Annotated in this window: 56 protein-coding genes (2 of these 56 only partly in view); 33 read left to right on the forward strand and 23 right to left on the reverse strand. The window is 49.0% G+C overall.

The window, feature by feature from the left end:
- The 7 genes from ACOI06_RS00300 to ACOI06_RS00330 all read right to left on the reverse strand — a co-directional run.
- Positions 1–97, reverse strand: the start of a protein-coding gene (locus ACOI06_RS00300; RefSeq protein WP_420660423.1) for a MerR family transcriptional regulator. It extends 278 nt beyond the left edge of the window; 97 of the gene's 375 nt are visible here — the first part of the coding sequence; it begins with the start codon at positions 95–97; the stop codon falls past the left edge of the window.
- Positions 98–118: 21 nt separating this feature from the next.
- Positions 119–457, reverse strand: coding sequence for an integration host factor subunit alpha (locus ACOI06_RS00305; protein ID WP_420660424.1), 339 nt, complete (start codon positions 455–457; stop codon positions 119–121).
- Between the two features lie 8 nt (positions 458–465).
- On the reverse strand, positions 466–2,880 hold the full coding sequence (pheT, locus tag ACOI06_RS00310; RefSeq protein ID WP_420660425.1) for a phenylalanine--tRNA ligase subunit beta: 2,415 nt from the start codon (positions 2,878–2,880) through the stop codon (positions 466–468).
- 22 nt (positions 2,881–2,902) lie between these two features.
- On the reverse strand, positions 2,903–3,925 hold the full coding sequence (gene pheS / locus ACOI06_RS00315) for a phenylalanine--tRNA ligase subunit alpha (protein WP_420660426.1): 1,023 nt from the start codon (positions 3,923–3,925) through the stop codon (positions 2,903–2,905).
- A gap of 196 nt (positions 3,926–4,121) precedes the next feature.
- The gene (rplT, locus tag ACOI06_RS00320; RefSeq protein ID WP_420660427.1) at positions 4,122–4,481 is read right to left on the reverse strand and encodes a 50S ribosomal protein L20; all 360 of its coding nucleotides are present in this window, start codon (positions 4,479–4,481) and stop codon (positions 4,122–4,124) included.
- Positions 4,482–4,510: 29 nt separating this feature from the next.
- Entirely contained in the window at positions 4,511–4,708 is a 198-nt protein-coding gene (gene rpmI, locus ACOI06_RS00325) for a 50S ribosomal protein L35 (RefSeq protein WP_420660428.1), read from the reverse strand.
- Between the two features lie 240 nt (positions 4,709–4,948).
- Complete coding sequence (locus tag ACOI06_RS00330; RefSeq protein ID WP_420660429.1) at positions 4,949–5,326, reverse strand: DOPA 4,5-dioxygenase family protein; 378 nt, start codon at positions 5,324–5,326, stop codon at positions 4,949–4,951.
- A gap of 197 nt (positions 5,327–5,523) precedes the next feature.
- Between ACOI06_RS00330 and ACOI06_RS00335 the strand changes: the two genes are divergently transcribed.
- Positions 5,524–6,363, forward strand: a complete 840-nt coding sequence (locus ACOI06_RS00335; RefSeq protein ID WP_420660430.1) for an arylamine N-acetyltransferase family protein — start codon at positions 5,524–5,526, stop codon at positions 6,361–6,363.
- A gap of 31 nt (positions 6,364–6,394) precedes the next feature.
- Positions 6,395–7,231: a class I SAM-dependent methyltransferase gene (locus ACOI06_RS00340; RefSeq protein WP_420660431.1), complete on the forward strand. Its 837-nt coding sequence runs from the start codon at positions 6,395–6,397 to the stop codon at positions 7,229–7,231.
- 108 nt (positions 7,232–7,339) lie between these two features.
- On the opposite strand, the gene glsA is transcribed toward ACOI06_RS00340, so the two are convergent.
- Entirely contained in the window at positions 7,340–8,287 is a 948-nt protein-coding gene (gene glsA / locus ACOI06_RS00345) for a glutaminase A (protein WP_420660432.1), read from the reverse strand.
- Positions 8,288–8,514: 227 nt separating this feature from the next.
- On the opposite strand from glsA, the gene ACOI06_RS00350 reads away from it, so the two are divergent.
- Both ACOI06_RS00350 and ACOI06_RS00355 read left to right on the forward strand, forming a co-directional pair.
- A complete protein-coding gene (locus ACOI06_RS00350; RefSeq protein WP_420660433.1) occupies positions 8,515–8,901 on the forward strand; it encodes a SirB2 family protein in 387 nt (128 codons plus the stop codon).
- Positions 8,902–9,125: 224 nt separating this feature from the next.
- Positions 9,126–11,387: a nitric-oxide reductase large subunit gene (locus ACOI06_RS00355; RefSeq protein ID WP_420660434.1), complete on the forward strand. Its 2,262-nt coding sequence runs from the start codon at positions 9,126–9,128 to the stop codon at positions 11,385–11,387.
- Between the two features lie 214 nt (positions 11,388–11,601).
- On the opposite strand, the gene ACOI06_RS00360 is transcribed toward ACOI06_RS00355, so the two are convergent.
- Entirely contained in the window at positions 11,602–11,961 is a 360-nt protein-coding gene (locus tag ACOI06_RS00360) for a two pore domain potassium channel family protein (protein ID WP_420660435.1), read from the reverse strand.
- Between the two features lie 106 nt (positions 11,962–12,067).
- Between ACOI06_RS00360 and ACOI06_RS00365 the strand changes: the two genes are divergently transcribed.
- A complete protein-coding gene (locus ACOI06_RS00365; RefSeq protein ID WP_420660436.1) occupies positions 12,068–12,946 on the forward strand; it encodes a universal stress protein in 879 nt (292 codons plus the stop codon).
- Here ACOI06_RS00365 and ACOI06_RS00370 read toward each other — a convergent pair.
- The 3 genes from ACOI06_RS00370 to ACOI06_RS00380 all read right to left on the reverse strand — a co-directional run bounded on the left by ACOI06_RS00370 (position 12,910) and on the right by ACOI06_RS00380 (position 18,322).
- Complete coding sequence (locus ACOI06_RS00370) at positions 12,910–14,718, reverse strand: cation:proton antiporter (RefSeq protein WP_420660437.1); 1,809 nt, start codon at positions 14,716–14,718, stop codon at positions 12,910–12,912. The genes ACOI06_RS00365 and ACOI06_RS00370 overlap by 37 nt on opposite strands.
- Positions 14,719–15,050: 332 nt before the next feature.
- Entirely contained in the window at positions 15,051–17,420 is a 2,370-nt protein-coding gene (locus tag ACOI06_RS00375; protein ID WP_420660438.1) for a Tex family protein, read from the reverse strand.
- A gap of 155 nt (positions 17,421–17,575) precedes the next feature.
- A complete protein-coding gene (locus ACOI06_RS00380; protein ID WP_420660439.1) occupies positions 17,576–18,322 on the reverse strand; it encodes a haloacid dehalogenase type II in 747 nt (248 codons plus the stop codon).
- A 190-nt stretch (positions 18,323–18,512) separates the two neighbouring features.
- Between ACOI06_RS00380 and ACOI06_RS00385 the strand changes: the two genes are divergently transcribed.
- Together ACOI06_RS00385 and ACOI06_RS00390 are read left to right on the forward strand one after the other, a co-directional pair.
- Positions 18,513–19,622 carry a DSD1 family PLP-dependent enzyme gene (locus ACOI06_RS00385; RefSeq protein ID WP_420660440.1) on the forward strand — a complete coding sequence of 370 codons (1,110 nt, stop codon included), beginning with the start codon at positions 18,513–18,515 and terminating at the stop codon, positions 19,620–19,622.
- Positions 19,623–19,655: 33 nt separating this feature from the next.
- A complete protein-coding gene (locus tag ACOI06_RS00390; RefSeq protein WP_420660441.1) occupies positions 19,656–21,020 on the forward strand; it encodes a DUF945 family protein in 1,365 nt (454 codons plus the stop codon).
- A 119-nt stretch (positions 21,021–21,139) separates the two neighbouring features.
- On the opposite strand, the gene ACOI06_RS00395 is transcribed toward ACOI06_RS00390, so the two are convergent.
- From ACOI06_RS00395 to ACOI06_RS00405, 3 genes are all read right to left on the reverse strand, one after another.
- Entirely contained in the window at positions 21,140–21,721 is a 582-nt protein-coding gene (locus ACOI06_RS00395; protein WP_420660442.1) for a YqaA family protein, read from the reverse strand.
- 201 nt (positions 21,722–21,922) lie between these two features.
- On the reverse strand, positions 21,923–22,327 hold the full coding sequence (locus tag ACOI06_RS00400) for a Zn-ribbon domain-containing OB-fold protein (protein WP_420660443.1): 405 nt from the start codon (positions 22,325–22,327) through the stop codon (positions 21,923–21,925).
- 2 nt (positions 22,328–22,329) lie between these two features.
- A complete protein-coding gene (locus ACOI06_RS00405; RefSeq protein WP_420660444.1) occupies positions 22,330–23,499 on the reverse strand; it encodes a thiolase domain-containing protein in 1,170 nt (389 codons plus the stop codon).
- A 212-nt stretch (positions 23,500–23,711) separates the two neighbouring features.
- On the opposite strand from ACOI06_RS00405, the gene ACOI06_RS00410 reads away from it, so the two are divergent.
- Positions 23,712–24,935 (forward strand): CaiB/BaiF CoA transferase family protein, encoded by a 1,224-nt coding sequence (locus tag ACOI06_RS00410; protein ID WP_420660445.1) that lies wholly within the window; start codon positions 23,712–23,714, stop codon positions 24,933–24,935.
- Here the strand turns inward: ACOI06_RS00410 and ACOI06_RS00415 are convergent.
- Positions 24,932–25,300, reverse strand: coding sequence for a DUF423 domain-containing protein (locus ACOI06_RS00415; protein ID WP_420660446.1), 369 nt, complete (start codon positions 25,298–25,300; stop codon positions 24,932–24,934). The genes ACOI06_RS00410 and ACOI06_RS00415 overlap by 4 nt on opposite strands.
- A 285-nt stretch (positions 25,301–25,585) precedes the next feature.
- Here ACOI06_RS00415 and ACOI06_RS00420 point away from each other — a divergent pair, with 285 nt between their 5' ends.
- The 3 genes from ACOI06_RS00420 to ACOI06_RS00430 are packed head-to-tail and all read left to right on the forward strand — an operon-like array spanning position 25,586 to position 26,980.
- Positions 25,586–26,032 carry a BPTD_2524 family lipoprotein gene (locus ACOI06_RS00420; protein ID WP_420660447.1) on the forward strand — a complete coding sequence of 149 codons (447 nt, stop codon included), beginning with the start codon at positions 25,586–25,588 and terminating at the stop codon, positions 26,030–26,032.
- A gap of 60 nt (positions 26,033–26,092) precedes the next feature.
- Positions 26,093–26,515, forward strand: a complete 423-nt coding sequence (locus ACOI06_RS00425) for a PaaI family thioesterase (RefSeq protein ID WP_420660448.1) — start codon at positions 26,093–26,095, stop codon at positions 26,513–26,515.
- Positions 26,516–26,527: 12 nt separating this feature from the next.
- Positions 26,528–26,980 (forward strand): GatB/YqeY domain-containing protein, encoded by a 453-nt coding sequence (locus ACOI06_RS00430; RefSeq protein WP_420660449.1) that lies wholly within the window; start codon positions 26,528–26,530, stop codon positions 26,978–26,980.
- A gap of 19 nt (positions 26,981–26,999) precedes the next feature.
- On the opposite strand, the gene ACOI06_RS00435 is transcribed toward ACOI06_RS00430, so the two are convergent.
- Both ACOI06_RS00435 and ACOI06_RS00440 read right to left on the reverse strand, forming a co-directional pair.
- A complete protein-coding gene (locus ACOI06_RS00435; protein ID WP_420660451.1) occupies positions 27,000–27,827 on the reverse strand; it encodes an NRDE family protein in 828 nt (275 codons plus the stop codon).
- A 3-nt stretch (positions 27,828–27,830) separates the two neighbouring features.
- Positions 27,831–28,763: a DMT family transporter gene (locus ACOI06_RS00440; RefSeq protein WP_420660452.1), complete on the reverse strand. Its 933-nt coding sequence runs from the start codon at positions 28,761–28,763 to the stop codon at positions 27,831–27,833.
- Between the two features lie 150 nt (positions 28,764–28,913).
- On the opposite strand from ACOI06_RS00440, the gene folC reads away from it, so the two are divergent.
- The 4 genes from folC (at position 28,914) to purF (ending at position 33,244) form a co-directional block, all read left to right on the forward strand.
- Positions 28,914–30,221, forward strand: a complete 1,308-nt coding sequence (folC, locus tag ACOI06_RS00445) for a bifunctional tetrahydrofolate synthase/dihydrofolate synthase (protein ID WP_420660454.1) — start codon at positions 28,914–28,916, stop codon at positions 30,219–30,221.
- Positions 30,222–30,329: 108 nt separating this feature from the next.
- Positions 30,330–31,118, forward strand: coding sequence for an SPOR domain-containing protein (locus ACOI06_RS00450; RefSeq protein WP_420660456.1), 789 nt, complete (start codon positions 30,330–30,332; stop codon positions 31,116–31,118).
- Positions 31,115–31,606, forward strand: a complete 492-nt coding sequence (locus ACOI06_RS00455) for a CvpA family protein (RefSeq protein WP_420660457.1) — start codon at positions 31,115–31,117, stop codon at positions 31,604–31,606. The genes ACOI06_RS00450 and ACOI06_RS00455 overlap by 4 nt, the downstream gene beginning before the upstream one ends.
- A 126-nt stretch (positions 31,607–31,732) precedes the next feature.
- Positions 31,733–33,244 carry an amidophosphoribosyltransferase gene (purF, locus tag ACOI06_RS00460; RefSeq protein WP_420660458.1) on the forward strand — a complete coding sequence of 504 codons (1,512 nt, stop codon included), beginning with the start codon at positions 31,733–31,735 and terminating at the stop codon, positions 33,242–33,244.
- On the opposite strand, the gene ACOI06_RS00465 is transcribed toward purF, so the two are convergent.
- The 3 genes from ACOI06_RS00465 to map form a co-directional block, all read right to left on the reverse strand.
- The gene (locus tag ACOI06_RS00465; protein ID WP_420660459.1) at positions 33,213–33,710 is read right to left on the reverse strand and encodes a disulfide bond formation protein B; all 498 of its coding nucleotides are present in this window, start codon (positions 33,708–33,710) and stop codon (positions 33,213–33,215) included. The two genes, purF and ACOI06_RS00465, sit on opposite strands and share 32 nt — an antisense overlap.
- Before the next feature lie 123 nt (positions 33,711–33,833).
- Positions 33,834–36,446, reverse strand: a complete 2,613-nt coding sequence (locus ACOI06_RS00470) for a [protein-PII] uridylyltransferase (protein WP_420660461.1) — start codon at positions 36,444–36,446, stop codon at positions 33,834–33,836.
- 42 nt (positions 36,447–36,488) lie between these two features.
- A complete protein-coding gene (gene map / locus ACOI06_RS00475; protein ID WP_420660463.1) occupies positions 36,489–37,298 on the reverse strand; it encodes a type I methionyl aminopeptidase in 810 nt (269 codons plus the stop codon).
- A gap of 271 nt (positions 37,299–37,569) precedes the next feature.
- Between map and rpsB the strand changes: the two genes are divergently transcribed.
- From rpsB to ACOI06_RS00555, 16 genes are all read left to right on the forward strand, one after another.
- Entirely contained in the window at positions 37,570–38,331 is a 762-nt protein-coding gene (rpsB, locus tag ACOI06_RS00480; protein WP_420660464.1) for a 30S ribosomal protein S2, read from the forward strand.
- A gap of 118 nt (positions 38,332–38,449) precedes the next feature.
- Positions 38,450–39,325, forward strand: a complete 876-nt coding sequence (tsf, locus tag ACOI06_RS00485) for a translation elongation factor Ts (RefSeq protein ID WP_420660466.1) — start codon at positions 38,450–38,452, stop codon at positions 39,323–39,325.
- A gap of 272 nt (positions 39,326–39,597) precedes the next feature.
- Entirely contained in the window at positions 39,598–40,314 is a 717-nt protein-coding gene (pyrH, locus tag ACOI06_RS00490; RefSeq protein ID WP_420660468.1) for a UMP kinase, read from the forward strand.
- 40 nt (positions 40,315–40,354) lie between these two features.
- The gene (gene frr / locus ACOI06_RS00495) at positions 40,355–40,915 is read left to right on the forward strand and encodes a ribosome recycling factor (protein WP_420660469.1); all 561 of its coding nucleotides are present in this window, start codon (positions 40,355–40,357) and stop codon (positions 40,913–40,915) included.
- Positions 40,916–41,033: 118 nt separating this feature from the next.
- On the forward strand, positions 41,034–41,813 hold the full coding sequence (locus tag ACOI06_RS00500; protein WP_420660470.1) for an isoprenyl transferase: 780 nt from the start codon (positions 41,034–41,036) through the stop codon (positions 41,811–41,813).
- Positions 41,807–42,667 (forward strand): phosphatidate cytidylyltransferase, encoded by an 861-nt coding sequence (locus tag ACOI06_RS00505; protein ID WP_420660472.1) that lies wholly within the window; start codon positions 41,807–41,809, stop codon positions 42,665–42,667. Before ACOI06_RS00500 ends, ACOI06_RS00505 begins: the two co-directional genes overlap by 7 nt.
- Complete coding sequence (locus ACOI06_RS00510) at positions 42,668–43,873, forward strand: 1-deoxy-D-xylulose-5-phosphate reductoisomerase (protein ID WP_420660473.1); 1,206 nt, start codon at positions 42,668–42,670, stop codon at positions 43,871–43,873.
- 157 nt (positions 43,874–44,030) lie between these two features.
- Positions 44,031–45,380, forward strand: a complete 1,350-nt coding sequence (gene rseP, locus ACOI06_RS00515; protein ID WP_420660474.1) for an RIP metalloprotease RseP — start codon at positions 44,031–44,033, stop codon at positions 45,378–45,380.
- Between the two features lie 134 nt (positions 45,381–45,514).
- Positions 45,515–47,800 (forward strand): outer membrane protein assembly factor BamA, encoded by a 2,286-nt coding sequence (gene bamA / locus ACOI06_RS00520; RefSeq protein ID WP_420660714.1) that lies wholly within the window; start codon positions 45,515–45,517, stop codon positions 47,798–47,800.
- Between the two features lie 169 nt (positions 47,801–47,969).
- On the forward strand, positions 47,970–48,482 hold the full coding sequence (locus ACOI06_RS00525; protein WP_420660715.1) for an OmpH family outer membrane protein: 513 nt from the start codon (positions 47,970–47,972) through the stop codon (positions 48,480–48,482).
- A gap of 12 nt (positions 48,483–48,494) precedes the next feature.
- Positions 48,495–49,604, forward strand: coding sequence for a UDP-3-O-(3-hydroxymyristoyl)glucosamine N-acyltransferase (gene lpxD, locus ACOI06_RS00530; RefSeq protein ID WP_420660475.1), 1,110 nt, complete (start codon positions 48,495–48,497; stop codon positions 49,602–49,604).
- A 96-nt stretch (positions 49,605–49,700) separates the two neighbouring features.
- On the forward strand, positions 49,701–50,153 hold the full coding sequence (gene fabZ, locus ACOI06_RS00535; protein WP_420660476.1) for a 3-hydroxyacyl-ACP dehydratase FabZ: 453 nt from the start codon (positions 49,701–49,703) through the stop codon (positions 50,151–50,153).
- Positions 50,153–50,947 carry an acyl-ACP--UDP-N-acetylglucosamine O-acyltransferase gene (lpxA, locus tag ACOI06_RS00540; RefSeq protein ID WP_420660477.1) on the forward strand — a complete coding sequence of 265 codons (795 nt, stop codon included), beginning with the start codon at positions 50,153–50,155 and terminating at the stop codon, positions 50,945–50,947. The genes fabZ and lpxA overlap by 1 nt, the downstream gene beginning before the upstream one ends.
- Complete coding sequence (lpxB, locus tag ACOI06_RS00545) at positions 50,944–52,161, forward strand: lipid-A-disaccharide synthase (RefSeq protein ID WP_420660478.1); 1,218 nt, start codon at positions 50,944–50,946, stop codon at positions 52,159–52,161. Before lpxA ends, lpxB begins: the two co-directional genes overlap by 4 nt.
- Entirely contained in the window at positions 52,161–52,814 is a 654-nt protein-coding gene (gene rnhB, locus ACOI06_RS00550) for a ribonuclease HII (protein ID WP_420660479.1), read from the forward strand. Before lpxB ends, rnhB begins: the two co-directional genes overlap by 1 nt.
- Positions 52,811–53,617 (forward strand): TrmH family RNA methyltransferase, encoded by an 807-nt coding sequence (locus ACOI06_RS00555; protein ID WP_420660481.1) that lies wholly within the window; start codon positions 52,811–52,813, stop codon positions 53,615–53,617. The genes rnhB and ACOI06_RS00555 overlap by 4 nt, the downstream gene beginning before the upstream one ends.
- A 10-nt stretch (positions 53,618–53,627) precedes the next feature.
- Here the strand turns inward: ACOI06_RS00555 and ppsR are convergent, their stop codons facing one another.
- Positions 53,628–54,464 (reverse strand): posphoenolpyruvate synthetase regulatory kinase/phosphorylase PpsR, encoded by an 837-nt coding sequence (gene ppsR, locus ACOI06_RS00560; protein WP_420660483.1) that lies wholly within the window; start codon positions 54,462–54,464, stop codon positions 53,628–53,630.
- Positions 54,465–54,646: 182 nt separating this feature from the next.
- Between ppsR and ppsA the strand changes: the two genes are divergently transcribed.
- A complete protein-coding gene (gene ppsA / locus ACOI06_RS00565; protein ID WP_420660484.1) occupies positions 54,647–57,016 on the forward strand; it encodes a phosphoenolpyruvate synthase in 2,370 nt (789 codons plus the stop codon).
- Positions 57,017–57,108: 92 nt separating this feature from the next.
- Here the strand turns inward: ppsA and smpB are convergent, their stop codons facing one another.
- Positions 57,109–57,576, reverse strand: a complete 468-nt coding sequence (smpB, locus tag ACOI06_RS00570) for an SsrA-binding protein SmpB (RefSeq protein WP_420660485.1) — start codon at positions 57,574–57,576, stop codon at positions 57,109–57,111.
- Between the two features lie 57 nt (positions 57,577–57,633).
- Here smpB and ACOI06_RS00575 point away from each other — a divergent pair, with 57 nt between their 5' ends.
- Positions 57,634–57,671, forward strand: partial view of a type II toxin-antitoxin system RatA family toxin gene (locus tag ACOI06_RS00575; protein ID WP_420660487.1) — the beginning only. The gene runs 394 nt beyond the window's last position; the window shows 38 of its 432 coding nt (coding positions 1–38); its start codon is at positions 57,634–57,636; its stop codon lies beyond the right edge, outside the window.

The following is a 57,671-nucleotide window of genomic DNA, read 5'->3' on the forward strand; positions in this document are numbered from 1 at the left end:
CATGTTGTTTCACGTCACAGAGCTCACTGACCTCACCAATCGTAAAGTAACGTTTGGTTGGAATTGGAGGCAAAGTGACTTGGGTTTTATCGTTCATGAAAAACGTTCCTAGGCCGTATTATTCGTCTAAATCTAACATAGAGTCGTCCGAATAAACCATGGATGATCCTTCGACAACTGCTTTCAGTTTTTGGCTAGCATGAAACGTGACCACACGTCTCGGTGCAATCGGAATGACTTCACCCGTTTTTGGGTTGCGACCAGGACGCGCAGGTTTGTCGCGCACTTGGAAGTTCCCAAATCCGGAGAGTTTGACGGGTTCGCCTTGCGCGAGGGAATCGCGGATCTGGTTAAAAAATGATTCAACCAGATCTTTGGCTTCACGCTTATTCAATCCGACTTGGTCAAATAATAATTCTGCCAGCTCTGCTTTGGTTAATGTTTTGGGTTGTGACATAAAAATTCCTAGCGTGTTTTGGCGTTGTGTTGCGTTTCCAGAATTTGACGTAAACGCTGCATGCAGGTGTCGACGCGTTCATCTTCCAGGGTGACTTTCGGGTCTTGCATCCAGACACGGAAAGCCAAGCTTAAGTGGGCGTCTTCCGATTTAGGATCCTGCCACACGTCAAACAAACGAATATCCTGAACAATCGACAATTCGGGTTCAGCGTTGACAGCCTCGCGCATGCTTTGTAGCAAAGCGTCAACAGTCACCTGCGGTTCTACCCACAGCGCCATGTCACGTTGTACCACGGGTTGGCGTGACAAGGTTTTAGGGGCGGGCATTAATTGCGTAAGCAGCGTCTCGGTCGATAGCTCAAAGAGTACGGGGGCATGTGTAATGCCTAAATCTCGAACCCATTTGGGATGGAGTTCACCGATCCAACCTTGAGGTTGCCCAAGCAAGAAAATCTGTGCACAACGACCGGGATGGAAAAGTGGATGTTGCTCTGGCACAAATTTGAGATCTTTCGCAAAACGTCCATACAGCACTTCGACGTCGCGTTTCACATCAAAAAAATCAACCTGACGGGTTGCCAGTCCCCATTGTTCTTGATCAACCGGACCCCAGGCTGCACCTGACAGGTATTGAGGTTGATCCACACCGGCGACGGTCAGATCGCCATCTTTAGTTTCAGGGTTGCGCTTAAAGACACGACCCAATTCAAACAAACGCACACGGGTCTGACGACGATTGGCGTTATAGGCAATGTTGTTTAATAAGCCTGGCAGCAGACTTGTGCGCATGACAGACATTTGGCTGGCGATCGGGTTGAGCAGACGAATCGGGTCGGTCTGACCTAACCAGTTCTCTTCCCAATGTGGTTCGACAAATGAGAAGTTGATGACTTCTTGATAGTCGCGAGCGCAAATTGCGTGACGTAAAGTGTGCACAGAACGCGTGGTTTCTGGCTCAAAATGCATCTTGGCAGGCGCCAGAGGTGGTTTAGCCGGAATGTTGTCAAATCCAACCAATCGTGCCACTTCCTCAATCAAATCTTCTTCGATTTCTAGATCAAAGCGAAATGAGGGTGGGGTGACTGTAAAGACATCGTTATCGAATGTCCAGACGAGATCCAGACGATCAAAAACAGCAGCAACGTCGCTTTGCTCAAGAGTGATCCCTAAAACACGTTGGCAGCGGCTCAGGCGCATCTGGACGGGCGGTCTTTCAGGCAAGCAGACGGTTTGATCATCAACCGGTCCGGCTTGACCACCACAAATATCCAGGATGAGCTGTGTCAAACGCTCAATGTCTTGTGGAATATTGGCAAAATCGACGCCTCGCTCAAAGCGGTGGGCTGCTTCAGAGGTGATTTTTAAATCACGCGTGCGACCAGCAATCGATTCAGGCCACCAGAAAGCGGCTTCAAGATAAATGTTTTGTGTGTCGAGTGTGACCGCTGTGTGATCGCCACCCATGACGCCAGCCAAACTTTCAGGTTTGTCTGCGCTAGTGATGACACCGATTTGACTGTTCAGTGTGACGGTTTCTTCGTTCAGAAGTTTGATCTCTTCGCCATCGCGTGCCCAACGTACGCATAAGTGCGGTTCGGCTAACTTATCCAAATCAAAGACGTGGCTAGGACGGCCTGATTCGAGCATGAAATAGTTGGAGATATCGACCAAAGCTGAAACACTGCGTTGTCCACTGCGCTCTAAGCGTTCAACCATCCAAGCAGGTGTTTTTGCATGGGCATTGACGCCACGGATCACACGACCTGCAAAACGTCCGCACAATTCAGGGGCTTGCACATCGACTGTGACGCGATCATCAATCAGTACGGGTGCTGGCTTAGTCTGTAATTTTTTAACCGGCGCTTCTAAAATGGCACCGACTTCGCGCGCGATCCCCTGAATAGAGAGGCAATCAGCACGGTTGGGTGTGAGTTTGAGGGTCAGGATCCAGTCATCCAGATTTAAGGCTTCACGTAGGCAAGTGCCCGGTGTGAGTGACTCATCCAACACCATCAAACCATCGTGGTCTTGTGACAGGCCGAGCTCATTGGCAGAGCACAACATACCGGCGGATTCCACACCTCGCATTTTGACGGGGGCAATGGTCATACCACCGGGCAGTTTGGCACCGATGGTGGCGAGTGGTACAAGCAGACCTTGCGCCGCATTGGGCGCACCGCAAACGATTTGTAAGTTGTGACCGTGTTTGGCGCCGCCATCCACCTGACAAACACGCAGACGGTCTGCGTTGGGGTGAGGCTCGACGGCCACGATACGGGCCACGACAATACCGGTAAATTCAGGTGCAACGGGGTCATGTTCTTCGACTTCAAGACCCGCCATGGTCAGATGATGGGCTAAATCATCGGTAGAGCAGTCAGGATTGACAAACTCTCGCAGCCAGGATTCAGGAAATTGCATGTTTTCTCTCGTGCGTGACAGGTCAGTTGGCAAATTGCGCCAAAAAGCGCAGATCGCCTTCAAAGAACTGGCGAAGGTCGTTTACGCCATAACGCAGCATGGTCAGGCGCTCTAAACCAGAACCGAACGCAAAACCAATGTAACGCTCCGGATCTAAGCCGAAATTTCGCACTACAGTGGGATGCACTTGACCGGCCCCTGAAATTTCAAGCCAGCGACCCTGATTCGGGCCTGTGGTAAATCGCATATCGATTTCGGCCGAGGGTTCCGTAAATGGGAAGAACGAGGGTCGGAATCGGATTTCCAGATCGTCTGTCTCAAAAAAGCAGCGCATAAAGTCGGTGTACACACCTTTCAGGTCTGCAAAGGAGATGTTTTCATCAATCCAGAGACCTTCAACTTGGTGGAACATTGGGGAGTGCGTGGCATCGCTATCAACCCGGTACGTGCGACCAGGGGCGATGACGCGAATAGGGGGTTGGTGCATGCGGGCATAGCGCACTTGCATCGGACTGGTGTGGGTGCGCAACAAGAGTGGCAGGTCCTCACTGTCTTTCATGTCCACATAAAACGTGTCCTGCATAGAGCGGGCAGGGTGGTTCAGTGGATTATTCAGGGCTGTGAAGTTGGTCCAGTCGTTTTCAATTTCAGGGCCATCGGCGACTTCAAAGCCGATTGATCCAAAAATGGCTTCAACGCGTTGCCAGGTTTGCATCACAGGATGAATAGCACCTTGGCCACGTCCACGCCCGGGGCGAGTGACATCAATGGTTTGCTGAGCCAGTTGTGCGCTCAAAGCGGCATCGGCAATCTCTTGACGGCGTGCTTGTAGTGCACCATCAATGGCTTGTTTGACAACGTTGATGCGGGCACCTTCGGTACGACGCGCGTCAGGTTCAAGCTTACCCAATCCTTTCATCAGGGCTGTGACAGCACCTTGTTTGCCTAAATAACGGGCTTTGGCGTTTTCCAGACTGGCACTGTCTGAACAGGCTGCAAAATCTTGTTGCGCCTGTGAGATTAACGCTTCATATGTGTTTGACATCAGACACCTGTTGTAGAGAATTCAAAACGTCGCCACAGCAGGAATACCTTCTAGAAAGGCATCTGATTACAAACCTGTTTCGGTGGCACAACGCGATTTCTGTAGCGTAATTGCAAACGGAGCCCGCAGGCCCCGTTTTTGACTTTCAGTCATCAAATCCGCTTAAGCAAACTTAAGCACGGATTATCCGCACAGCTTAGGCAGACAGGGCCTGCTTGGCCTGGTTCACGATGGCAGCAAAACCTGCTTTGTCGCGAACAGCCATGTCAGCTAATACTTTGCGATCCAGCTCAATGGCGGCTTTCTTCAAGCCGGCGATGAAGCTGCTGTAGCTCATACCTTGCTCGCGAGCTGCGGCATTGATACGAGTAATCCAGAGTGCACGGAAAGTACGTTTTTTGTTACGACGGTCACGGTATGCGTATTGACCGGCTTTCATGACTGCCTGTTTGGCGACCCGGAAAACGTTACCACGGCGACCGCGATAACCTTTGGCGGCGGCGAGGACTTTTTTGTGACGTGCTTTGGCAGTAACGCCATTTTTTACGCGAGGCATATTCTTAGCTCCTTAGTCGTCAGGCGTGATTAAGCAAAAGGCAACATTGAGCGAACTGCGCTCACATCAGCTTTATGAACTGCTGTTGTGCCACGCAATTGACGTTTGTTCTTTGTGGTTTTCTTGGTCAAGATGTGACGTTTGAAAGCCTGACCACGTTTGATGGAGCCGCTGCCCCGTACGATGAAGCGCTTCGCTGCGCCTCGTTTGGTTTTCATCTTAGGCATGAAACAATTTCCTAGTTGGGTTAAACGACCTGGGTGATTTTCGGATGTTCTGAAAATACTTTTTGACCCGGTTGTTTGTTGAATACGAGGCTTGTCACTCGGAATAGTGAGTCGCACTCGCACGAACCTGCGACGTGAATCAATTTGAATGTCGGCGTTTTGATTCAAAAAGCCTTGTTCAAAAACAGGTTAGCTGAGCATTATAACGTAAATCTGAAAAAGTGTAAGCGCCTATTAGACTTAAAGAACTTTCCGATTAAAAATCGTTAAATCCAGAGGTCTGACAGCCCCCATCCAGATGGCATAGTCACGATGATCGCGCAAATCATCACCAGTCAGAGGATGCGTAAAAATAACCAAACCATTGCGGTGAGTGGCTAGCCACGGCAGCACATCATTCAGTAATTCAGGCGCATAGGACAGCTGGCAACTCCAGTCGGGATGGGGACCCACGGGGCGCTCGTGCATCCGACCCATAGCTAAATCAAAGCGTTGCGCTGCGGCCTCACACAGTGTTTTGGCTTGGGCTAATGTTTGTTCGTCATAGTAGACGTGTGAGTGATAGCCCAAGACTGGGACGTTATTGGTGAGATCAAAGGTTTGTGTTAGCTGCGTCAAAAGATGGCCTCTTAAGATTGAATGTGGATAGTTGGGTGTAAATCGCTGCATGTGAATAGTGATTACAGTACACCGCGCTTGTATTCATGTTGGGTATTCAGATTACCCTTTTGGTTAATTGTCTTGTGGCTGATACCAGACACAAGTGGTTTCACCTATGATCAAAAACATGATTCATTGTTAAGACGGTGTTTTCCATGTTGAGTTCCAAACAGCTAGACGCCTATCTGAACCGCATTCATTATGACGGTCCAACGAATGTGTGTCTGACCACACTCCATGGCTTAACACGTGCGCATGTTCAGCGCATTGCCTTTGAGAATATGGATGTATTGCTGGGCCAGACTCCGGCGATTGATGAGACGTCCGTGTTTGACAAGCTGGTTTTAAAGCGACGCGGTGGTTACTGCTTTGAACAAAATCGGCTTTTAAAAGCGGTTTTACGCACTTTGGGTTTTGATGTGACGCCACTGGGAGCTCGAGTGCGGTTACGGACGTCAGATCGGTCTGTGATGCCGGGTCGTACGCATTTGTTACTTCAAGTGAAACTGAATGATGCGCTTTGGATTACAGATGTGGGGTTTGGTGGCTACTCCTTGACCCAGGCTTTGCAAGTGCAATCTGGCTTGGTGCAAGACACACCCCATGGTCTACGGCGTTTAATGAATGACGAAGGGCGCTGGTTCCATCAAGTTTGCAAACTGGATGAATGGATTGACGTCTATGAACTCGATCTACAACCCATGTATCCCAGAGATCAGATAATCGCTAACTGGTATACGAGTACGCATGTCGATTCACAGTTTGTCGACAACTTAACCATCGCACTGGCTTGCCATGATGGCTCCAGAGTGAGTCTGTACAACAATCTATTGCGCCGTACTCAAGCCGATGGCAACACTGAAATCCAAGCCTTGGCGCGTGAGGAAATTCTTGCAACCCTGTGCGATATTTTTCATTTGGATGTGTCTCAACCAGACCGTTTATTGGAACGTCTTGTGATGCAGACTGTCCAAGATGGCCAGGACAATCTCTAAAAAACTTAAAGCTTTGTGAAGGGAATCGACAGTGAATGATTTGTATGCGTTTTATGCGAATCGGCTCAATGCCAAAGAAGTGGATCTGATTCAGTCAGAAAAGACCTGGGACAGACGGGCTGCTGAGGTCAGTCGGTTTACCGTCAGTGACGATGATTTTGCGATGGGTGTTCTGGAGCGTCATCAGGACCTAAAAGATGTGCGCGTGCTCGATATCAGCTTTGGGGCAGGTCGCTATCTGGCTGAGTTCTTGCGCCGAGGTGCGCAGATTAGTGGTATCGAAATCTCTTCAGGCATGATTAAACATGCCATTGAGAATTTACAAAAACTTGGACTGTCATTTAATCCGGCTGATTTACATCATCTGCCCTGGCAGCAGGTTGATTTGAAGCAGCTGGGCTGGCAAGAAGCGTTTGATTTGGTGTTTTTGTATATGACACCTGCGATTTCAAGTGTCGAGATGCTTGATAAAGTACTCGCAGCTAGTCGTCATGGCGTCTATGTCACACTGTATGCCCATCGCGAAGATCGTTTACTGATCGAGCTGCAAGATCATTTTGAGTTACCACGCCAAGCGGTGGGTGCAAAAAACACGCACGACATTTACGACCTGTTCAACCTCTTATATCTGAAAGGCTATAGCCCTGAAGTCGTGTGGGAAGAGCGGGTTCGCCAGAGCCAATACGATGTGGATTACATCGTTGAACGCTATGCCAGCTGGTTGTGGCGAGGTGAGGGCGATGCCGATGCTAATCGGGCGCGTTTAAGTGAGGTTTTGAATACGCGATTGGTGGATGGTCAGGTGTGTTCTGAAAGTCGAGATGTCATTGGGCACTTGTATGTAGATAAGCGGCTGAAACGAAATTGAAACGCACAACTGAAGTAAGGCTGGCTCTATGCCAGCCTTTTTAGTGCAGCGTCTGAATGGTGAATGAGCGTTCAGGTTAGCGATCATTCAGATCAGCATTTGTTTAGGCTAACGTTTACGCGCGCATTGGTACAGATTAAAGCCTAGTGTTTGTGCCACGCTGGCGACCATTTTCTGGCCACGCACACTGTTGCCGATGGGATCCAATGGTGGCGAGAACCCGGCAATTGCCATCACACCTGGAACAACGGCCAAAATGCCACCACCCACACCGCTTTTTGCGGGCAAACCCACCGTAAATGCCCAGTCACCGGCTGTGTCGTACATGCCCTCCATGGTCATTTCGGCTAGAATGGATGCGCAATAAGCTTCTTTGATCACATCTTTGTTAGTGATTGGGTTGATTCCGCCAGCTGCAATGGTGGCACCCATGGTGGCCAGTGCTTTAGTCGTGAGTAACGTCGAGCACTGACGGGTGTAGACGTCCACGGCTTCATCGGGTTCACAGTACAGATAACCTGCCGCGTAGAGTAACCATGCAATGGCTCGGTTGTGAAAGTTTGTGGTTTGCTCAGACTCATTGAGTTCATCACTAATCTGAATGTCGGTGCCGGTGAGATCGCTTTGCATTTGCAGGATTCGGCTCCAGCGATGTTCACGTGAATCGGCCTTGATAAGGCTCGCTGCCGAAATAGCACCTGCGTTGACGAGTGGTGACATGGGCTTGTCACCGTGGAGTTCAAGTGCCATGACTGAATTGAAGGGCATGCCGGTGGCATCCACACCGATTTTGTCCATGATGGCCTGTTGACCCCAGTCATTCATCGCCAGCGCCAAGGTGCACACCTTAGAGATGGATTCAATCGCAAAAGGGGTGTCTGCATCCCCCGCACTAAAAACCTGACCATCGACAGTCACGACACTGAGTCCGCACAAATTGCTATCGACATTTTTCAGAAAGGGGATGTAATCCGCATTGGCACCACCTGTTTCTTTGGCGTGGTTTGTGTAGGCCGTGTTAATCGCATTCTGGATTTGTTCGGGGCTTAAATACATTTCATCCTCCTGATCAAGCAACTCTCGGCACCTGTTTGTGGATCGCAATGTCCTTACAACGTGATGGCTTTGTAGAGAGCTGCTTAAAGTTTGTGATAGCTTTTTGAACGGTTAAATATTGAATCACTTTATTGAATCAACTAGGCTGATTTTAACAGTTTCAAATTATTTTTTTAAATATTTTTTAGCAAGATATTAGCAATATTATAGAGGTCAGTTTCTTCACCATGCATGAATATTATTTTCCGATTAAGCACCTACACGTCACAGCGGTGGTCTTGAGCATCACGCTTTTTATTATTCGTTCCTGGTGGTCCGTGATGGGATCAGATATTTTGCAGAAACGATGGGTCCGTATCGTGCCGCATGTGATTGATACTGCGTTGCTGACGGGTGGTGTGTTGTTAGCGATGATTTTTGGACCAGAACAACCTTGGATTCTGACCAAAATTGTTTTATTGCTGGCCTATATCGGTGTTGGCACGTTGGCCATTAAACGAGGACGCACTCGCAAAACGCGTTTAATTTCTGCTGTGATTGCTGTGCTGATTTTTCTCTATATTGTCGGTGTGGCTTACAGTAAAAACCCAGCTTCGTGGTTTTCATGGCTGTAATGAAACATGTTTGGACGTATAGTTTTACGACATATATCTCATCCAGATTTTCTCTATGTTTGCAATAAAATATTAAAAATAATTTATATTAAGTAGGGTTGTTTATACCCTGAACCTTCAATGTCTGTGCAATCGGCTCCGATATTCGCTCACGTATAACCTTCTTTCGGGAAAATACTGAGTGCCTGATGGTCAGGCTCGGTGTATCCCAATGGAGGTTATAAATGGGCGAATATAAAAGGATGTGGTGGGCGCTAATCGTCACGTTGCTCGTGACGTTTTCCGTGCTCGGTTGGATGGGCAAGGAGGTCTATTACAAAGCACCGCCTATTCCCAGTGAAATCGTGACAACCGATGGTCAGGTTGTGATGACAGAAGCGCAGATTCTTGCGGGGCAACGTGCCTGGCAAAGTGTCGGCGGTATGGATCTGGGATCGGTTTTGGGTCACGGTGCGTATCAAGCGCCAGACTGGACCGCTGATTGGTTGCACCGAGAACTACTGGCTTGGCTGGATATTGCAGCAAAAGATCAGTATGGCATCGGATACGATGAGCTCGATCCAGATCGACAAGTCGTTCTCGAGCGTCAGGTCAAACTCGAATATCGTCAAAATACAGTTGATGATGCGACCAACCGAGTCACGATTACGCCACGACGTGCACAGGCCATTGCTGAAGTCAACAAGTACTACGACAGTTTGTTCAGTGATGATCCCGAAACGCACACGAGTCGCGTGAACTTTGCCATGAAAGAAAACACCTTGCCATCGGCCGAAGGGCGCGAGCGTCTGGGTAATTTCTTTTTCTGGTCAGCTTGGGCAGCCGCTACCGAGCGCTCAAAAGACGGTGGTGCAAGCTACACCAACAACTGGCCGCATGAGCCTTTGGTTGATAACGTACCAACTGCAGAAAACATGATTTGGTCGCTCATGAGTATTCTTCTGCTGATTTTTGGTGTGGGTATGCTGGTCTGGGCTTGGGCATTTATGCACAAGAACGAGCCTGATCCAGAAGCGCCTGCTAAAGATCCTGTTCTGGCACTGCCACTGACGCCTTCGCAACGTGCCTTAGGCAAGTACCTGTTTGTCGTGGTGGTCTTGTTTGTTGCCCAGATCTTCATTGGCGGTTTTGTTGCGCACTATACAGTTGAAGGTCAGACCTTCTACGGTATTAACGTTTCAGAGTGGCTTCCGTATTCACTTGTACGTACGTGGCACTTACAAGCAGCTATTTTCTGGATTGCAACAGGGTTCTTAGCAGCCGGACTCTTTTTAGTGCCAATTTTGAATGGCTCAAAAGATCCTGCTGGCCAGAAACTAGGTGTTGATATTTTGTTCTGGGCGTTGATTGTCGTGGTGGTCGGTTCCTTCACCGGTAACTTCATGACCATCGGTGGTTTGATGCCGGAAGATCTGAACTTCCTGCTCGGTCATCAGGGTTACGAGTACCTTGAGCTTGGTCGTCTGTGGCAGATTGCGCTCTTTATCGGTATCTTGCTCTGGTTGGTGCTGATGCTGCGTGGTTTGATCCCTGCATTGAAGCAAAAAGGCGACAAAAACCTCTTGGTGCTCTTTACAGGCACTGTGGTTTGTGTGGGCTTATTCTATGGAACCGGTTTGTTCTATGGCCAAGACACCCATATCACGATCATGGAGTACTGGCGCTGGTGGGTGGTTCACCTGTGGGTTGAAGGCTTCTTTGAAGTGTTTGCCACTGTGACCTTGGCTTTTATCTTTGCCACCATGGGTCTGGTTTCCAAGCGTGGTGCAACCATGGCCAGTTTGGCGGCCGCCATTCTCTTTATGCTGGGTGGTACGCCCGGCACGATGCACCACTTGTACTTTGCGGGTACGACAACACCGATTCTTGCGATTGGTGCGATGTTCAGTGCGCTTGAAGTGGTGCCTCTGGTTCTGCTCGGTTACGAAGCCTGGGATAACTGGCGCCTCAAAGCCCGTGCAAGCTGGATGGAAAACCTGAAGTGGCCTTTGATGTGTTTCGTGGCTGTTGCTTTCTGGAACATGCTCGGTGCTGGTGTGTTTGGTTTCATGATCAACCCACCCATTGCGCTCTACTACACCCAAGGCTTGAATACGACACCTGTGCACGCACACACAGCCTTGTTCGGTGTGTATGGCTTCCTGGCACTGGGCTTTACGCTCTTCGTGTTGCGTTACATCCGTCCAGAGATGGTGTTTAACGAGAAACTGATGAAGTGGTCTTTCTGGACCATGAACATTGGTTTGGTCATGATGGTTGCATTGAGCCTCTTGCCAATCGGTCTGATCCAGTTCCATGCCAGCTATAGCGTGGGTATGTGGTGGGCTCGTAGTGAGACATTCATGCAACAAGAAATCCTGCACACATTGCGCTGGGTCCGCACCTTTGGTGACGTGGTCTTCATCGTCGGTGGTGTTGGGGTGATGTGGCAAGTCGTGAGCACACTCTTTGGCTGGGATCGCAAGGAGGCTGTTAAGTCGAATTGATCCGCACAGCAGACGTCGGTTCACAATGACCGACGTCTAACCACTTAACACTGAAGTTAAATGGTTAGTTTTGATTTGTCTCGATTAATCGCAGCTTTAAAACTCGAGTTTGTTGTCATGTCAGATTCGAGTTTTTTTCGTCTGTGGTGTTGGTAATAAAATGTCTGATTGAATGCTTAGTTTGTTAATGATTAATTCGTTATTGATTTGACTCTTAATCATCGTCGTCGGTTCCAGATGTATCTAGGTGAAACTTGTGTAATACCCGGTGAGCCACGGGTGCCAGTATCATGCCGATACTGGCCGTAAAGACGATCCCTACAAAAATACTGAATGCGGAAAAAAAGACTTTTCCACCCACGGTTTGTGGAAGTACAAAAGGACCGATTCCGGAGACTGTGAGGGCAATATTTAAAACGGCGTCATGAAAAGAAATATGCTCAAACCAGACGTTGCCTAATACACCTAGGCACAGCACGAGTAGAATGACTAGAAGTGCCCAAGCGATGTGTTTTAAGATTCGAATAGTGAATTTTTTTCTGCTCAGCAGATTATGAAATTTAGATTCGTACATGGTCTCTGGTAATGCGTCGCATAAAAAAGGGATTGAAAACTTCTCGCTATTCTATTCGACACGGCCGAGAGTACTGTTTTCAGGCAAATTTTAGAGGAAAGCAATGATGTCGAATGCGATTGATGCCGATCTTATCAAAACGCCAGCACGGGTCGTTCTGGCCACTGATTTAAGTGCCCGATGTGATCGAGCGTTGGATAGGTCAGTTTATCTGTCCAGAATGTGGGGATCACAACTCACTGCCGTCACTGTGACTGATCCGACAACACCTCTACACCAATCGGTGATGTGGCTAGAAGGGCAAGATGAGGGTGCGATGCTGCGACTTGCTCACACCCAGTTGCGTCATGACGTGCCTGCAACGGATGTGCCGATCAATTTTCGTTTTATGAAGGGCACGGATACGGCTGGGCAGATTCGTGCGGTCGTTCAAGAAAAGCAAGCCGATCTAGTTGTGGTGGCAGTCAGCCATAACGAACCGTTTGGACGTTTTGTACTGGGTTCTACCGTCGAAAGTCTTGCGCAAACTGTCAAAGTGCCGATTTTGATTGTGCGCCAACGCGCTTTGGGACCTTACCGAAAAATCATCGTCGGAACCGATTTCTCACCCGCATCGCGTCGAGCTTTGCAGCTTGCCGATGTGATGTTTGCCCAGCAAGTCCTCACGCTCTATCACGCACGAAACCCTGCGCGCGGGATGTCACGACCCGATGCGGAGCAGCTTATTCGAATAAATCAAGAGATAATTGCGCAAATGCGCACGTTTTTGGAAGAAACGCCCAACTTGTCTGAGCCGCAACTTGTACGACCTGTGGCCGAAACTGGTGTGTTTGTGCGCCAGCTTCTGTCCAGAGTGTTAGAGCAAGAAACCGATCTGGTCGTTTTAGGCAACCGCGGCGCCGGCGGAATTAAGAGCCTTTTATTGGGTAGCGCCAGCGGTCAATTGCTTCAGTGGCTACCTTGCGATGTGTTGTTGGTGCCGTGAGCCATCTCAGTCGTCGCTGCCGTACCGGATACTGAGTCTCCAAAGACGGGTAAGTCAAGTGACTCAGTGTCTACCTCGTAACGGTTTAAAATATATACAGCCATGTTTTTAGCCAACTCATGGGCATCGTAAAACACTGTCCCCAATTGTTGTTCACGCAGCAAACGCCATTCTTCCTCGCTTTGTGTGCGTAAGACGATTTCCAGATTGGGATTGATGGCAATGGCTTGATCCATGATGGGTTGGGCAGCCATGGTCCCTGACACGGTAATGACGAGCATGGAAGCTTGCATAATTTGAGCGTGTAGTAAAACCTCTGTTTCATGGGCATCGCCCGCGATGGCGGCAACGCCTTCATTTCTCAGTGCTTCGACGACTTCACGATGACGCTCAATCACCACACAAGGCAATTCGGCCGCGCGCAAGGTTTCCGCAATTCGTCGACCCACTTGACCATAACCCACGAGTACAACCGGTTTGTCTAACGGTGCTTGGCTGTAATCTAGTGGCAATTCGCTGATTGGATCAATATGCGCATCCGTTTTATGCACAAAATCCGGTGAGAACTTGATGAATACTTTCTTGATCGGTGGAATCGCCATAAAGAGTAGGGGATTGACCGCAATTGAGATGAGTGAAGCGGCAAGCAACAAATGCATGCCTTCTAGCGGCAATAGTCCGAGTGTGAGTCCAAGTCCAGCCAAGATAAAAGAAAACTCACCAATTTGCGCAAGACTCGCGCTGACCATTAGCGCCGTTTTAAGCGGATAGCGAAAGAGCATCACGATAATGAATGAAATGATCGATTTGCCAAACACAATGATGCCCACTACGGCCAGTAGATGTAGCGGTTGATTTACTAAGATCGATGGCTCAAAGAGCATGCCGACTGCGACAAAAAACAATACTGAAAACGCATCACGCAAAGGCAAAGACTCTTCAGCTGCGCGGTGACTGAATTCGGATTCACGCATCACCATGCCTGAGAAAAAGGCACACAAGGCAAATGACACATTAAAGAGTTCGGCGGCACCGTAAGAAATACCAATCGCACAGGTGATGACTGTCAGCGTAAAGAGTTCGCGTGATCCAGTGCGTGCGACGCGCCAGAGGAGCCAAGGCAAGACACGCCGCCCAACAATCAACATTAGAGCCACAAAACCACCAACTTGCAGCAAAGTGATGCCAATGACTTTTAATAAGGCCAAGGTGTCTGTCGATTGTGCGCTGCTGCCTGTATCACCACCTTGGAAGCTTGCCATGGTGGGCAAAAGCACCAGAATCAGGACAGTGATTAAATCTTCAACAACGAGCCAACCGATGGCGATTTGTCCGTTCTCACTATCGAGCGCATTTTGTTTTTCGAGCGCTTTTAATAAAACAACGGTACTAGCACAAGACAGTGATAAACCCAGCACAATCGCTTCCGTCAGACTCCAGCCCCAAAAATAAGCGGCAAGCGTCCCAAGCAAGGTGGCACCAGCCATTTGTAAAATAGCGCCTGGTACCGCAATGCGTCTGACGGCCATCAAATCGTGAATCGAAAAGTGCAAACCGACACCAAACATCAGGAGCATGACCCCGATTTCAGAGAGCTGGTGGGCCAGATCCGTGTCTGCTACGAAACCCGGTGTGGCGGGTCCAATCACAATCCCCGCCAGCAAATACCCAACCAATGCGGGGGTTTTAAGGCGCTCAGCGATCAACCCAAAGATTAAGGCTAGGGTGAATCCACTTGCTAATGTCGTGATAAGGGAAAAATGACTTTCCATACGGCTCTTGTGTCGCGTTGGTTGGTCTGTTAAATCGCAAATCGGCTTGGCGAGTGATTTGACAGTCGTTTTAAAGAATCAAGTTCGATACCTGATTTTACCGATGCTTTGTGATTCGTCGAGTCATAGTCACTCGAGATAAGAATTTTTTTACAAATAGTGAGATTCAGCATGTTGGTCGAACATGCTGAATCGGGTGAGGGTTGGACTTCAAAAACAAGAAAATAAGAAACCGATGATTAAAAACTACTCATCAATCAATAAAACAGTCACGAAAAATATAAAACAATCAATCCGCGTGACTTTTATTTTACGAGGATTGTGTACTTTGTCTATTTGGATTTGAGCTTCGCAAAAGCCGCAGCCATAGCATTGTTGCCAGTTGACTCTCTGGTCGGTTGCGAGCTGCGCTTGTTTTTAGGGGTAGATCCACGATGGTTTCGGTTTGGTGATCCGGCTGATGAGCCAGCGTCGCCCTCAAGACGCATGCTAAGCGCTACGCGTTTGCGTTGAAGATCCACTTCAAGTACTCGGACTTTGATGGTTTGTCCCGTACGGACCACATCGCGTGGGTCTTTCACAAACTGCTGAGATAGCTCTGAAATATGCACCAAACCATCTTGGTCCACACCGACGTTCACAAAGGCCCCAAAATTGGCTACGTTGGTGACCACGCCTTCGAGAATCATGCCAACTTTTAAGTCATTGAGTGATTCAACGCCTTCTTCAAATTGTGTGGTGGTGAACTCTGGACGTGGGTCACGACCGGGTTTTTCTAGCTCCGACAAAATATCGGTGATCGTGGGCAATCCAAATCGTTCATCGACGAACTTGGATGGTGCGACGTTTTTTAGAGCAGCTTGATTCCCCATGACGTCACGAATATTGGCCTGGATCTCATCGAGGATCTTTTTAACGACAGGGTAGGCTTCTGGGTGAACCGCAGAGGCATCTAATGGGTTGTCACCATCCGTAATGCGTAAGAATCCGGCGGCTTGCTCAAAAGTCTTTTCACCAAAACGAGGCACTTTTAACAAGCTTTTGCGGTTTTGAAACGCACCTTGTTCATCGCGATACGCCACAATGTTTCTGGCCAACGTATTGTTTAAGCCTGAAACTTGGCGCAAAAGCGCAGCTGATGCGGTGTTGACATCGACACCCACGGCGTTAACGCAGTCCTCAATGACCACATCCAGACTGCGACTTAACTCACGCTGGTTCACATCATGTTGATACTGGCCCACACCAATGGCTTTGGGTTCGATTTTGACGAGCTCAGCCAAGGGGTCTTGTAACCGTCGGGCAATGGAGACCGCACCGCGCAAACTGACATCTAAGTCTGGAAACTCTTCGGCTGCCAGCGCACTGGCTGAATAAACGGAAGCCCCCGCTTCTGAAATCACGACATGGGCGACTGGAAAATCCGACATCTGTTTACGCAGTTGAGTCACCAAGCGTTCGGTTTCGCGTGACGCCGTGCCGTTACCAATCGCAATCAGTGAAATGTTGTGGGTGCGAACCATTTGTTCGAGGGTGCGCAAGCTACCTTGCACATCACGTCGAGGCTCAAATGGAAAAATCGTGGCCGTCTGTAAGACTTTACCGGTTGAGTCGATCGCAGCGACTTTCACACCAGTACGTATCCCAGGATCCAAGCCCAGAATGGCTTTTGCACCAGCTGGCGGTGCGAGTAACAAATCTTTCAAGTTGGCGGCAAAAACACGAATTGCTTCGCTTTCGGCTTGCTCACGTAATTTACTCACCAGCTCTAATTCAAACTGAGTGGCGAGCTTAATGCGCCATGTCCATTGGCAGACTTCCGCTAGCCAGCGTTCACGATCATTGGCCTGTGCTGAGAAAATCCCAGATGGCAATTTAAAGTGCGCTGCGACTTTGGCCACATAAGGGTGGGGTGTTTGTTCTTGTTGATCGGCCGGCAAAGCGATACGTATGTCTAACACACCTTGTTGGCGACCACGAAACATGGCAAGCACACGATGGGATGGAATGCTGCGTATAGGTTCTTCAAAATCAAACCAATCCTGAAAATTGGCACCTTCTTGCTCTTTGCCTTTGATGACTCGAGAAACGAGTAATCCATATTTTTCTAATGAGTCACGAATTTGGCTCACTAGATTGGCGTCTTGTGCAAAGTCTTCAACCAGAATGTCGCGTGCACCTTGAAGTGCTGCTTTGATGTCAGCGACGCCTTTGTCTGCATCGACGTAACTCGCCGCAAGCGTTTCGGGTTGTGCGGTGTGGTCGGTTAACAAAGTTTGTGCCAGTGGCTCAAGACCTGCTTCACGGGCGATTTGCGCACGCGTGCGACGTTTGGGCTTGTAGGGAGCGTATAAGTCTTCTAGGCGTTGCTTGCTGTCTGCGGCATCGAGTTCTTTGGCTAGTGTGACGGTGAGCTTTTCTTGTTGGGCCACCGACGCCAAAATACTGTCGCGCCGCTCTTCGAGCTCTTTGAGATAGATGTGACGAACTTCCAGTTCACGCAACACGGTGTCATCTAAGCCACCAGTCACTTCCTTACGGTAGCGTGCAATAAAAGGAACGGTTGCGCCTTCTTGTAATAAAGCGACGGTCACTTGGATTTGCTGAGGCCGGACATTGAGTTCCTGCGCCAGCTGCGTGATGATACGTTGATGAACCACTTCGGGTGTACGTGGCACAAAATCTTGGAGAAGTTCGGTCATGAGTCTTTAGAAGGGGCGTCTGTAGCACCCGCTGGTCAATTAAAAAGAAAACCTGCAAGATTGTGCCACAGACCACCCATGATTATGCGTGCAAAGGTTTCGGCGTTTAAGGAAACACCTCGTTTTAAAACTCCTTTGATAAATCACTTTGATTTTTAATCGCACAGCTGATGGGCTAAATCGCGCATATCAGTGGCGACGACATCCCAGTTGCCTTGTGCGACCAAATCTTGTGTTTGATCATCCGCATATTCGGTCGGACGCGCCCAAAAAGCGGTCTTTAAACCGCAGGCTTGGGCCGCTGCCAGATCCGGGTTGTGGGCTGCACACAGCATGACTTCGTGAGGTTCAAGCCCCATGATTTCAGCGACCCCCAGATAGGTTTGGGGCTGTGGTTTATACGCTTTAAACCATTCAGTGGAGAGCACCAGATCCCAAGGGAGTCCTGTGTGTTTGGCTATATGGGTCAGTAAAGATACATTGCCGTTTGAAAGCGGGGCAATGGTGTAGTGCGCTTTAAGACGCCACAAGGCAGCAATGGCATCAGGCCAGGCATCTAAACGGTGCCAGACCAGATTGATGTGTTGTTTTTGTGCTTCGCTCAGATCAGTGAGGCCAAATTGATCCAGCAAGATATCGAGCGACTCACGATGCAGCGTGTCAAGAATCGTCCAGGGTCGGGTGCCATTGCGTACTTGCTCCATTTGCGGTTGATAACGCTTGCGCCAAGCAACGGCAAAGGCGTTCCAGTCAATGTCGATGTTTAGAGGTTGGGCCCAGGCACTGAGATCTCTGACCACACTACCGCGCCAATCCACCACCGAGCCAAAGACATCAAAAACGAGAAGTTTGGTTTGTGCCCGAACTTGTTGCAATGCGGGTGTTATTGAATGTGTCTCCATACTGTGCCTTTGCTCTAAAAGTCATGACGAGCCCTCATCATGCGGGACTGGTCGGGGTGTTGACAAGTCTCGGTCAGCAGATTGACAACGTTGTTTGCCTGCTTGCATTCGCAAAACCTCTGATGTGTGAGATCATCGTTGTCATAAGTGCATTTCATTGTTGATTGGGATCATTGGGAAAGGTGCTGGGATGTTGCCGTGGAAAGCTTGTGAAGTGGGTGATGAGGTTCATGAAATTGATACCCCCGCACTCATTTTGGATTTAGATGTCTTTGAGCGTAATTTGAATCGCATGGCGCAAGAAACACGTCGAGTGCGTTTGCGCCCACATGCTAAAAGCCATAAATGCCCAGAAATTGCGTTGCGTCAGTTACAAGCTGGTGCAGTGGGGATTTGTTGCCAGACGTTGAGCGAAGCGGCCGTGTTTGCCCAAGCAGGCGTCAAAGACATTTTGGTGACGAACCAATTGGTGGGTGCGCGCAAATTGTCTCATGTGCGCGCCTTGGCTGAATCAGTCCGACTGGGGGTGTTGGTCGATGATGAAGACCATGTACAGGCCTTAAGCCGCGTCATGGTGGGCAGTCAAACTGAGCTGGATGTGTACGTTGAACTGGATGTCGGGGCTGGTCGCTGTGGTTGCAGCGTTGAAATGGCAGTCATTCTGGCACGTCAGATTCATGCCTTAGACGGAATACGCTTTGCTGGTCTACATGCTTATCACGGCGCGGCACAGCATTTGCGTACCCCGCGTGAACGGGCTGCAGCGATTAAGTTTGCAAGCAGTCGGGTGCGCCAAGCGATCCAGCAAATTGAGGCAGTCGGTATGTCAGTCCCCATTGTGACTGGAGCCGGCACGGGCACCTTCTGGTTAGAAAGAGACAGTGGGGTGTATCAGGAAGTCCAGCCAGGCTCTTATGTCTTTATGGATCGCGACTATGCCGACAATGAAATGGGGTTGGGTGACGTGCGATTTGAACATGCGCTCTTTGTATTAACAACCGTGCAAAGCATTGCGCAAAAAAGAATCGCCGTGGTGGATGCGGGTCTGAAAGCTTCCAGCACCGATTCCGGAATGCCTTCCGTTTGGGGGCGTCCTGAACTGCAGTATGTCAAAGCATCGGACGAGCACGGCATTGTTCAATCCAAAAATGACGATTTACAGTTATCGTTAGGGGAACAGTTGCTGCTGATTCCGGGACATTGTGATCCGACGGTGAACCTTTACGACGAGTTGATTGTCGTGAAAGAAGGGCGTGTTCATGCGATTTGGCCAATTCTTGCGCGCGGTGCTGGTCTTTAGAATTTTTGATGTTTGTACAAAAGTGAGCAGGTTATGACGCAATCTTCTGAACCCGAAACTATTGCCTCCAAGGATTTAAGTCCTGAGACATTTCAGACAAAACCTCGGCGCCGCAAAAAACGCTCGCCCATGGGCTGGGTTGTGGGCACCGTGGTGGTGCTCGGACTGGCATACGGTGCAGGAAGCTACTTTGTGGGTGAGCGGGCCCAATCGCATCTCAATGCCATCGTCGAACAAAAAGCACCTGATTTTTCTGGGTTTCAAATTCGCGAGCAAAGTCATGATCAAGGCATCTGGCAGTCCAGTGGCTACTATGTGCTGAGCATGAGTCCTGTGGATGCGACACCTGTTGCATCTGATTTGATCTTTCGGATTGATTACACGCTGGATCATGCGCTTTGGCCAGGTCGCTTAGCCAATATTAAGACGCAGTTGATTCAAGCCGATCAGACACGATTGACGGGTCAAGGGGTTTTAAGCTGGGAGGGCGTATTCAATGCCGATCTGGCGATGCCTGCTCAAGAGTTAATTCAGGAAGGCACGATTGTGCGTTTGGCAGCCTTGCAAGGTAAGTTGAAAGGCAATGCGCAAGGCGTGACGACACAAGTGCACTGGCCTTCGATTGAGTACATTCGGAATCAAAAAATCGAATCTCAATTAAAAGAAGTGACGATTGAAACCGATTGGGTGCCGGGTCAATGTATTGGTCAGCGCTATGTGGTGAAGTCGCAGTTGGTGATGCTGTCTGTGGGACAAATCGAAGGCTTTGCAGTCTCAGCAACGCCTGTGTGTGCTTCGGGTCAATCAGGTCAGCACGTCCTCGGATCTGGGGAGCGTGTCGGACTGGATCTTGAAATGCAGGCTGTGGGTTTACACAGTAATTTCTGGAGTGCTCAGGATGTTCGCGGCAAAATGACCTGGCGTCATTTGGATGCACAAGCGTTTGGCCCTTTATTAATGGGATCGGTTGCGGGCTTAATTGCACCCACAGAGACCAAGCCTGATTGGTGGCAGCCTGCAATGCGTGATTTGATGCTGAAGGGGTTAGATGGCGATGCCGTGATTACGCAAGCAAAAACAGGCTTGGGGGACATTCAGGCACAAGCCACCTTGAATTTGATGCAAATGCCAGACGCTTTGTATCAGTCAACGGATCTCTTGCCATTTGATCAGTATCTTGTTACCGAAGGGCAGGTGCGGTTGACGAATTTAAAGGCAGGTTCGCTTTTGGCGCTCGTGAGTGGATTGTTTGAAACAACTCGAGATGGTATCGGTCTGCGTTATGAACTGACGCCTGAAACCTTTACCGTGAATGGTCAGTCTTTGCCTGATGGCATCCTGCGCAAATCCGTTAACGATATGGTTAATCAATGGTTGGGCATTCAGACCACACCGTAAGTTTCAATTGAAGTGAAAACGACGTTTGAAGTAATAAGGCCTGTCAGATCAAATGGATGTCTGACAGGCATTGTGTCGTATTGTGTTGATTTTGAATAAGGTTTGTGCGGTACTTGCGCTTAAAGAAAATAACGGGCCACGACAAAGCCACCTAGTAACAACAAGACAAAGACCGTAAAGACGAGTCCGAGTCGTTTTTCAATAAAGTCACGTATGGGTGCGCCGTACTTCCAGAGTAAGGCTGCGACTAAAAAGAAGCGTCCAGCTCGAGCCACAATAGATGACACAATAAAGATCGGTAAAGACAGCCCGGTTGCACCCGACAAAATAGTGATGACTTTGTACGGGAAGGGTGTCAATCCACCAATGAGCACGGCCCAAGCACCCCATTCGTTGTAACGGGCACTGAACTGATCGAAGTATTCCTGCTTGCCGTAAAACTCCAGCACATATTTACCCACGGTTTCGTAGGCCCCATAACCAATCCAATATCCCAAAATACCGCCTAAAACTGAGGCGATGGTGGCAACGGCGGCAATTCGAAAAGCTTTTGAGGGTTGCGCCACAATCATGGCAATCATCAGGACATCGGGTGGAATGGGGAAAACGGAGCTTTCAATAAAGGCAACAAAAGCCAATGCCCACATGGCATGACGGTGACTGGCCAGTGACATGGTCCATTGATAGAGGGAATGCAACACGTTTGAAGCCTTCGCAATTAGAAAGAAAAATTAAAGATGATGTCAGCTTAAAGCTGAGCTCAATCGATGCATCAAAATCAGCGCACCAGTATACGCGTTGTGGTTGAGCTGAATTTGAATGCTTGGTATTCACATAAAAAAACCCGCCTGAGTTAACAAGCGGGTTTTCAATCCATTTAAATTAAACGGATAAGGTCGGTGTTAAACGGGTTTAAAGACCGGCACTGGCGGCGTATCTTCGCCCACAGTGGGTTTGAAAACCAATTCAACCGCCTGACCGATTTTGAGGTCATCAAAATCGCAATCCACGATTTGCGTCATCATGGTGACACCTTCTTCGAGGGTCACATAGGCGATGCAATACGGGTTTGGATTGCCTCGAGACATAATGCTCAGTGAATAGATGGTGCCTTTACCGGTACTTTCTTTCCACTCAGTTTCACCGAAACAAAATGGGCACAAAGCACGCGGATAGTGGTGGTACTTGTTGCATTCTTTGCAAGCTTTAATGGCCAGTTTTCCGGCACGTGCCTGCTCCCAGTAGTGTTCGTCACCAGGTTCGATGACTGGGGCCGGGAGGTTATTGGGCAGATATGGGTTACTCATGATTACACACGCTCCATAATCAGGGTGCCACTGCCATGTCTCGATCCCAACAGACCGCCAGTTCCATGGGCTAGGGCTAGATCGCAATTTGGTACTTGTACGGCAGGGTGGGCTTCGCCACGCAACTGACGCACAGCTTCGATGACTTTGGTGATACCACCGCGGTTTGCGGGGTGGTTGTTACACAGTCCACCACCGTCGGTGTTGAACGGCAACTTACCGACACCTGAAATCAGGTTGCCGTCAGCCACGAATTTACCGCCTTCACCTTTTTTACAAAAGCCCAAATCTTCGAGCTGCATGATGACAGTGATTGTAAAGCTGTCATAGATGGATGCGTATTTGATGTCCTGTGGGGTCACACCAGCTTCTTCAAAAGCACGTGGACCGGAATAACGAGCACCAGACCATGTGAGGTCGATTTCACCGCCGAGTTGGCCTTTGACGGCTTCACCGGCACCGCGGATTCTGACCAATGGACGGTTGAGTTCGCGTGCGATTTCTGGGCGAGCTACGATCAGTGCACCACCGCCGTCACTGACGACGCAGCAATCCAGACGCTTGAGCGGCCAAGACACCATGGGTGAGTTAATGACATCTTCAACCGTGACGACGTTTTTAAGCATCGCATTGGGGTTGTGTTGTGCATGGTGTGAGGCAGCCACTTTAACCCAAGCCAATTGCTCGGGCGTGGTGCCGTATTCGTACATGTGACGAGCGGCGACCATGGCATAGCTGTTGACGGTCACTGCACCATAAGGCGCTTCGAATGGCACGTCAGGAATATCAGCACCCCAGCTACGTGGTTGCATGCCGGAGGAGCCTGCTGAACGTGGGCGACCTGCGAGGGTAATCAGTGCGATGTCGCAGCGTCCCATAGCAATGGCCTGAACAGCGTGCGACACGTGGATCAGGTAAGAAGAACCACCTGTTTCTGTGGTGTCGATGTGACGCAGATTGGTTAGGCCCATGTAGTCGGCCATGCTCAGACCACCGAGGCCTGGTGCATCACCTGCACAAAAGTAACCGTCAATGTCGCTTAAGGACAGACCCGCATCGGCTAAAGCGCCTTTGGCGGATTCAGCGTGCAGTTGAGCAACAGATTTATCCGGTGCCTTGCGAGTGGGGTGCTCATAGGCACCCACAATATATGCTTTGTCTCGTAAAGTCATGAGTTATCTATCTTCACTAGTTGAATTAAAAGGTGTCTTAATCATGCCATCAAAACGATGTGCCTTTCTTTTATCATTTAGAACGACCCCTTGGGATTTTATGAAGGCCAAGTTTTACATTTAATCGAAATGAACCATTCACCGATGGGTTCTGCTATTGTGTATCGGCGATGAGTCGTTTGACTACTCTTTAATAGGAAGAAACAGAAATCATGAGACAAGCTTTGGAACATTTGCGGGTGCTAGATCTGACACGTATCTTTGCAGGACCTTGGTCTACTCAGATGTTGGCTGATCTTGGGGCCAGAGTGATTAAGATTGAACGTCCTGTGCGAGGTGACGACACGCGTTCGTGGGGGCCACCGTTTTTGAAGGATGCACAGGGTGATGAGACAAGAGAATCCTCCTACTTTATGGCGGTCAACCGCGGCAAGGAATCAGTCACGGTTGATATCTCGACGCCTGAAGGTCAGGAACTCATCCGTGAAATCGCTAAAACAGCCGACATCGTCGTTGAAAACTATAAAGTGGGCGATCTGAAGCGTTATGGGTTGGATTATGAGTCATTGAGTGCATTGAATCCGCGTCTGGTGTATTGCTCCATTACAGGGTATGGCCAAACGGGTCCTTATGCTGAGTTACCCGGCTATGATTTTGTGTTCCAAGGCATGGGTGGTCTGATGAGCATCACCGGTAAGCCCGATGAAGAGCCCGGTGGTGGTCCAATTAAATTCGGTCTGGCGATTAGTGATCTGGCCACGGGTATGTATGCGACTGCGGCCATCCTATCAGCGATTGAACATCGTCATATCAGCGGCAAAGGTCAGTATATTGATATGTCCTTGTTGGATAGCACCGTGTCTCTGACATCTTATATGTCGATGAATTACTTCTTTAGTGATCAGGTACCCAAGCGCATGGGGAACGTTCATACCAATATCGTGCCTTACCAAGTGTTTCGCTGTAAAGAAGGCGATATCATCATGGCCGTTGGTAATGATTCACAGTTTAAAGACATGTGTCGTTCCATCGGTATGCCAGAGTTGGCTGAAGACCCGCGTTTTAAAGCATCCGCAGACCGCGTGCGCAACCGGCTGGATTTGATTCCGATTTTGGATGAGGCCATGCTGGCTAAAACGATGATGGAGTGGGTTGATATTTTTGAAGCCAATAACGTGCCATGTGGGCCTATTTACATGTTGGATCAGGTGTTTGAAGATGTTCAAGTGAAACACCGTCAAATGAAATCGTCCCTCAAACACCCGATCGGTGTTGACGTACCTATCGTCTCCAACCCGATTCGTTTGTCAGACACGCCTGTGCAACTGAAAAATCCTGCACCATTACTAGGGCAGCATACAGAGCATGTTCTTAAAGGCGAGTTGGGCTTGAGTGATGAGCAAATTCAAGGCTTACGAGATCGGGGCATTCTTTAATTGGTTCTATGCAGTAAGGCACTGATGCCCAATACGAGCCAGCTTAAAATGAGCATCGTGCCACCCATGGGGGCATACTGTCCGAGTGATGGTATGCCCATCAAGTATTTGGCGTAAATCGCTCCACTGAAGACGATCAGGCCGATGAGCATCAAGATTCGAACCAGTCCTATCCAGCGTAGAGTGAGTCCGCTTAATGCGAGTAAAGCAATGGTATGCATTAAATGATAGGTGGTCGCACGCTCCAATGATGTGATTGCAATAGGGTTATTGACTGCGTGGGCAGCTACAGCTCCTAATGCAACGCCACTTGCACCGAGTAATGCAATGATAATGAACCAAATTCTAGAAAACCGAAGCACCATGGACGATTCCTTTTTGTCGGAGTGAAACAAAATTAAGCCAACAAGCGACCCGAGTTAAAATTTTGGGTAGCATACTCCCAGTTGAAGGTGATGGTACGGTTGCACGTCGCTGAATTAAAAAAGTGAATGTTAGAATTTCGAGGTTGAAAGACATTTTTGTTCCATCTAGGTTCACTCAATCCATCCGATAGCACATTCCGACAGGAGGCAGCGAGGCTGGGTCACAACGTTTGTGGCACGCTATCCCTCTCCGAGCGTAAGCACGGGGTTTCTCGCGTAAATTTGATGAAAGGCATCTCAATTGTGGCCAGTTGTCTGGCCGTTGTGACCTTAGCAGGCTGTTCGGGTGCGACTTCAAGTAACGCACCTAACACCAGTTTTACGGTTCCTATTCCTTTGCAACAAGCGTATGACCGCGCGATGGCGCAAACAAATTATTGCTTGATGTCTGATGACAATGCACCCATCACGGCACAGATTTCACCCGACGCACAGCGTGCGCAAATTCAAGTTCTGATGCGGTTTACAAATACGGTCGCTGCGGAGATGGGTTTTCAGGCACGTGGGGCAGATAGCACAGTAGTTGATGTTCGCATGTGGGGGATCAATATCTGGAACCGTACTGCGGTTGATGCCATGGAAGCGGCGATTCGCTTTGGAGTGCCCAGTTGCGTGAATTACTTCCCTGGCAAATCAGCCAGTGCTGAGACGGCAGCAAAAAAACGTCGCTAAGTGTTCGTTGAAATGTAGCGATTGTTGAATTCTGTTTTTTTAATTTAAAGAGTGGTTTTTATGAAGAGCTTGCCGGCAGAAGAAGCGCAGCGCAGTCATTTTGGTCTGTTAATTCCGTATCTTGATTTTATTGGGCTTGAACCTTTAGAAATTGGCAATGATCAAGCCAAAACTCGGTTGCCATACCGCCGTGAATTGGTCAATAGTCGTGGCCACTTACATGGAGGTGCGCTTTTAAGCGTACTGGATTTCACCTTAAGTGCAGCAGGTCGCTCACATGATCCGTTAAACGTCGGTGTGGTGACGATTGATTTGTCATCCAATTTTCTCTTGCCTGCTGAAACGGATTTGATTTGTGTGGCTCGGTGTATCAGACGAGGTTCATCGATTTGCTTCTGTGAGGGTGAAATTCTGAACGATGAAGGTCGGGTGATTGCAAAAGCCATGGCGTCGTTCAAATTAATTAAACCTCGATTGACTTAAGGAAATTTATAAATGTCATTGAAAGAAAACATTGCCACTGCAACAAAAGAAGCGATGCGCGCCCGTGACAGTGCACGTGTGACGACGCTGCGGATGTTGAGTGCGGCAATCCAGCAACTGGAAATTGATAATCAGAAACCACTGACAGATGAACAGACATTGTCTGTCATTGAAAAACAAGTGAAACAATTGCGTGAATCGAGCGCAATTTATGAGCAGGCAGGGCGTCAAGAACAAGCTGCCTCGGATTTGGCAGAAATTGAAGTACTCCTGACGTTTTTACCTAAGCAGGCTGACGACGCTGAAATCGACACCGTCATTGAGCAGACATTGGCTGATCTGGGTGCGCAAGGGGTTCAAGGGCCAGCGCTGATGGGTCGAGCCATGGGCGCACTGAAGCAAGCGCTCGCCGGGCGTGCCGACATGGGTCAAGTCTCAGCGCGAGTCAAAGCACGGCTCGGTTAACACCCCCGCGATTAAAGTATTAACTCTCGCCAGACCAAGGCGTCCAGATTTGGTCTGGTGTGCTCGTCCACAACCGTTGGCCATGCATTTGCCCGCTAGGCAAATAGCTTATTTCCAACGCATAAATCGGCCCGTTTCTTTCTTGTAATACAACGGTCGTACAGCGCGTGCCATACAAGTCACTACGAATAAAAGGCGAGGACAGTAGACGTTCTCTCTCCAGACCGACGCCCGTTTGCGGCAGATCGACATCTGGCGCTGGTGCGTCATCTTGCATAATTTTTGCTAAAGAGTGCAGCAAGGTTTGAATGCTGGACGTTGTGGGAACACGCTGAGGCGTCTGAGTGAGGACGTCAGTGACCGCTTGGCGAGTTCGTACCAGTTTAGGCCATGGGGTATCGAGCAGCGCATTGGATAAACCATGAAACCCTGGTGTAACGGCTTGTTGCCACTGGTTCGCACGGTTCGAGGCGTAATGCCAGTCTGCGTTGTGGCCCACTAAAAGATTAAACCCATTGTATTCATTGGCGCTGGCTTGAAGGCCTTTGAGATAATCGGCGGGTGTTTGTGAGTTTTTTAAGAAACCCTCAACCAAATGGCCGCGTGACGGTGCTTGTGTTTGAAAACGACCTGGTTCGCGCACATTGGTCAACAAGGCCAAACGTCCATCGGTACGGACACCGAGCCAGGTACCACCGGCTTGTAAATCGCGTCCAGCGAGAATTTGAGGATTGTCTTCCCAAGGTTGCATCTCAAGTGATGGGCGAGCGTGTTCTTCATCACGGTTTGCGACGACGGCCCAAGACCAGGCAGACGAGGAGGGTAAAGCGAGAACGGCTAGACACATTGTTTATGAACCTTGTTTGAGATGTTTGGAAGGACGTGACGCTGAACTGGGATGATTCACGATGGCAACACCCAGAATCACGAGCATGGCACCTAAAATAAAATTCAGACTCAATGGTTCATCGAGCAAAATCACCCCAAATGCCACTCCAAAAATCGGGGTTAAGAATGAAAAAGCGGCCAGTTGAGACACGTTATAAACCGTCAATAGCCAGAACCAGATGAGTAAAGAAACAAATGAAATCAGAATGCCTTGCCCGATAACGGCACTAATGACGAGTGGTGTCCAATTTACGTCTGTTTGTCCCGTCACGATGGCGGCCAAACATAAAATGATGAACGCCATGATGAGCTGATACTGGGTCGTTTGTGTGGGGTGAATTCGATTGAGATCTGAGCAGCGCAAAACGACTGTGGTCAGACCCCAGACTAAACCGGCTAACAATGCATAAATGTCACCCAGAATCGTGCGCCAATCCAAATCGGGTGTCAGAAACCCACCTAAAAATGCAATGAAAATTCCGACAAACGACAAAAGAATGCCGCTCCATTGACGCGATGACAAACGCTCGAGTGGAAGCTTCCAGTGCAAGCCAAGCGCGGTAAAAATGGGGGCAGTATACAAAAAAATCACCAAGTGAGAAGCACTAGTACGTGCCAGACTTTCACCGATAAACAAAAACTCCAAGGCAAACATTGCGCCTACGATTAAGCCCGCTTTCCAAGGGCCTTTGTGTAAGGCGAACGAAATATTGCGCCGTTTCATCACCCAAGCAATGCAAATGACGCCAATGATGGAGCGCAAACCGATCTGCAAAGTCGGTGCCATATCTAAGGCAATCATCTTGATGACTGACTGTTGGATTGCCCAGATCATGCACATAATGATCATCAGCGAGCTGGCCGTGCGATCCATGTTTTTTTTGGGTTGACTCATGATACCTATATCGTCATTTAAAAATTAGTGGGTTGTGCAGTTGTACGCACAGTGCGGCCATTAGAGCAAAGTTGCGCATAAAAGCGTAACATTCAAGGTTGTGATTCATCCCATGTTCCACCGGGAACAGTCTACAAGGCAAACTACCTGATGTCCGCTTCCATCCAAGCTCAAACACTTCCTGAATGGCTCGAACAACTCGAGCAAATGCATCCTCAAAAAATTGATCTCGGGCTTGACCGGGTTCGTGCTGTCGCAGCCAATCTTGGGCTCGATAGTTCCGCCATCAAGATTGTGGTGGCTGGAACGAATGGCAAAGGCTCAACCTGTGCCATGCTTGAAGCCATTTTATTATCGGCAGGCTATCGAGTTGGTGTATACACCTCACCACACCTGATTCATTTTAATGAACGTGCTCGAATCAATGGGGAATCGGCTACTGATGCACAATTTCTGCAAGCATTCGAGGTGGTTGAAAAAGCACGTGGGGACACTAGTCTTACGTATTTCGAGTTTACAACCCTTGCCATTCTCTGGCTGTTTGCGCAAGAATCGCTTGATGCCTGGGTGCTGGAAGTTGGGCTGGGCGGTCGTCTGGATGCTGTTAATCTCGTCGATGCCGATTGTGCCATTGTAACAAGTATTGATATTGACCACACAGACTGGCTGGGTGCCGATCGTGAAACCATCGGCCTAGAAAAAGCCCATGTGTTCCGTCCTGGTAAACCTGCAATCTGCGCAGACCCTCAGCCGCCTGAAAGTGTGATTGAGTACGCCAAATCAATCGGTGCAGACCTTTGGGTTCAAGGTCAGGATTTTAATTATTCGGGTGATCGTCAGCAGTGGGCGTTTGCTGCACGTGGTCGCCGACGCAACGCATTGGGTTATCCAGGGTTACGAGGTGCCAATCAGCTCCTGAATGCCAGTGGGGCGCTTGCTGCCATTGAGGCACTCAGAGATCAACTGATGGTGCCACAACAAGCTGTGCGTTTGGGCTTGTTGCAAGCGAAGGTGCCAGGGCGTTTTCAGTTTCTGCCTGGACAACCTGCGATTGTGCTAGATGTTGCACATAACCCGCATGCGGCTGCAGTGCTTGATAAAAACTTAGCTGGTATGGGATTTTTCCCGTACACCTACGCGGTGTTTGGCATTCTGGGTGACAAAGACATTGAGCAAGTGGTTCATACGTTGTCTAAACGATTCGATGCTTGGTACTGTGCAACGCTGCCTGGCGAGCGGGGTCTGTCTGGCCAAGCACTGAAAGAACGTGTTGAAGCACAGCTTGCATTGGATTTTGCAGATAAGCCAAATGAACCGGTGCCTGAGGTGTTGATTTTTGACTCACCTGCGCAAGCCTTTGAAGCTGCGAGTCAGAAAGTGACTGTGAATGATAGAATTGTGGCGTTTGGTTCTTTTATCACAGTGGGTGAGGTCTTAGTCCACTTGGGTCGCGACTGATCAGCGCTAGAATCAATCAATGGTGTATACGCAGTGAGCTGGTACAAGGATCAGGTAGTTAGCTTGTCAGATTGCTGCGTCTCATTCAGGTTTGAGCAGGATTAAGTCATGGGTTTGTTTTCTAGAAAACCATCTTCAAAGACACCGGATCGACCGCGTCCATCAGTCAGTAGTGAGGCGCAAGCGAATGCGATGCGTGTGCGCGCACGACGTCGGCTGACAGGCGCAATTGCATTGGTCTTGGCGGCCGTGATTGTTTTACCAATGCTGTTAGACAGTGAACCAAAACCTGTTTCACCGACTGTCAAAATCACTGTGCCTAGCCGTGATGCACCATTTAAGCCTGATTTCAAACCGATTGATGCTCAGACGGCAACCGATGTGGCGGCCACTGAAACGGATGCGAGTCTCAAGCCTGTTGATGAACTCACACAAGGTGAGAAGGTCGCTGAAATTCAGCCTGACGCGAGTGCGACTAAGGCAGATGCCGTCAAGCCCGTTGAAACTGTGGCTGAGAAACCGGCGGACAAACCCGCAAAAGTGGATGAGAAACCTACGACACCTGCTGCCAAGCCGATTGAGCGCACGGATGACGGTTCTGCTGCGCTTGCACTCTTAGGTGGCCGTACGCCATCTTCTGGCGCATCTGCACCGCAGTCTAAATCTGGATTGGTGGTACAGGTTGCCGCCTACAGCACACAAAATGATGCACAAGCCATGCGTAATAAGCTTCGTGGCGAAGGTGTCAGTAACGCATTTGTCGAGCAAGCAACTGTCAATGGTAAGACAACATTCCGACTTCGTGTCGGTCCTTTTGATTCGAGAGACGCGGCTCAGGCTGCACAAACCCGCCTGCGTACGCTGGGTTATCCTAACGGCTTTATCGCAACACAGTGACCGGATTTGACTATGGTTTACTGATCATTCTGGGCGTCTCCGTATTTTTAGGGGTGCGTCGAGGGCTGATCAAAGAATTGCTGTCGTTGGTGAGTTATGCACTGGCGGGGCTGGGTGCAATCTGGTGGGGGCCGCTGCTGGGTCGTCAGTCTTGGATGTATTGGATCAGTAACGATTATTTGCGCCTAGGTGTGGCGTATGTACTTGTTTTCGTCGTGATCTTGCTTGTGATTGGCCTCTTTAATATGATGCTTGGTGGTCTACTGCGTGAAACAGGGATGAGTGGCGCAGACCGCGGTCTGGGGATTGTGTACGGACTGGTTCGGGGATTGTTGATTAGTTTGCTGATCGTGATTGTGTTGGGTTATACACCAGTGATTGACGAACCTTGGTGGCGAAATGCCATGTTCTCAGATACTGCAGAAAATGCCGTTCGACAGATTAAACACCGCTTGCCAGAGTCGGCTGCACAATGGTTGCCGTATTAATCCAGATATTCGCAGTTCAATAAACAGTTGTTTTTGATTTACGCTTGATGTACGTACTCATCGATTTTTGCTTTTAGTTGTATTTGTTTTTTACGTTTTTTTCTTATCGTCATTCCAGGAACTCACATGTGTGGAATTATTGGTGTCGTAGCGCACAGTCCCGTCAACCAACTGATTTATGACGGGCTGCTTCTGCTGCAGCACCGTGGCCAGGACGCTGCCGGTATTGCAACGTTTGATGGCAATCACTTCAATATGTACAAAGGTCACGGCTTGGTTCGTGATGTGTTTCGAACCCGAAATATGCGCGCTTTGCCAGGTTTTACAGGGATTGGGCAAGTTCGTTATCCCACGGCTGGCTCAAGTCAAAGTGTGGAGCAGGCACAACCGTTTTACGTGAATGCACCGTTTGGATTGACCTTTGCGCATAACGGCAATCTGACCAATTGGCGTGAATTAAAAGATGAATTGTTTCGCATCGATCAACGTCATATCAACACCAATTCAGACTCTGAAGTTTTACTGAATATTTTGGCACATGAGCTTCAACGGGCGGCCAATGGTGTTTCTTTGGATGAAACGGCTATTTTTAAGGCTGTGCGGGCTGTCCATGACCGAGTGCGTGGTGCGTATGCGGTGGTCACGCAAATTGCAGGCTACGGACTGCTGGCATTCCGTGATCCCCATGGAATTCGTCCTTTGTGCTTAGGAAGTTTGGAAACCCCATCTGGGAAAGAATGGATGGTCGCTTCTGAATCGGTGGCGCTCGAAGGGCTTGGATTCTCGTTTGAGCGCGATGTCTTACCGGGTGAAGCGATCTTTATTTCGCTCGATGGCAAGTTGAGTCACCAGGTGTGTTCAGAACCTAAGATTCACGCACCGTGCATTTTTGAATACGTGTATTTTGCACGACCAGATTCAGCTATTGAAGGCGTGTCTGTGTATGGTGCACGTTTGCGTATGGGAGAGTATCTGGCCGAGCAAGTGGCTCGAGCACTTCCACTTGGGGATATTGACGTCGTGATGCCAATACCCGATTCCAGTCGCCCCGCGGCCATGCAACTGGCTAAGCACTTGAACCTTGAGTATCGTGAAGGGTTGATTAAAAACCGTTATATCGGTCGAACCTTTATCATGCCAGGACAGGCTGTGCGCAAAAAATCAGTTCGGCAAAAGCTCAATACCATTGGTGCGGAGTTTCATGGCAAAAATGTGCTGTTGGTGGATGATTCGATTGTTCGAGGTACAACCAGTCGTCAGATTGTTGATATGGCACGTGAAGCGGGTGCGAATAAAGTTTATTTGGCTTCGGCAGCTCCACCTGTACGTTTCCAGAACGTTTACGGTATTGACATGCCCACACAGCAGGAACTCATTGCTAATGGACGTGATGTGGATGAGATCGCGCATATTATTGGCGCTGATGCACTGATATATCAAAATATCGATGACATGGAAAATTCCGTACGTGATTTGAATCCAGCGCTTAAAACCTTTGAGTCTGCCTGTTTCACGGGCGATTACATCACAGGCGATATCACCCCGGAGTTGCTACTCCAAATTGCGCAACCCCGTGAAGAAACGCCTAGCGGCAATGGTTTACAGATTAATCTTGGCTTTGCAGCGAATGATTTCTGACCGGCCAGATCCACAAACCCATCAGGGTGATGGCACTAAATAGAATCAGTGCCCACCCTGAAAACGGTACACCCAGAAAATCAACATTGGCTTCAAAGCAGCTTGCATACACACCAAAAAAGCCCGGCATCAGACTGTCTAATCCACTGCTCGTGATGAGACGGTCTGCCAGTGTCATGTCGCAACTCAATGAGGCTGAAGCGACGGTTGCCTGATGATAGGCAGCAGCCACGCCTGCGATGCCAAATGCCAGTGTAAGTAAGAGCGCCAGAGTGCGCGTCGTGCTCTGTATCCACAAGCCAAAACACGACAATACAAATAGAATTAGAAAGATCACGCGCTGCAAAACACACCAAGCGCAGGGTGGCATGTCCAGTATATGTTGCGCAAACAAAGCCACGAGTAAAGAACTACCGGTCAATAAAGCGGTGAGCGCAAAAAAGAATTTGGATGATCGTATTGGCATGAGGCGTTTCATGTTTGTTATCAATGCGTTGTCAGAATCTGAAGAGACGAATTTGTTCAGTGTAACGAATAAGGCCAGTGACACCCAATAAAATTGTTGTGTTTGTGACTGTGAGTCTGTCGTTTATTTGGGATGAGATGCACTTACATTGGCGAGCTGACCGTAAATCGTACGTTCAAATTGTCGCAAAATACGCTCACTCGCGAGCTGGGGTGCATGGATCATAAAGATATCTTCAACGCGCTCCCCCAAAGTCATCACTTTAGCGCTAATGACATTGACTTTAAAGGCGACAAAGACTTGTGCGAGCTGCGCCAATAAGCCTGGACGATCAGTTGCCATAATCGCGAGTCGCCACTCGTCAGCACCGACAGCGGGTTGTAATTCCACCGTGGGTTCGATGGGAAAGGCGCGAGACATGCGAGATAGCGCAGATGTCGCACTGATTTTAGGCAAGTTTTGTGGGTTCGGTGCACTCAGATGTTGGGTTAGGCTTGTGGCCAAATTTGAAGCTAAGATATTCGGATCGATCTGGGTTGGTGCAAAAAGCACAATAAACGTATCCAATGCGTAAGCTTCTCGAGTCGTATGAATTCGCGCATCCAACACGTCCAATGCATGCGCCCAGAAAAATGCACAAATACTAGCGAACAAATCTTCACGATCTGGTGTGTAAACCATGACTTGTAAACTGTCTTCAACCATGAAGGGGCGGGCACGCACAATGGGTTGATCACTGTGCACATGCGAATGCAGCTGCTGCGTATGCCAAGCAATGTCACTGGTTTCATGACGTAAGAAATACGCCACATCAAGCGTATTCCAAACCATTTCACGCTGAGCTGTGGTGAGTCCAAATTCTCGAATCTGCGTCGAGGCTTCTTCGATGCGTTCCTGCAGTGCCGTTTTAGTGTGATCCGTTGTCGTAGATCCCAAAGTGCGTCTAGCCTGGTGGTAAAGGTCTTCGAGTAGTTTGCCTTTCCACGCATTCCAAATTTTAGGGCCAGTAGCGCGAATATCAGCCACGGTGAGTAGGTAAAGGGCGTTTAAACGTCTGATTGAGCCGACTTGGTCTGCAAATTTAGCGATGACTTGAGGGTCGGAAAGGTCTTGCTTTTGAGCAACTCGAGACATCAATAAATGTTGTTCAACTAAAAAGACCACTAGATCGGTTTCATCGGCTTGTAGGCCATGGTCTTTGGCGAAACGTTGTACGTCTTGGGCGCCCAGTTCAGAATGATCACCCCCTCGGCCTTTGGCAATGTCGTGAAAGAGTGCTGCGACATACAAAAGCCAGTGACGGTCAAACCCCGCCATGATGCCAGAACAAAGCGGAAACTCTTGCGCATGTTCGATTTGTGTAAATCGGCGCAAATGACGAATGACTAAAAGGGTGTGTTGGTCGACGGTGTAAGCATGAAATAAATCATGTTGCATTTGACCCACGATGCGCCTAAAAACAGGCAGATATTTGGGCAGAATGTTGAGCATCGTCATGCGTCTTAACGTGCGCACAATGCCTTCAGGTTCTTTCAGGATTTGTAAAAAGGTTTGACGATTAAACGGATCTCTTCGAAATGCGGCGTCAATCAAAACCCGTGCATGCCAGATTGCTCGCAATGTGCGAGCGGTCATGCCGTGTATTGCAGGGTTTTGTTGTATGACGAGAAAGGCTCGCAACAACTGTCTAGGGTCATCTTGAAAGACATTGTCGTGTGCAATGTCTAAGCGGCCTTGTAGATTCAGAAAATACGGATCAATCGGAATGGCTTGTTGTCTGGCAACAGGAAACAAATGGTCGCGTAAACTTTCAATCAAGACGGTGTTGAGTTGTGTGACTAAGCGAGCTGCCCAGTAGTAGCGTTGCATCAGGATTTCACTGGCGCGATGCGTTGAGCTCGATTCAATGCCATAGATGCTCGCCAAGCGATGCTGAAAATCAAACACCAATCGATCTTCACGGCGTTTGGCCATTAGATGTAATTCCACGCGCAATCGAGTAAATGCGTTTTGTGCACGTCGCAAGTCTCGAACTTCTTGAGGTCTGAGCATGCCACTACGGGCGATTTGAGTCCAGTTCTTGCCAAATCCAGCGGCTCGTGCAAGCCAGTGAATGATTTGCAGATCACGCAAGCCACCAGGGGATTCTTTGCAATTAGGTTCGAGTGCGTAAGGTGTGTTTGCAAACCGTGCGTGACGCTGTTGCATTTCTGCGAGCTTGGCCCGAAAGAATTCGCGCGCATCGAGTTGTTGATTGAGTGCAGTCTCAAATGATTGAACGAGCTTGCGTTGTCCGGCAACATGTCGAATTTCCAGTAGCGCCGTTTCAATCGTGATGTCCTCGCGTGCATAAAGCAACGCTTCCTCCATCGTACGCACACTACAACCTGGTTCAATACCCAAGTCCCAGAGGGCTGCAATTAGTTTTTCAATTTGTTGCGTTTGTTCGGAATTTGGAGCTTGTGCGAGCAGAATCAATAAATCCACGTCGGAGTAGGGATAGAGCTCTGCGCGTCCATAGCCACCTACTGCAGCCAAGGCTGCGCCTGTAGGCAAAGGATAAACTTTGAGCAATGCTCGCAAGGCGACGTCAGCGTGGCGACATAAATGACGCAGTAGGCGGGTCGCCTGTAAATCCTCGCGATATCGTGCAATAGATTGAGCCCGCGCGTGTTCGAGTTCAGCCCTGATGGCTTGAATTTGCGGCTGATGAGCCGCGACATCGTGAGATTGCATGTTGCGCTCCGGTTGGTCTCGAATCGTTTGGGCTTGGTGGCTTTAAGTTTTAAGGCTTACACCGGCAGGTGGGGCAGGCATTTCATCCGAAATCGTCAACACCTCATAGCCCGTCGGTGTGACAAGGATCGAGTGCTCCCATTGGGCAGACAGACTACGGTCTCGGGTGACGATGGTCCAGCCATCATTCAATTGTCGAATGTCGCGACGACCCGCGTTAATCATCGGCTCGATGGTGAAAATCATGCCCGCTTTAAGCTCTTCTCCGGTTCCGGGACGCCCGTAGTGCAGAACTTGTGGATCTTGGTGGAATTTTTGACCAATACCGTGGCCGCAATACTCACGCACGACAGAAAAACCTTGATCATGTGCATGTGTTTGAATGGCGTGACCAATGTCACCCAGCGTTTTACCGGGTTTGACTTGTTGAATACCCAGCCACATACATTCATAGGTTGTTTCGGTGAGTCGTCGTGCTTGAATCGAGGGCTCACCCACGTAATACATGCGGCTCGTATCACCAAACCAACCGTCTTTAATAATTGTGACGTCTAGGTTAATGATGTCGCCATTTTTAAGCACTTTGTCGCCAGGGATACCGTGACAGATCTGGTGGTTGATCGAAGTACAGATGGCGCCTGGGAAGGGCGGGTAGCCCGGGGGCGCGTAACCAATGGTGGCAGACTTTACGTTCAGAACATCCGTGATGTATTCCACGGTTAAGCGGTCCAGCTCACCTGTCGTGACACCTGGTTTGACAAACGGTGTCAGATAGTCAAGAACCTTGGCCGCATCGCGGCAGGCAGCCCGCATTTTATCGAGGTCACTGGGATCATTTACGATGACAGACATAAGATAGTTGAGTAAAAACCCTTAAAGAGGTTAGAATTATAGGATTTCCCGAAAACGGGGCAAAGCAAAAGCGATGTCCCTCTGCTTAAAAAGCAGCGGAAAACGTGGTTTCAGAAGCCAGATAAATTAGCTGTTGTGAGTTCCTAGTATAAAGGCACTCGCAACTTGCAAAATAAATTTGGCCAGAAAACCAAATGGCGCAATGCAACACCAGGGTGCCGAATTGGTCGGTCCGGTTGCATTGCAAGACCTAACCCTAGGAGAAAATCTCATGTCTTTAATGCGTGACATGCTGGAAGCTGGTGTTCACTTCGGTCACCAGACGCGCTACTGGAACCCCAAGATGGCACCTTTCATCTTTGGACAGCGCAACAAAATTCACATCATCAACCTCGAGCAAACCGTTGTGAAATATACGGAAGCTGCTGCGTTCCTGCGTTCAGTCGCTGCCAAAAACGGCACCGTGCTGTTTGTTGGTACAAAACGTGCAGCACGCGATATCGTGGCTGAGCAAGCAGAGCGTTGTGGTATGCCTTATGTCGACAGCCGTTGGCTGGGTGGCATGTTGACGAACTTTAAAACCGTTAGAAGCTCAATCAAACGTTTGAAAGAAATGGAGCAACTGGCTGCCGATGGTGGTCTGGAGCGCATGTCTAAAAAAGAAGCACTCCTGTTCACACGTGAACTGGATAAGCTGAACAAATCAATCGGCGGCATTAAAGATATGGGTGGTTTGCCTGATGCCATCTTCTTGGTGGACGTTGGTTACCACAAGATCACGGTCGCCGAAGCCAAGACACTGGGTATTCCCGTCGTGGCTGTGGTGGATACCAACCACTCACCTGATGGCATCGATTACGTGATTCCTGGTAACGATGACTCGGCTAAAGCCATCGCGTTGTATGTCAGTGGCATGGCCGATGCAATTCGCGAAGGTCGCGACCAGGCAATTAGTGGTCTGATCGAAGAAATCACTGCTGAAGAGGATTTCGTGGAAGTCCAAGAAGAATCAGCCGGTGAAGAAAACGCCTAAGTTCAATCTTCGTTCTGAAGACATCGAATAGCTATGAACGACCGGATATGTCCGGTCATTCGCATGAACTAGTCGAAGTGGTCTGAATCAGTCCACTTCGAGCAATTACGGAGTGAATATGACTCAAATTACAGCCGCAATGGTTAAGACTTTGCGTGAGAAAACCGATGCCCCCATGATGGAGTGCAAAAAAGCGCTGACAGAAGCACAAGGCGATATGGCTCGTGCTGAAGAGATCTTGCGCGTCAAACTCGGTAGCAAAGCCAGTAAAGCGGCAAGCCGCGTGACCGCAGAAGGTCTGGTTGGCATCAGTATTCTGGAAGATGGCAAAACAGGTGCGCTGGTTGAAGTGAACTGCGAAACTGACTTTGTGGCCAAAAACGAAGATTTCCTCGCATTTGTGGATGACGTCGCTAAATTGATCGCCACCGAAAATCCTGCGGATTTGGACGCTTTGGCTCAATTGCCATTGGGTGACGGTACTGTGGAATCAACCCGTTCCGCATTGGTCGGTAAGATCGGTGAAAACATCGCGATTCGTCGCTTTTCACGCCAAGCTTCCGAGCATGGCCTGAGCAGCTACAGTCACGGTGGCAAGATTGGTGTGTTGGTTGACATCAAAGGCGATGAGCAAACAGGTAAAGATATTGCAATGCATATTGCAGCTTCTAAGCCGCGTGCCATTGATGAAAACGGTGTGTCCGAGGCGGACAAAGAAGCTGAGCGCTCAGTTGCACGCTTGAAGGCTGAAGAGTCCGGCAAACCTGCAGAGATCGTTGCCAAAATGGTCGAAGGAACTGTGCAGAAGTTTCTGAAGGAAGTGGCCTTGTTGTCACAGCCTTTCGTGAAAAACGACAAGCAGTCTGTTGGCCAGATGTTGCAAGAAAAAAATGCATCGGTTCAAGCTTTTGATATCTACGTGGTTGGTGAAGGTATCGAAAAAGAAACGATGGATTTTGCCGCTGAAGTGGCAGCTGCCGCCGGCACGAAGTAATACCAAGCAACCTGTGTGTTGCTAACGAAGTCTGAGGCGGTTCAACCAGTGTTGGGCCGCCTCGTTTTTTACGTCTTTACGCTTTGTGATGTGCTCTTGGGCAAGACATTGGTCTGCAACGAAATAGGAATCGTCCATTTGGACCTCCAGTGCGTCACAGCTGGCTGTGAATCGATTACACTTTTGCGCAGATACCAGCCCGGCGAAATATGGCTAAAAAGGCGTCATCTATTAAAATAATTCTTCAAAACATACCCGAAACAGGATCCATCATGTCTGAAAAGCGACATCAACGCGTTCTTCTGAAGCTCTCAGGCGAAGCGCTTATGGGCGATGATGCGTATGGCATCAATCGAAATACCATTGTCAGAATGACACACGAAGTGGCTGAAGTCGCCCGTTTGGGTGTGCAGCTTGCCATTGTGATTGGTGGCGGCAATATCTTTCGTGGGGTTGCGCCCGGTGCACAAGGAATGGATCGGGCCACTGCCGACTACATGGGTATGATGGCAACGGTCATGAATGCGCTGGCTTTGCAAGATGCACTTAAACACCAAGGGATTGATGCGCGCGTGCAATCGGCTCTGAAGATTGAGCAGGTGGTGGAACCCTATATTCGACCCAAAGCGTTGCGCTACCTTGAAGAAAATAAAGTCGTCATCTTTGCAGCTGGAACGGGTAACCCGTTCTTTACAACCGATACAGCAGCTGCTCTAAGAGGTGCTGAAATTGGTGCTGAGATTGTTCTTAAAGCGACTAAGGTCGATGGCATCTATAGCGCAGATCCCAATAAGGATCCCAATGCCACTCGTTTTTCGCGCATTAGTTTTGATGAGGCGATTGCACGACGCCTCGAAGTCATGGATGCAACCGCGTTTGCTTTATGCCGAGATCAGAAACTTCCGATCCGCGTGTTCTCCATTAATAAGCCTGGTGCTTTACAACGTGCTATTCAAGGTGAAGACGAAGGAACCGTTGTTCACGTTTAAATTGTTGAGTGATAAAGCCATAGAATTAGAGGGAAACTACATGCCAATTAATGAAATTATTAATTCGTCCGAAACACGGATGAAAAAATCAATCGAAAACTTACAAGGCAACCTGATGAAAATCCGTACAGGTCGGCCTTCGCCCGCTTTACTCGAACACATCGAAGTTGAGTACTACGGCACCATGACACCCCTGAATCAGGTCGCTAATATCACTTTGCTAGATTCTCGTACGCTGGGTGTGCAGGTCTGGGAAAAACAAATGGTGCAACTGGTGGATAAAGCCATTCGTGAATCTGATTTGGGATTAAACCCTCAAGCGATGGGCGAGTCGATTCGTGTCCCAATGCCCGCGTTGACTGAAGAGCGTCGTCGTGACCTGACAAGACTTGTGCGTCAGGAAGGTGAAGATGCCAAGGTGGCTGTACGTAACCTGCGCCGTGATGCCAACGACGGATTTAAGCGTCTGGTGAAAGACAAAGAAATCTCTGAAGATGATGAACGTCGAGCGCAAGACAGCATCCAGAAGTTGACAGACCAATTTGTACAGAAAATTGATCAACTGATTGCTGAGAAAGAAACCGATATCATGACCGTGTAAATCGGCTCAAAATCCCTCTGTTCAACTTTAAAGGTGACTGATCGTATCGGGTGAAAAGTTAAATTTCATCCGATGAGTGACCTGCGTTATTTAACGATTATTAGCGTGGTGCAGAAGTTTGAAATCGTCTAAACACATGTCGAATGCGAAAGCAGGGGTCATCCCACAACATGTCGCAATTATTATGGACGGCAACGGTCGTTGGGCCAAAGCACGTTTCTTACCACGTACAGCAGGGCACGCCCAAGGTGTGAAAACTGTTCGCAAGGTCATCGAGAGTTGCGTGCGCTCTGGTGTTCGGTATTTAACTTTATTTGCATTTAGCTCTGAGAACTGGCAACGGCCTCAAGAAGAGGTGGGCGTGCTAATGGACTTATTTGTCCAGGCCTTAGAGAAAGAAGTTAAGAAGTTAAATGAACAGGGTGTGCGTTTGCGAGTGATTGGTGAGCGCTCGCGATTTAGCACCAAACTCATTGAACGTATTGAGCAAGCCGAACGCGTGACACAACACAATGACCGACTGCATCTAACCATTGCGGCGAGCTATGGCGGACGTTGGGATATCGTGCAAGCAATGCATGCTTTGCTGCAAGCACGCCCCGATTTGGCGCAGAGCGTGCAGGATCTGACCGAAGCAGATATTGCGCAACATTTGAGCATGGCGTGGGCACCTGACCCCGATTTATTTATCCGCACGGGTGGCGAACAACGCGTGTCGAACTTTCTGATCTGGCAGCAGGCTTATAGTGAACTGTATTTTACGGATCGATTCTGGCCGGAGTTTGACGAAAATGATTTTCAAGCGGCCTTGGCCTGGTATCAGAATCGGGAGCGTCGTTTTGGAAAAATTAGTGAGCAATTAACCAAGCTCGAACCTAAGGAACCCACCGCATGCTGAAGCAGCGTGTTTTAACCGCGATTATCCTATTAATCATTTTGACAGGTGTCTTGAGTAATGATTGGCGCCTAGCTTGGCCCCTGTTTTTAGCGATCCTCAGTGGGCTAGCTGTCTGGGAGTGGTGGCGTCTGGCTTGGCCGACACCCAAGCTGCTGCCAGTGGCTGTTGGTTTTTTGACGTTTTGTGGCTTACTGTATCAAGCCTTGCAATGGGATCAACTCGGTGGACTCAATGAAAGTGTCTTGTCGACTTCATCGGCTTGGTTTCAGTGGGCGATTTGGTTTGCAGTCTTTGTTTGGATTGTGATTGTGCCTGTTTATCTGGCTCGAGGCCGTGCTGAACAACGTGCGGATTTGCGATGGTGGGCATGGTTTGCACCCATTGCGTTGTATGCAACATGGGGGCCTTTGGCGATCTGGCATGCACAGGGGGGTGTCTGGTTACTGCTTTCAGTGCTCATTCTGGTCTGGATTGCTGATATTTTTGCGTATTTCGGTGGCAAACGCTGGGGTCGAAATAAATTGGCAGTCCACATAAGCCCCGGAAAAACTCGGGAGGGCGCTTATACCGGTCTAACAGGTGTTGTGTTATGGATGATAGTAAGCAGCCAGATTGATGGCAGCTATGCGCAAATTCTGTTGCATCTATATGGCTGGATTGCCTTAATCCCTGTCGCTTTGTTGTTGGGTGTGATTTCGATTAGTGGCGATTTGTTTGAGTCATTGCTTAAACGTAAGGCACAAGTCAAAGACTCCAGTGCGCTGTTACCGGGACACGGCGGTGTGTATGATCGGATCGATGCCGTGATTGCGGTGGTTCCCGTCGCCTACTGGATTGTTGTGGTGGGGGCTTAGATGAGCGTTAAAAGTTTGTGCATATTGGGTGCGACAGGCTCTATTGGGTTGAGTACGATTGATGTCGCGATGCGTCATCCAGATCGCTTTCAAATCCATACGCTAACGGCTTTTAATCGCATGGCAGATTTAGCACGTCTTGTCGTGCATACGGGTGCGAAACGAATCGTTGTGCCTGATGAAGAAGCAGGTCAGCGGTTTTTGCAAGCGTATGGTGACAATCAGAGACGTCCTGAGATTTTGTATGGCCAATCTGGACTCGTTGAAGTGGCGGGTGATGATCAGACCGATGTGGTGATGGCGGCGATTGTGGGTGTTGCGGGTCTTCCGGCTGCACTTGCGGCGGCCCTTGCCGGTAAGCAAATTCTTTTAGCGAACAAAGAAGCTCTAGTGGCTGCCGGCGCGATCTTTATGAGAGCTGTTCAAGAAAACGGGGCAACGCTGCTGCCGATTGACAGCGAACACAATGCGATTTTTCAGTGCATGCCTGAGAGTGGGCGTACTGCGATTGGGCAGGGCGGTGTGACAGGCGTTCGACGTTTGCTTTTGACGGCTTCAGGTGGGCCTTTTCGGACATTAGCGCTTGATAAGATGCAGGCCATCACGCCTGAACAAGCCTGTGCGCATCCGAATTGGTCGATGGGACAAAAGATTTCTGTGGATTCGGCCACCATGGTCAACAAAGGCCTTGAAGTGATTGAGGCGCATTGGCTCTTTGATATGCCTGTCGATAAAATCGAAGTATTAATCCATCCGCAAAGTGTGATTCATTCCATGGTGTCTTATGACGATGGGTCGGTTCTAGCGCAACTCGGCAATCCCGATATGAGAACACCGATTGCTCATGCGTTGGCATTTCCGGAGCGAATTCATGCGGGTGTGGATTGGCTTGATTTGATTCAAACCGGACGCTTAGAGTTTGAACCCGTGGAAGAAGCACGCTACCCGTGCTTGACACTGGCTTATCAAGCTTTAAGAACTGGCCAACACGCCTGTGTTGCGTTCAACGCGGCCAATGAATTGGCGGTCGAAGCCTTTTTGCAGGGCGGACTGCGGTACATGCATATTCCCGCGATTCTTGATGAGGTGTTGTCTGAGCTTGATTCTTGGCAAGTTGAACCGCCCAATGAGTTGAGTGATGTCCTCAGCCTAGATGAACAAGCTCGTCAATATGCAGCGCAAGTCCGTGACCGATTGATGGCTTAAATTGCATACATTAGGTTACCGCTAAAATTATGACTGATTCGATTGCACTTTTTAAACATCAGGGTGTCTCATTCGAAGTGACGTGGTATTAAGTTTTTGGTTTGAATTGAAACTGATCCTGTTTTTATGAACCCTGCTATGAGACTCATTCACTAATATGTTGACCACCATTCTGGCATTTCTCGTTGCGCTAGGCATCTTGATTGCTTTTCATGAATACGGCCATTACTGGGCAGCAAGACGCTGTGGTGTGCGCGTACTGCGTTTTAGCCTTGGATTTGGCAAGCCCATCTGGACGCGCACAGATCGTCGCGGCACAGAATGGGCACTGGCCGCGATCCCGTTGGGTGGTTACGTCAAAATGGTGAACGACGCCAATGATCCAGAACATGGTTTGGCGGGCACACTCAAGCCTGGCGAAACATTTGATGAGCAAAGTGTTTGGCGACGTTTCTTTATTGTGGTTGCAGGGCCTGTTGCTAACTTTATTCTTGCTGCAGTGATCTATATCGGTCTGGGCATGTATGGAGTGCAAGAGCCTGAGGCGATTCTTGGGCAACCCGAGCCGAATACGCCTGCTGCACAAGCTGGTATTGTGGCATTTGATCGCGTGATCGCCGTGAATAACGAACCCATTCAGTCTTGGCCTGAATTGGGTTGGGCGCTGATGGATCCAATTTTTAGTGGTGATACGGTTGATTTAGAGGTGGAGTCCGGTGGATTGGTTGTTCATCGACAGCTCAATTTGTCTGGTATCGCGCAGCAGGCTGATGCCACAGATCAAAATCCACTGGCTTTGACAGGTTTGATCGTGAATCCAGGTCCAGTGCGTTTAGGGCAAATCATGTCAGAGGGTGCAGGACAACGAGCTGGTTTGCAGGAAGGCGATATCATTGAGGCGGCAGGTTCATTAGAAAACCCCCGTGTTTTAGACTTTATTGAGGTGATTTCGAACCATCCGCAATCACCCTTAACTTTACGAGTTTTACGAGAAGGTTCACGATTTGACGTTGTGGTGACGCCTGATCTGGTAAAGTCTGCGGATGGCTTTGAAATCGGGCGGCTTGGTGTTGGCGTCGGTGAACAGATTCCCATGGTGGTAGTTCGTCAAGGATTGCTAGGCAGTGTTACTCAGGCAATCACGCGAACCTTTAGCACTGCATGGTTTTCTGTCAAAATGCTAGGCAAGATGGTGATGGGCGATGTGTCGCTGAAAAATCTCAGTGGCCCGGTGACAATTGCGGACCATGCAGGCAAATCAGCTCAGATGGGATTGATTGTTTATCTGAACTTTGTCGCTTTGGTCAGTATTAGTATTGGGGTGTTGAATTTACTGCCAATCCCGTTACTTGACGGAGGGCATCTTGCGTTTTACGTTGTTGAAATGGTGCGCGGTCGACCTGCGCCGGAGAGTTGGATTGTCACCAGTCAGAAAGCTGGTGCGGCTGTGTTAGCAGGATTGATGATGGTTGCGCTACTGAACGACTTTACGCGGCTCTTGAGTTAATGTGAATCTCCATTAAAATACCCCGAGATTTTGGGGTTGGTTCGCCGAGGAAGGGAACGAGATAGGTTATGCAAGGAAAAATCAATAAAAATCGTCGTCATTCTGGACGTCAATCAGCGCGATATTTAAGGGCGATGGCGCTATCGCTGAGTTTGACGATGCCGCTGGTGACCTATGCATTTACACCCTTTGTGGTGAAAGATATTCGGGTTGAAGGCATTCAACGTACAGAGGCTGGTACTGTCTTTGCCTATGTGCCGGTTAAAGTCGGTGAGCGTTTTACAGAAGAGATGGCAACCGAAACCATCCGTGATCTGTATGCCACTGGATTTTTTAATGATGTCCAGATCAGTACGGATAACAATGTGGTTGTCGTGCGCGTGCAAGAGCGTCCGGTGATCGCATCGGTGAGTTTTTCTGGCATGAAAGAATTTGAAAGCCCTGCGATTATTGAGACGCTTGCTTCGGTCGGCTTTGGAGAAGGGCGGATTTTTGACCAAGCCATGTTGGCGCAAGCCGAATTCGAGTTGAAACAGCAATATTTGGACAAAGGAAAGTATGGGGTTGAGATTACGGCCACCACCACCCCTTTGCCTCGCAACCGTATTGGTGTGAACTTTGATATTTTTGAAGGTGATGTCGCCAAAATCCGAGAAATCCGTTTTGTTGGAAACTCGGTTTTCAGCGACAGTACACTGCGCGGTCAAATGCAATTGACGACACCGGGTTATTTAACTTGGTATACGCAAACCGATCGCTATTCTCAAGAAAAACTCCAAGCTGATATCGAAGAGATTCACTCCTATTATGTGGATCGCGGTTATCTGGAGTTTCGGATTGAGCCACCGCAGGTGACGATTTCACCGGATCGTGATGGTATTTACATCACGATTACAGTACATGAAGGCGAACAATACCGGGTCGGTGACATTCATCTGGCCGGTACATTGATGGGACTCAATGAAGAAATCGAGGCGCTGATTAAAGTTAAATCGGGTGAGATTTTTTCTGGTCGTAAAGTGAATGAGACTAGTGAAGCGATTCGCGACTATCTGGGTTCACTCGGTTATGCATTTGCCAACGTCAACCCAAGCCCAATTGCGGATCACAAAACTCGCGTAGTGGATTTGTCGTTCTATGTCGATCCCAGTAAACGTGTTTACGTTCGCGGTATCAATATTTCTGGAAACGAACGGACCCGAGATTCAGTAACGCGACGTGAGATGCGTCAGATGGAATCGGCCTGGTATGACGGTGAAGCGATAAAGCTTTCGAAAGATCGAGTTGAACGTTTGGGTTACTTCCAGGATGTGAATTTCACAACCGAACCTGTGCCAGGTAGCACGGATGAGGTAGATATCAACATTGGATTGGAAGAGCGTCAAACCGGTGCGATTAACTTGGGTGTGGGTTATGGCCAAACCGAAGGGGTGATTCTGAGTGCCGGTATTTCTGAAGACAACGTATTCGGAAGTGGGACATCGTTGTCATTGGGTGTCAACACCAGCCAAAGTTCACGTTCTTTCGTTGTGACACATACTGATCCGTATTGGACCAAAGACGGTATTAGTCGCAGTCTTTCGGCCTACTACCGAACAGTGACACCGTCACTGAGTAACCCGGGTAACTATAAGCTTCGCTCGATTGGTTTTGGAACTAACTTCGGGATTCCCATCACGGAATTTAACCGTGTTTACATGGGTGCAACCTTTGAACACAACTCGCTGTCGCTTTATGGCGATTCACCCAAGGCCTACACAGATTATGTGAATTCTTATGGTGAGTCGACCAACAGCGTGATTTTTGATATCGGTTGGTCACGCGATACACGTGATAGCGCCTTGGATCCAAACAAGGGCAGTTTCACGCAGCTGAATGCAAGTCTGGGTACGATGAGCTTGAAATACTATATGCTCAGCGCTCAACACCAGTACTATCAGCCCATTGGGCGAGATTACACATTGGCGTTTAATGCCATGCTGGATTATGGGAATGCCTACGGTGGTGGCAGCGACACCCCATATCCTGTCATTAAAAACGTGTATGCGGGTGGAATCGGGACAGTTCGTGGTTATACGGGTAACTCCGTGGGTCCGAAGGATATTCGGACAGGCACTTTCTTAGGTGGGTCTAAGCGAGTAGTCGGAAGCGTGCAGTTTTATTTCCCATTCCCGGGGACGCAAAAAGATCGTAGTTTACGAATGTTCGTCTTTGCAGATGCCGGACAGGTCTTTGGTTACAACGGAGCGGGTGATATCAACCCCAACCTGAGCTTTGGAGATCTGCGTTATTCTGCAGGTATTGGTCTGGCTTGGTTGTCACCGATGGGACCATTGCAGTTGGTTTATGCCAAAGCTCTGCGTAAACGCGAAGGCGATAACCCGCAAGTTTTCCAGTTTCAAGTCGGTACAGGATTCTGATTGCCTCATCATTAGAGCATCATGAATTCACGATTCGTCAAAGTTTTAATAGAAGGTAGAAATAATGCAAGTAAAAACCAGACAAGCTCAAAAAATCTCTTTGAACACATTGTCCACTCATGTGTCGAGCTTTACAAAAACGATCGCATTCACGGCTGTCGCTGGTGCGATGGCCTTGGGATCAGTCTCGGTTGCATCTGCTCAGGATAAAGCCGCAGCAACAAAAGCCGCTGCCGCAGAACCCTTTATTACGAAAGTGGGTTTTGTGAATACCCAGCGTATTTTGAGTGATTCAGAACCTGCCAAATCTGCACAGAAAAAAATTGAAGCAGAATTTGAAAAGCGCAATCAAGAACTTCAAAAATCTGTGGATAAACTTCGTGAGCAAGCTCTGAAGTTTGAAAAAGATGCACCTGTCATGCCTGAATCGGATCGTAACCGTCGCCAGCGTGAATTGGGTAACATGGAAGCCGATTTGCAGCGTAAACAGCGTGAAATTCAAGAGGATTTCAATCGTCGCCGTAACGAAGAGTTTAGCGATATTATTGAAAGCGCAAACGTTGCGATCAAAGCCATTGCTGAAGAAGATCAGTGGGATTTGATTATTCAGGATGCGGTCACTGTCAGTCCTCGTGTTGATATTACCGATCAAGTGCTGGAACGCCTTAGCAAGAAAAAATAAGCGATTCACACAATGCCACAAGTTCTGTCAGCGCAAGTCGCGCCAGATTTAGACACGCTTGTCCAATCCATTGCACAACAAGTACCTGATCTGGTTCAGAAAGTGATTCCGGGTCGGGTGCATGGTGCATCGGTGCGTGTTCAAGGGATTGGTTCGCTGGCACACGCCGGTCCGACGGAATTGTCGTTTATTGTCTCGGCGCGTTACGCTCAAGAATTGGAATCCACCAAAGCGTGTGCTGTGGTGATGGAGCTGGAACTCTTTGAGCAACAACAGCAAAGTGGAGCAGTGTTGGATTATGCTTGCATTGTGAGCCCACAGCCTTATCTGTTCTATGCACTGGCTGCAAGCTGGTTTGAAAAAGCTGCACAACCTGTGGTGAAACCCGGCATTGATCCGCGTGCAAGTGTCAGTGCGCAAGCGGTGATTGATCCGACTGCTGTGATTGGACCCAATGTCATTGTGGGTGATCAGACTCGAATCGGTGCTGGCGTACAAATTCATGCCAATACGGTGATTGGTCGCCATTGTGAAATTGGCGCAAATAGCGTGCTTTATCCCAACGTGACCCTGTACGATCGCGTGCGTGTTGGTGAACGAGCAGTGATTCATTCCGGCGTTGTTCTAGGGGCCGATGGATTTGGGTTTGCGCCCAATCCCATGGCTGGACCTGGTGCATGGGGAAAAATCGCCCAATTAGGCGGTGTACGTATTGGTGATGATGTTGAAATCGGTGCCAATACAACCATCGATCGGGGTGCTTTAGAAGATACGACCATTGGCAATGGTGTCAAAATCGACAATCAAATCATGATCGGACACAATTGCCAGATTGGTGATCACACGGCCATGGCAGCCTGTGTGGGCATTGCCGGCTCGACCACGATTGGTGCGCGTTGTATTATCGGCGGTGCAGCGATGTTCGCCGGCCATTTGACGGTCACAGATGATGTGCAAATTTCAGGTGGTACTGCAGTGACCAGTGATATTCGTAAATCAGGCCGTTACACAGGTGTGTTTCCTTTGGCTGAACATACAGCTTGGCAAAAAAATGCCGCTGTTTTAGGCCAACTCTCTGTGCTCAGACGACGACTGCGCGAACTTGAACGACAAAAAGATTAAATTCGATCCGTTGAAATTGATTCCTTTAAAGCTGAACGGATTGTGAATTGAACTTCTAAAACTAGCAGGGTGTGCCTGCTCTGATTGAGACCTATCATGCAATTAGATATTAAAGCCATTCTCGATTTGCTTCCGCATCGATATCCCATGTTATTGGTGGATCGGGTGATCGACATGGAGCCGGGTAAATCGATTACAGCCATTAAAAATGTATCGATGAATGAACCTTTTTTTAATGGCCATTTCCCAGGTCATCCGGTTATGCCAGGTGTTTTGATTCTTGAAGCGATGGCGCAAGCGGCTGCCGTTTTTTCATTTGTAGATGAAACGGGTCTGAAGGCAACCGATGAAGAGTTGCTTTATTACTTTGTGGGTATTGATGGTGCTCGATTCCGTCGTCCTGTGGTTCCAGGCGATCAGTTGCGACTCGAAGTGCAAGCCTTGCGCTTGAGCCGTACGATCTGCAAGTACGAAGCGGTTGCTAAAGTGGATGATCAAGAAGCCGCGCGTGCAACTTTGATGTGCGCCATTCGACCCATGAGCCCCTAATGACAATCAACATTCATCCTACCGCCATTGTGGATCCCAATGCGCAAATTGCAGCGGGTGTCACGATTGGTGCTTATAGCATTGTGGGTCCCAATGTTCAGATTGGTGCAAATACACGAATCGGTGAACACTGTGTGATTGATGGACATACAACGATTGGTCAAGACAACGTGTTTTATCGGTTTTGTTCGATCGGAGGTATGCCGCAAGATAAAAAATACGCAGGTGAACCCACGCGACTGGAAATTGGCGATCGCAATACAGTCCGTGAGTTTGTGACCTTTAACGTAGGTACGACACAGGACGTGGGTGTGACTCGTGTCGGATCTGATAATTGGGTCATGGCCTATGTGCACGTAGCCCATGATTGTCAAATTGGTAGCCAAACCATCTTGGCCAATGGGGTTCAAATGGGTGGGCATGTCCATATTGGTGATTGGGCCATTGTGGGTGGCTTAGCTGCGGTTCATCAGTTTGGCAAGATCGGTGCGCATGCCATGGTGGGTGGGTCTAGCGCTTTACACAAAGATGCACCTCCATTTGTGATGGCGTCCGGCAACCCGTGTGTGCCTGTTGGCATTAATGTGGAAGGTTTGCGTCGACGTGGGTTTACGGCAGCTGAAATTACGGCACTTCGTGATGCCTACAAAATCATTTATCGTCGTGGTTTAACTGTGGATCAGGCGTGTGAAGAAATGCAAGCACGCCAAGCGCAAGAACCTGAAGTGGCTGCGGTTCTTGACACCATGCTGAGTTTTCTGCGCAACAGCCAGCGCGGTATTATTCGCCCATGACACGGCTCGGACTGGTTGCCGGCGAACCGTCCGGTGACCTTATCGCAGCCCAGCTTTTGGCGGGGCTGCAAGTCCGCGAACCTGACCTTCAGGTTGATGGGATTGGCGGGCCAGCGCTGGCTAATGCTGGTATGAACTTATGGCATCCTATGGCGGCTTTGTCCGTGTTTGGTTATGTGGATGCGCTGAAATCTTTGCCTCGTTTAATCCGTATTTATAACGATGTTAAAAACCGCTGGTTGCGTGACCATCCTGCTTTGTTTTTAGGTGTCGATGCGCCTGACTTTAATTTGCGTCTCGAAGAAAAATTACGCGCTGATGGCATTCAAACAGTGCAATTTGTGAGTCCATCGATTTGGGCTTGGCGCTACGAACGCATCCATCAGATTCGACGTGCTGTCTCTCACATGCTGGTACTTTTTCCATTTGAAGTGGATCTGTACGAGAAAGAAGGCGTGCCTGTGACCTATGTCGGACATCCATTGGCGGATATCATCCCTGAAACTGTTGATGTTCAAATGATGCGTCAGTCACTGGGTCTGAATGAAGCCGTCGCATACAGTGAAGATCCGGTGGTGGCCATCATGCCGGGTAGTCGAACCTCAGAAATTAAATTGCTGGCTCCTGAGTTCTTACAGGCAGCACAACGTTTTGCGAAAGATTATCCGAACGCACAGTTTCTTGTACCGATGGTGAATCAAGAACGTCGTGCGCAATTTGATGCGTTGTTGGCACAATATCCTGTACCGAATCTGCACATTTTGCAGGCAGACCCTAATGCGCCCCAAGCCGGTCGTGATGAGCAAACCTGGCCCATGTCTTGGAAAGCCATGGCGGCTTGTGATGTGGCGCTTGTGGCAAGCGGCACGGCAACGCTTGAGGCCGCGCTTTTTAAACGACCCATGGTCATTAGCTATCGTTTAAGTCCGATGATGCGTCGGTTGATGGCGTTTAAGTCAGGACAAGAAGGTCCTAGTGTGCCTTGGGTTGGACTGCCTAACATCTTAAGCTCAGAGTTTGTTGTGCCGGAATTACTGCAAGATGACGCCACCGCAGAAAACCTTGCCAATGCGCTTTTAGAATTATGGAATGATGCCACCCGCAAAGCTAAGATTCAGCAGCAGTTCATTGCCTTGCATCATCAGTTGCGTTGTAATACGGCACAAAAAGCCGCGCAGGTGATTTATGACCTGCTCCAAAACGAGACACCTTGATGAATGTAATGCAACCAAGTCTCTTCTCTACTGATCCGAAAACCGAATCTTTTGACGAATTGGGTGAGCCTAAGCGTCTTTGGATTGCAGGCGTGGATGAGGCAGGACGTGGGCCTTTAGCTGGTGATGTCTTTGCAGCCGCTGTGGTGTTAGATCCTGAGCGTCCCATAGGGGGTTTAGACGACTCTAAGCGTCTCACAGAAAAGCGTCGCAATGAGCTTGCGCAGCAGATTCGTGAGCGCAGTCTTGCCTGGGCATTGGGACAAGCAAATGTGCAAGAAATTGATGCGCTCAATATTTTACAAGCGACGATGCTGGCGATGAAACGGGCTATTTTACAAATTCAGGTGCCGCTCGCTGAAGTTCTGATTGATGGGAACAAAGCCCCTGAAATTGATATTCCAACACGTTGTATTGTTGGTGGAGATGCGAGTATCGCAGAAATCTCTGCCGCCTCTATTCTGGCTAAAACAGCGCGCGATGCGTCCATGCAGACTTTACATGCGCAGTATCCTGAGTATGGTTTTGATCAACATAAGGGCTATGGGACGGCGTTGCATCGGGAGCGTTTGCTAACGCTTGGTCCCACACCTGAACATCGTCGAAGTTTTGCACCTTTGCGCCAGTGGCTCTTGAATCAGTCATCCTCATGAAATACATTGAATCGCGTCATAATCCTCTCTATAAAGAATGGATTCGGAACCGTCGCCTAGCAGGTCGACAAGGCCATCCGGTTTGGTTAGAAGGTCCGCATTTGTGCGAAAGCTGGTTAATTAACGAGCATCCACTTCAATGGCTTATTGTGGATGAAGCGCGCCGGGACCTCCCAGAAATTAATTCATTGATTCAGATGGTTCAGATTCGTGGTCAATCTGATCAGATTCTGGCTTTGAATACACAGCTTTTTAAAAATCTATCTGATGTGCCAAGTCAGCAGGGTGTTTTATTAATCGCGCCTAAACTCCAACAGGCTTTGCCGCAGTCGTTAACCCAGTCCGTGGTTGTTTTGGATGGTGTGCAAGATCCTGGCAATGTGGGTGTGATTTTGCGTATTAGTGCGGCGGTGGGTGTAGGAACTATCATCACACAAAGTGGAACAGCCGCTTGTTGGTCGCCCAAGGTGCTGCGCAGTGCACAAGGTGCGCATTCGGGCTTACAGATTGTTGAAGATGTGGATGTTGTAGTCTGGTTAAGTGATTATCGGCGTGAGGCAAACCGATTGCCGATTCTGGTGACCACACTTGAAGAAGCTAGTGATTTATATGCCACCAAGTTGCCTGACCAGGGTATTTGGGTTTTTGGGCATGAAGGGCAGGGTGTTTCACCAGAACTAACTGCGCTTGCAGATTTGCGTATCCGGATTGACCATTCCACTCAGTATGTGGAATCACTCAACGTGGGGGTGGCTGCTGCTCTTTGTTTGTTTGAGCAGCAGCGGCAAGGACGACATTCATAAACTGTCGTCATCAATAAACAATGCGTTGATCCTGTTTCATTGCTTGTAGAACTGTTGTGGAAATCTCTTCAATCGATTTAGTCGTCGTCGACAAAGACGGAATGCTCTCGATCCGCATCATGCGTTCGGCTTGCATGACTTCATAACGGCACTGTTCAATGGATGCATATTGACTGTCAGGACGACGTTCGTTGCGAACTTCAGACAAACGTTCTGGCTGAATCGTTAATCCAAATAGTCGTTTCCGATAGGGCACTAAGGTCGATGGTAGTGTGCCGCGCTCAAAATCCTCAGGAATCAAAGGAAAGTTAGCGGCTTTGACGCCATATTGCATTGCCAAATAAAGACTGGTTGGGGTTTTTCCGCAACGGGAGACACCCACTAGAATCACGTCTGCTTTAGCGAGGTCTTGTACAAACTGACCATCATCGTGAGCCAAGCTGTAGTTGATCGCGTCAATTCGATTTCTATATTGCTCGGACGTGCCGCCCATATGGGAGCGTCCAACAGAGTGGGTCGATTTGACGTTTAAATTCTCTTCAATTGGTGCGACAAAGGCTGCAAACAAGTCCAAAAACATGGCGTTGGCTTGTTTGACACGGGCTGAGAGCTCTGGGTTAATCACAGTGGTAAACACAATTGGCAGGCCAGATTCTGTCGCAGCTGTTTTATTAATACGATTGATGGCCTCGTCAGCTTTGTCGAGCGTATCGACAAAAGGAATCCGAATCTGAGTGAATTCTACATCCTCAAATTGAGACAAGACGGAGTGGCTAAAAGTCTCTGCCGTAATACCCGTACTGTCAGAAACAATAAAAACAGTTCTTTTGATTGATTCGTTGTTCACATCAGATCCCATATCGTGTGCGTTCGAGTAGTACAATGCACTGCACAAAAACAACGTGAGTGCTGTAACCGTAAGTCAGTTTGACTTGGGCTGTACATCCATAAGGTCAGTTTGATGAGTGTAGCGCGACCAGGCGCACATTGATCAAACTTACTTTTTTATTTGCTATTAAGGATGACACCATGTCATATGTAATTTCATTTGAGCATCTTCGGATGACCGACGTTGAGACCGTCGGGGGTAAAAACGCCTCACTGGGCGAAATGATCAGCCAATTGGCTGGTGCAGGCGTGCGAGTGCCAGGTGGTTTTGCCACGACAGCACAGGCATTCCGAGACTTTCTCAGTCAAACCGGTCTCGATAAAAAGATTGCCGATCGCCTCTCCACATTGGATCCTGATGATGTACGTGAATTAACCCAAGCGGGTACGCAAATTCGCGAATGGATTATTAATGAACCTTTGCCCAAACAGTTGGAAGCTGATATTCGCACAGCTTTTGCAGAACTGGATAAAGACGGCCAAGGCTCTTTTGCGGTGCGCTCATCAGCCACAGCTGAAGATCTTCCCGATGCTTCTTTTGCAGGTCAGCAAGAAACCTATTTGAACGTCGTTGGCATTGACGAAGTGATTGAAAAAATCCATCTGGTTTTTGCGTCACTGTATAACGATCGCGCTATCTCTTATCGTGTCCATAAAGGCTATGCCCATTCCGATGTCGCTTTGTCGGCTGGTGTGCAGCGCATGGTGCGTTCTGATTTGGGTAGCGCGGGCGTGATGTTCACGATCGATACTGAATCAGGCTTTCCGAATGTTGTCTTTATCACCTCGTCATACGGTCTGGGTGAGACCGTGGTGCAAGGTTCAGTGAACCCAGACGAGTTCTACGTCTTTAAACCCACTCTGGAAAGTGGTCATGATCCCATTTTGAGTCGCCGGATTGGTTCTAAGCTCATCAAAATGGAGTTTGATCCAGATCGCACGACAGGACACGCTATTCGTACAGTCGATGTGCCAGTTTCCGAACGTAACCGTTATTCATTGACGGATGAAGAAGTGACCGAATTGGCTCGTTACGCTGTCATCATCGAGCAACACTACAAGCGTCCCATGGACATTGAGTGGGGTCGCGACGGTTTGGATGGCAAGATTTACATCTTGCAAGCCCGCCCAGAGACTGTGAAATCGCAGCAAGTGAACCATGATGTTCAGTTGCGCTATCGCCTGAAGGCGACGGGTGACGTCATCGTTACAGGTCGTGCCATCGGTCAAAAAATTGGTGCTGGCCAAGTCCGTGTGGTCTCCGATCTGGCGGAAATGGATAAAGTGCAGCCTGGTGATGTCCTAGTGACAGATATGACGGACCCTAACTGGGAACCCGTGATGAAGCGTGCAGCTGCCATTGTGACCAACCGCGGTGGACGGACGTGTCACGCAGCCATTATTGCGCGTGAGTTGGGTATTCCAGCGGTTGTTGGATGTGCCACAGCCACAGATCTGCTTAAGGATGGTCAGTCTGTAACCGTATCCTGCGCAGAAGGCGATGAAGGTCGTATTTACGATGGCTTGATTGAGACTGAGGTTGAGGAAGTCCGTCGTGGTGAGATGCCTGAAATCGACGTCAAGATCATGATGAACGTGGGTAATCCACAGTTGGCCTTTGACTTTGCGCAGCTGCCCAACGAAGGAGTGGGTCTGGCACGTCTTGAGTTCATCATTAACAACAACATCGGTATCCACCCGAAAGCAGTTTTGGATTATCCCAATGTGGACCAAGAGCTCAAGATCGCGGTTGAATCAGCTGCACGTGGGCACGCAAGCCCCAGAGCTTTCTTTGTCGATAAATTAGCTGAAGGCATGGCCACCATTTCAGCGGCATTTGCCCCTAAAACGGTCATTGTTCGCATGTCTGACTTTAAGTCCAACGAATATCGCAAACTGATCGGTGGATCACGCTACGAACCCGAAGAAGAGAACCCAATGCTGGGTTTCCGTGGAGCATCCCGCTATCTGGCAGAAGATTTTGCGGAGTGCTTCCGCATGGAATGTGAAGCCATTCGCAAGGTGCGTGATGAAATGGGTCTGACCAATATGGAAGTCATGATTCCGTTTGTGCGCACTGTTCCTCAAGCTAAGCGCGTGACTGAGTTGTTGGCTGAACATGGTCTGGCCCGCGGTCAAAACGGTCTGCGTCTGATCATGATGTGCGAATTACCATCTAATGCGATTCTGGCTGAAGAGTTCTTGGAGTACTTTGACGGCTTTTCAATCGGATCAAACGACATGACGCAGCTGACGCTGGGTCTGGATCGTGACTCCGGTATGGAATTGCTGGCGAGCGATTTTGATGAGCGTGATCCTTCTGTGAAATTCATGCTCACGCGTGCAATTGAAGCTTGCCGCAAAGCGAACAAGTACGTTGGTATTTGTGGTCAGGGGCCTAGCGATCATCCTGATTTTGCGCACTGGTTGCGTGATCAGGGTATTGCATCCATTTCGTTGAACCCGGATACGGTGATCGAAACTTGGAAAGGTCTCGCACAAGGCGAGTAAGGTGTACCCGGGTGGATCGGCTTGCCGATCTGCCCGAATTGATTAGGGTTCTGGTCAGTTAGTTGCGGTTTGGTTGTGGTTTTGATGCGAGATTAGTCGTTGCGTGAAGATCGACGTGTGTCATGCTTCATGATGCGTTCACGTTCTCGTGCCCAATCTCGATCGCGTTCGGTATCGCGTTTGTCGTGTTGCTTTTTACCTCGACCCACGCCGATTTCGAGTTTGATGCGACCATTGCGGTAATGCAGATTGAGTGGCACCAGTGCATAACCTCGTTGCTCGACACGTCCAATCAGTTTGCTGATTTCGTCGGCTTTGAGTAACAGTTTGCGGGTACGCACAGGGTCGGGTCGGATATGAGTCGAAACCGTGGGAAGCGGACTGATATGCATACCGATTAACCAGATCTCGCCATCGCGAATGATGACGTAACTTTCTTTGATCTGAGCACGTCCGTCGCGTATGGCTTTAACCTCCCAGCCTTGAAGGACCATGCCTGCTTCGTATCGCTCTTCGATGAAGTAATCGTGAAATGCCTTTTTGTTGTTAATAATGCTCATGAATGGTTCGTACTCAAAACGTTAAAATCCTCCCATTCTAGCGATTTGTGAAATGTGATGCACTCAATCAACCGATCTGTCCTCGTTCCTTTTAG

This window comes from Orrella sp. 11846 (assembly GCF_048820935.1).
Taxonomy (GTDB): Bacteria; Pseudomonadota; Gammaproteobacteria; order Burkholderiales; family Burkholderiaceae_B; genus Algicoccus.

Excerpts from the sequence above, each read along its gene's own strand:
- ACOI06_RS00305 (WP_420660424.1), bottom strand. The coding sequence starts at position 457 with ATGTCACAACCCAAAACATTAACCAAAGCAGAGCTGGCAGAATTATTA.
- pheT (WP_420660425.1), bottom strand. The coding sequence starts at position 2,880 with ATGCAATTTCCTGAATCCTGGCTGCGAGAGTTTGTCAATCCTGACTGC.
- pheS (WP_420660426.1), bottom strand. The coding sequence starts at position 3,925 with ATGTCAAACACATATGAAGCGTTAATCTCACAGGCGCAACAAGATTTT.
- rplT (WP_420660427.1), bottom strand. The coding sequence starts at position 4,481 with ATGCCTCGCGTAAAAAATGGCGTTACTGCCAAAGCACGTCACAAAAAA.
- rpmI (WP_420660428.1), bottom strand. The coding sequence starts at position 4,708 with ATGCCTAAGATGAAAACCAAACGAGGCGCAGCGAAGCGCTTCATCGTA.
- ACOI06_RS00335 (WP_420660430.1), top strand. The coding sequence starts at position 5,524 with ATGTTGAGTTCCAAACAGCTAGACGCCTATCTGAACCGCATTCATTAT.
- glsA (WP_420660432.1), bottom strand. The coding sequence starts at position 8,287 with ATGTATTTAAGCCCCGAACAAATCCAGAATGCGATTAACACGGCCTAC.
- ACOI06_RS00350 (WP_420660433.1), top strand. The coding sequence starts at position 8,515 with ATGCATGAATATTATTTTCCGATTAAGCACCTACACGTCACAGCGGTG.
- ACOI06_RS00355 (WP_420660434.1), top strand. The coding sequence starts at position 9,126 with ATGGGCGAATATAAAAGGATGTGGTGGGCGCTAATCGTCACGTTGCTC.
- ACOI06_RS00360 (WP_420660435.1), bottom strand. The coding sequence starts at position 11,961 with ATGTACGAATCTAAATTTCATAATCTGCTGAGCAGAAAAAAATTCACT.
- ACOI06_RS00365 (WP_420660436.1), top strand. The coding sequence starts at position 12,068 with ATGTCGAATGCGATTGATGCCGATCTTATCAAAACGCCAGCACGGGTC.
- ACOI06_RS00370 (WP_420660437.1), bottom strand. The coding sequence starts at position 14,718 with ATGGAAAGTCATTTTTCCCTTATCACGACATTAGCAAGTGGATTCACC.
- ACOI06_RS00375 (WP_420660438.1), bottom strand. The coding sequence starts at position 17,420 with ATGACCGAACTTCTCCAAGATTTTGTGCCACGTACACCCGAAGTGGTT.
- ACOI06_RS00380 (WP_420660439.1), bottom strand. The coding sequence starts at position 18,322 with ATGGAGACACATTCAATAACACCCGCATTGCAACAAGTTCGGGCACAA.
- ACOI06_RS00385 (WP_420660440.1), top strand. The coding sequence starts at position 18,513 with ATGTTGCCGTGGAAAGCTTGTGAAGTGGGTGATGAGGTTCATGAAATT.
- ACOI06_RS00390 (WP_420660441.1), top strand. The coding sequence starts at position 19,656 with ATGACGCAATCTTCTGAACCCGAAACTATTGCCTCCAAGGATTTAAGT.
- ACOI06_RS00400 (WP_420660443.1), bottom strand. The coding sequence starts at position 22,327 with ATGAGTAACCCATATCTGCCCAATAACCTCCCGGCCCCAGTCATCGAA.
- ACOI06_RS00405 (WP_420660444.1), bottom strand. The coding sequence starts at position 23,499 with ATGACTTTACGAGACAAAGCATATATTGTGGGTGCCTATGAGCACCCC.
- ACOI06_RS00410 (WP_420660445.1), top strand. The coding sequence starts at position 23,712 with ATGAGACAAGCTTTGGAACATTTGCGGGTGCTAGATCTGACACGTATC.
- ACOI06_RS00415 (WP_420660446.1), bottom strand. The coding sequence starts at position 25,300 with ATGGTGCTTCGGTTTTCTAGAATTTGGTTCATTATCATTGCATTACTC.
- ACOI06_RS00420 (WP_420660447.1), top strand. The coding sequence starts at position 25,586 with ATGAAAGGCATCTCAATTGTGGCCAGTTGTCTGGCCGTTGTGACCTTA.
- ACOI06_RS00425 (WP_420660448.1), top strand. The coding sequence starts at position 26,093 with ATGAAGAGCTTGCCGGCAGAAGAAGCGCAGCGCAGTCATTTTGGTCTG.
- ACOI06_RS00430 (WP_420660449.1), top strand. The coding sequence starts at position 26,528 with ATGTCATTGAAAGAAAACATTGCCACTGCAACAAAAGAAGCGATGCGC.
- ACOI06_RS00435 (WP_420660451.1), bottom strand. The coding sequence starts at position 27,827 with ATGTGTCTAGCCGTTCTCGCTTTACCCTCCTCGTCTGCCTGGTCTTGG.
- ACOI06_RS00440 (WP_420660452.1), bottom strand. The coding sequence starts at position 28,763 with ATGAGTCAACCCAAAAAAAACATGGATCGCACGGCCAGCTCGCTGATG.
- folC (WP_420660454.1), top strand. The coding sequence starts at position 28,914 with ATGTCCGCTTCCATCCAAGCTCAAACACTTCCTGAATGGCTCGAACAA.
- ACOI06_RS00450 (WP_420660456.1), top strand. The coding sequence starts at position 30,330 with ATGGGTTTGTTTTCTAGAAAACCATCTTCAAAGACACCGGATCGACCG.
- purF (WP_420660458.1), top strand. The coding sequence starts at position 31,733 with ATGTGTGGAATTATTGGTGTCGTAGCGCACAGTCCCGTCAACCAACTG.
- ACOI06_RS00465 (WP_420660459.1), bottom strand. The coding sequence starts at position 33,710 with ATGCCAATACGATCATCCAAATTCTTTTTTGCGCTCACCGCTTTATTG.
- ACOI06_RS00470 (WP_420660461.1), bottom strand. The coding sequence starts at position 36,446 with ATGCAATCTCACGATGTCGCGGCTCATCAGCCGCAAATTCAAGCCATC.
- map (WP_420660463.1), bottom strand. The coding sequence starts at position 37,298 with ATGTCTGTCATCGTAAATGATCCCAGTGACCTCGATAAAATGCGGGCT.
- rpsB (WP_420660464.1), top strand. The coding sequence starts at position 37,570 with ATGTCTTTAATGCGTGACATGCTGGAAGCTGGTGTTCACTTCGGTCAC.
- tsf (WP_420660466.1), top strand. The coding sequence starts at position 38,450 with ATGACTCAAATTACAGCCGCAATGGTTAAGACTTTGCGTGAGAAAACC.
- pyrH (WP_420660468.1), top strand. The coding sequence starts at position 39,598 with ATGTCTGAAAAGCGACATCAACGCGTTCTTCTGAAGCTCTCAGGCGAA.
- frr (WP_420660469.1), top strand. The coding sequence starts at position 40,355 with ATGCCAATTAATGAAATTATTAATTCGTCCGAAACACGGATGAAAAAA.
- ACOI06_RS00505 (WP_420660472.1), top strand. The coding sequence starts at position 41,807 with ATGCTGAAGCAGCGTGTTTTAACCGCGATTATCCTATTAATCATTTTG.
- ACOI06_RS00510 (WP_420660473.1), top strand. The coding sequence starts at position 42,668 with ATGAGCGTTAAAAGTTTGTGCATATTGGGTGCGACAGGCTCTATTGGG.
- rseP (WP_420660474.1), top strand. The coding sequence starts at position 44,031 with ATGTTGACCACCATTCTGGCATTTCTCGTTGCGCTAGGCATCTTGATT.
- bamA (WP_420660714.1), top strand. The coding sequence starts at position 45,515 with ATGGCGCTATCGCTGAGTTTGACGATGCCGCTGGTGACCTATGCATTT.
- ACOI06_RS00525 (WP_420660715.1), top strand. The coding sequence starts at position 47,970 with ATGGCCTTGGGATCAGTCTCGGTTGCATCTGCTCAGGATAAAGCCGCA.
- lpxD (WP_420660475.1), top strand. The coding sequence starts at position 48,495 with ATGCCACAAGTTCTGTCAGCGCAAGTCGCGCCAGATTTAGACACGCTT.
- fabZ (WP_420660476.1), top strand. The coding sequence starts at position 49,701 with ATGCAATTAGATATTAAAGCCATTCTCGATTTGCTTCCGCATCGATAT.
- lpxA (WP_420660477.1), top strand. The coding sequence starts at position 50,153 with ATGACAATCAACATTCATCCTACCGCCATTGTGGATCCCAATGCGCAA.
- lpxB (WP_420660478.1), top strand. The coding sequence starts at position 50,944 with ATGACACGGCTCGGACTGGTTGCCGGCGAACCGTCCGGTGACCTTATC.
- rnhB (WP_420660479.1), top strand. The coding sequence starts at position 52,161 with ATGAATGTAATGCAACCAAGTCTCTTCTCTACTGATCCGAAAACCGAA.
- ACOI06_RS00555 (WP_420660481.1), top strand. The coding sequence starts at position 52,811 with ATGAAATACATTGAATCGCGTCATAATCCTCTCTATAAAGAATGGATT.
- ppsA (WP_420660484.1), top strand. The coding sequence starts at position 54,647 with ATGTCATATGTAATTTCATTTGAGCATCTTCGGATGACCGACGTTGAG.
- smpB (WP_420660485.1), bottom strand. The coding sequence starts at position 57,576 with ATGAGCATTATTAACAACAAAAAGGCATTTCACGATTACTTCATCGAA.